General features: G+C 62.5%; 54 protein-coding genes and 2 pseudogenes (2 of these 56 running past the window's edge). 30 read left to right on the top strand and 26 right to left on the bottom strand.

Annotated elements, in window-relative coordinates; genetic code table 11:
* On the top strand, positions 1–344 hold the 3' portion of the coding sequence (locus tag ACM6UT_RS05100) for a hypothetical protein (RefSeq protein ID WP_416796269.1). It extends 172 nt beyond the left edge of the window; only the last 344 of its 516 coding nucleotides appear in the window; the start codon falls outside the window, past its left edge; it ends in the stop codon at positions 342–344.
* A 31-nt stretch (positions 345–375) separates the two neighbouring features.
* Here ACM6UT_RS05100 and ACM6UT_RS05095 read toward each other — a convergent pair whose 3' ends face one another.
* Entirely contained in the window at positions 376–1,029 is a 654-nt protein-coding gene (locus tag ACM6UT_RS05095) for a TetR/AcrR family transcriptional regulator (RefSeq protein ID WP_416796268.1), read from the bottom strand.
* Positions 1,030–1,191: 162 nt separating this feature from the next.
* On the opposite strand from ACM6UT_RS05095, the gene ACM6UT_RS05090 reads away from it, so the two are divergent.
* On the top strand, positions 1,192–2,403 hold the full coding sequence (locus ACM6UT_RS05090; RefSeq protein WP_416796267.1) for a multidrug effflux MFS transporter: 1,212 nt from the start codon (positions 1,192–1,194) through the stop codon (positions 2,401–2,403).
* Positions 2,404–2,463: 60 nt separating this feature from the next.
* Here the strand turns inward: ACM6UT_RS05090 and prfB are convergent.
* The 3 genes from prfB to ACM6UT_RS05075 form a co-directional block, all read right to left on the bottom strand.
* A protein-coding gene (prfB, locus tag ACM6UT_RS05085) for a peptide chain release factor 2 (RefSeq protein WP_416796266.1) occupies positions 2,464–3,595 on the bottom strand; the annotation gives its coding sequence in 2 pieces (ribosomal slippage) (positions 2,464–3,525 and positions 3,527–3,595; 1,131 coding nt in all).
* Between the two features lie 121 nt (positions 3,596–3,716).
* The gene (locus ACM6UT_RS05080) at positions 3,717–6,176 is read right to left on the bottom strand and encodes a penicillin-binding protein 1A (protein ID WP_416796265.1); all 2,460 of its coding nucleotides are present in this window, start codon (positions 6,174–6,176) and stop codon (positions 3,717–3,719) included.
* A gap of 251 nt (positions 6,177–6,427) precedes the next feature.
* Positions 6,428–7,645, bottom strand: a complete 1,218-nt coding sequence (locus ACM6UT_RS05075; protein WP_416796291.1) for an N-acetylmuramoyl-L-alanine amidase — start codon at positions 7,643–7,645, stop codon at positions 6,428–6,430.
* A 639-nt stretch (positions 7,646–8,284) separates the two neighbouring features.
* Here ACM6UT_RS05075 and ACM6UT_RS05070 point away from each other — a divergent pair.
* Positions 8,285–11,110 carry a ribonuclease E/G gene (locus tag ACM6UT_RS05070; RefSeq protein ID WP_416796264.1) on the top strand — a complete coding sequence of 942 codons (2,826 nt, stop codon included), beginning with the start codon at positions 8,285–8,287 and terminating at the stop codon, positions 11,108–11,110.
* Between the two features lie 95 nt (positions 11,111–11,205).
* On the opposite strand, the gene ACM6UT_RS05065 is transcribed toward ACM6UT_RS05070, so the two are convergent.
* Together ACM6UT_RS05065 and ACM6UT_RS05060 are read right to left on the bottom strand one after the other, a co-directional pair.
* A complete protein-coding gene (locus tag ACM6UT_RS05065) occupies positions 11,206–11,766 on the bottom strand; it encodes a GNAT family N-acetyltransferase (RefSeq protein WP_416796263.1) in 561 nt (186 codons plus the stop codon).
* A 96-nt stretch (positions 11,767–11,862) separates the two neighbouring features.
* Entirely contained in the window at positions 11,863–13,020 is a 1,158-nt protein-coding gene (locus ACM6UT_RS05060) for a pyridoxal phosphate-dependent aminotransferase (protein ID WP_416796262.1), read from the bottom strand.
* A gap of 200 nt (positions 13,021–13,220) precedes the next feature.
* On the opposite strand from ACM6UT_RS05060, the gene ACM6UT_RS05055 reads away from it, so the two are divergent.
* The 5 genes from ACM6UT_RS05055 (at position 13,221) to aat (ending at position 17,024) form a co-directional block, all read left to right on the top strand.
* The gene (locus ACM6UT_RS05055; protein ID WP_416796261.1) at positions 13,221–13,982 is read left to right on the top strand and encodes a DsbA family protein; all 762 of its coding nucleotides are present in this window, start codon (positions 13,221–13,223) and stop codon (positions 13,980–13,982) included.
* 130 nt (positions 13,983–14,112) lie between these two features.
* Positions 14,113–14,550, top strand: a complete 438-nt coding sequence (gene aroQ / locus ACM6UT_RS05050) for a type II 3-dehydroquinate dehydratase (RefSeq protein ID WP_416796260.1) — start codon at positions 14,113–14,115, stop codon at positions 14,548–14,550.
* Positions 14,551–14,571: 21 nt separating this feature from the next.
* A complete protein-coding gene (accB, locus tag ACM6UT_RS05045) occupies positions 14,572–15,042 on the top strand; it encodes an acetyl-CoA carboxylase biotin carboxyl carrier protein (protein ID WP_416796259.1) in 471 nt (156 codons plus the stop codon).
* A gap of 5 nt (positions 15,043–15,047) precedes the next feature.
* The gene (gene accC, locus ACM6UT_RS05040) at positions 15,048–16,397 is read left to right on the top strand and encodes an acetyl-CoA carboxylase biotin carboxylase subunit (RefSeq protein ID WP_416796258.1); all 1,350 of its coding nucleotides are present in this window, start codon (positions 15,048–15,050) and stop codon (positions 16,395–16,397) included.
* 9 nt (positions 16,398–16,406) lie between these two features.
* Positions 16,407–17,024 (top strand): leucyl/phenylalanyl-tRNA--protein transferase, encoded by a 618-nt coding sequence (aat, locus tag ACM6UT_RS05035; protein ID WP_416796257.1) that lies wholly within the window; start codon positions 16,407–16,409, stop codon positions 17,022–17,024.
* 492 nt (positions 17,025–17,516) lie between these two features.
* On the opposite strand, the pseudogene ACM6UT_RS05030 reads toward aat, so the two are convergent.
* The 3 genes and pseudogenes from ACM6UT_RS05030 to ACM6UT_RS05020 form a co-directional block, all read right to left on the bottom strand.
* Positions 17,517–17,954: pseudogene (locus tag ACM6UT_RS05030) on the bottom strand (DUF2155 domain-containing protein); the annotation flags it as partial.
* Between the two features lie 94 nt (positions 17,955–18,048).
* Positions 18,049–18,447, bottom strand: a complete 399-nt coding sequence (locus tag ACM6UT_RS05025; RefSeq protein WP_416796256.1) for an NADH:ubiquinone oxidoreductase subunit NDUFA12 — start codon at positions 18,445–18,447, stop codon at positions 18,049–18,051.
* 105 nt (positions 18,448–18,552) lie between these two features.
* A complete protein-coding gene (locus tag ACM6UT_RS05020) occupies positions 18,553–19,020 on the bottom strand; it encodes a GNAT family N-acetyltransferase (protein ID WP_416796255.1) in 468 nt (155 codons plus the stop codon).
* Positions 19,021–19,079: 59 nt separating this feature from the next.
* On the opposite strand from ACM6UT_RS05020, the gene ACM6UT_RS05015 reads away from it, so the two are divergent.
* Positions 19,080–19,514, top strand: a complete 435-nt coding sequence (locus ACM6UT_RS05015) for a hypothetical protein (protein WP_416796254.1) — start codon at positions 19,080–19,082, stop codon at positions 19,512–19,514.
* Between the two features lie 6 nt (positions 19,515–19,520).
* On the opposite strand, the gene ACM6UT_RS05010 is transcribed toward ACM6UT_RS05015, so the two are convergent.
* From ACM6UT_RS05010 to ACM6UT_RS05000, 3 genes are all read right to left on the bottom strand, one after another.
* Positions 19,521–20,018: a GNAT family N-acetyltransferase gene (locus ACM6UT_RS05010; protein ID WP_416796290.1), complete on the bottom strand. Its 498-nt coding sequence runs from the start codon at positions 20,016–20,018 to the stop codon at positions 19,521–19,523.
* Positions 20,019–20,026: 8 nt separating this feature from the next.
* The gene (gatB, locus tag ACM6UT_RS05005) at positions 20,027–21,529 is read right to left on the bottom strand and encodes an Asp-tRNA(Asn)/Glu-tRNA(Gln) amidotransferase subunit GatB (protein WP_416796253.1); all 1,503 of its coding nucleotides are present in this window, start codon (positions 21,527–21,529) and stop codon (positions 20,027–20,029) included.
* A 123-nt stretch (positions 21,530–21,652) separates the two neighbouring features.
* The gene (locus tag ACM6UT_RS05000; RefSeq protein ID WP_416796252.1) at positions 21,653–22,162 is read right to left on the bottom strand and encodes a GNAT family N-acetyltransferase; all 510 of its coding nucleotides are present in this window, start codon (positions 22,160–22,162) and stop codon (positions 21,653–21,655) included.
* 409 nt (positions 22,163–22,571) lie between these two features.
* On the opposite strand from ACM6UT_RS05000, the gene ACM6UT_RS04995 reads away from it, so the two are divergent.
* The gene (locus ACM6UT_RS04995) at positions 22,572–22,829 is read left to right on the top strand and encodes a YjhX family toxin (RefSeq protein WP_416796251.1); all 258 of its coding nucleotides are present in this window, start codon (positions 22,572–22,574) and stop codon (positions 22,827–22,829) included.
* 34 nt (positions 22,830–22,863) lie between these two features.
* Here ACM6UT_RS04995 and ACM6UT_RS04990 read toward each other — a convergent pair whose 3' ends face one another.
* The 5 genes from ACM6UT_RS04990 to ACM6UT_RS04970 all read right to left on the bottom strand — a co-directional run bounded on the left by ACM6UT_RS04990 (position 22,864) and on the right by ACM6UT_RS04970 (position 26,488).
* On the bottom strand, positions 22,864–23,346 hold the full coding sequence (locus ACM6UT_RS04990; protein WP_416796250.1) for a GNAT family N-acetyltransferase: 483 nt from the start codon (positions 23,344–23,346) through the stop codon (positions 22,864–22,866).
* Positions 23,340–24,818 carry an Asp-tRNA(Asn)/Glu-tRNA(Gln) amidotransferase subunit GatA gene (gene gatA, locus ACM6UT_RS04985; protein ID WP_416796249.1) on the bottom strand — a complete coding sequence of 493 codons (1,479 nt, stop codon included), beginning with the start codon at positions 24,816–24,818 and terminating at the stop codon, positions 23,340–23,342. The genes ACM6UT_RS04990 and gatA overlap by 7 nt, the downstream gene beginning before the upstream one ends.
* Before the next feature lie 92 nt (positions 24,819–24,910).
* Positions 24,911–25,198: an Asp-tRNA(Asn)/Glu-tRNA(Gln) amidotransferase subunit GatC gene (gene gatC / locus ACM6UT_RS04980; RefSeq protein ID WP_416796248.1), complete on the bottom strand. Its 288-nt coding sequence runs from the start codon at positions 25,196–25,198 to the stop codon at positions 24,911–24,913.
* Entirely contained in the window at positions 25,188–25,787 is a 600-nt protein-coding gene (locus ACM6UT_RS04975) for a hypothetical protein (RefSeq protein WP_416796247.1), read from the bottom strand. The genes gatC and ACM6UT_RS04975 overlap by 11 nt, the downstream gene beginning before the upstream one ends.
* On the bottom strand, positions 25,784–26,488 hold the full coding sequence (locus tag ACM6UT_RS04970; RefSeq protein ID WP_416796246.1) for a metal-dependent hydrolase: 705 nt from the start codon (positions 26,486–26,488) through the stop codon (positions 25,784–25,786). Before ACM6UT_RS04970 ends, ACM6UT_RS04975 begins: the two co-directional genes overlap by 4 nt.
* A gap of 222 nt (positions 26,489–26,710) precedes the next feature.
* Here ACM6UT_RS04970 and ACM6UT_RS04965 point away from each other — a divergent pair, with 222 nt between their 5' ends.
* Positions 26,711–27,007 carry an alkylphosphonate utilization protein gene (locus ACM6UT_RS04965; protein WP_416796245.1) on the top strand — a complete coding sequence of 99 codons (297 nt, stop codon included), beginning with the start codon at positions 26,711–26,713 and terminating at the stop codon, positions 27,005–27,007.
* A 9-nt stretch (positions 27,008–27,016) separates the two neighbouring features.
* Positions 27,017–27,514 (top strand): Holliday junction resolvase RuvX, encoded by a 498-nt coding sequence (gene ruvX / locus ACM6UT_RS04960; RefSeq protein WP_416796244.1) that lies wholly within the window; start codon positions 27,017–27,019, stop codon positions 27,512–27,514.
* Here the strand turns inward: ruvX and ACM6UT_RS04955 are convergent.
* The 3 genes from ACM6UT_RS04955 to ACM6UT_RS04945 all read right to left on the bottom strand — a co-directional run bounded on the left by ACM6UT_RS04955 (position 27,448) and on the right by ACM6UT_RS04945 (position 29,826).
* On the bottom strand, positions 27,448–27,783 hold the full coding sequence (locus ACM6UT_RS04955; RefSeq protein WP_416796243.1) for a DUF6105 family protein: 336 nt from the start codon (positions 27,781–27,783) through the stop codon (positions 27,448–27,450). The genes ruvX and ACM6UT_RS04955 overlap by 67 nt on opposite strands.
* The gene (locus tag ACM6UT_RS04950) at positions 27,780–27,950 is read right to left on the bottom strand and encodes a hypothetical protein (RefSeq protein WP_416796242.1); all 171 of its coding nucleotides are present in this window, start codon (positions 27,948–27,950) and stop codon (positions 27,780–27,782) included. The genes ACM6UT_RS04955 and ACM6UT_RS04950 overlap by 4 nt, the downstream gene beginning before the upstream one ends.
* Positions 27,951–28,173: 223 nt before the next feature.
* Complete coding sequence (locus tag ACM6UT_RS04945; protein ID WP_416796241.1) at positions 28,174–29,826, bottom strand: acyl-CoA dehydrogenase family protein; 1,653 nt, start codon at positions 29,824–29,826, stop codon at positions 28,174–28,176.
* Between the two features lie 124 nt (positions 29,827–29,950).
* Here ACM6UT_RS04945 and ACM6UT_RS04940 point away from each other — a divergent pair, with 124 nt between their 5' ends.
* Genes ACM6UT_RS04940 through ACM6UT_RS04920 form a run of 5 tightly spaced genes read left to right on the top strand, consistent with a single transcriptional unit; the run spans position 29,951 to position 34,953 of the window.
* On the top strand, positions 29,951–30,907 hold the full coding sequence (locus ACM6UT_RS04940) for an aspartate carbamoyltransferase catalytic subunit (RefSeq protein WP_148157262.1): 957 nt from the start codon (positions 29,951–29,953) through the stop codon (positions 30,905–30,907).
* Complete coding sequence (locus ACM6UT_RS04935) at positions 30,904–32,202, top strand: dihydroorotase (RefSeq protein WP_416796240.1); 1,299 nt, start codon at positions 30,904–30,906, stop codon at positions 32,200–32,202. The genes ACM6UT_RS04940 and ACM6UT_RS04935 overlap by 4 nt, the downstream gene beginning before the upstream one ends.
* 21 nt (positions 32,203–32,223) lie before the next feature.
* Positions 32,224–32,841 (top strand): glycerol-3-phosphate 1-O-acyltransferase PlsY, encoded by a 618-nt coding sequence (gene plsY / locus ACM6UT_RS04930; protein WP_416796239.1) that lies wholly within the window; start codon positions 32,224–32,226, stop codon positions 32,839–32,841.
* Positions 32,842–32,845: 4 nt separating this feature from the next.
* Positions 32,846–33,433, top strand: a complete 588-nt coding sequence (locus ACM6UT_RS04925; protein WP_416796238.1) for a DNA-processing protein DprA — start codon at positions 32,846–32,848, stop codon at positions 33,431–33,433.
* Between the two features lie 23 nt (positions 33,434–33,456).
* Positions 33,457–34,953: a recombinase family protein gene (locus tag ACM6UT_RS04920; protein ID WP_416796237.1), complete on the top strand. Its 1,497-nt coding sequence runs from the start codon at positions 33,457–33,459 to the stop codon at positions 34,951–34,953.
* A 65-nt stretch (positions 34,954–35,018) separates the two neighbouring features.
* On the opposite strand, the gene ACM6UT_RS04915 is transcribed toward ACM6UT_RS04920, so the two are convergent.
* Complete coding sequence (locus tag ACM6UT_RS04915) at positions 35,019–35,912, bottom strand: DUF2806 domain-containing protein (RefSeq protein WP_416796236.1); 894 nt, start codon at positions 35,910–35,912, stop codon at positions 35,019–35,021.
* A 1,110-nt stretch (positions 35,913–37,022) separates the two neighbouring features.
* Here ACM6UT_RS04915 and ACM6UT_RS04910 point away from each other — a divergent pair.
* The 6 genes from ACM6UT_RS04910 (at position 37,023) to ACM6UT_RS04885 (ending at position 43,323) form a co-directional block, all read left to right on the top strand.
* On the top strand, positions 37,023–37,451 hold the full coding sequence (locus ACM6UT_RS04910; protein ID WP_416796235.1) for a hypothetical protein: 429 nt from the start codon (positions 37,023–37,025) through the stop codon (positions 37,449–37,451).
* Between the two features lie 50 nt (positions 37,452–37,501).
* Positions 37,502–37,969 (top strand): hypothetical protein, encoded by a 468-nt coding sequence (locus tag ACM6UT_RS04905; protein WP_416796234.1) that lies wholly within the window; start codon positions 37,502–37,504, stop codon positions 37,967–37,969.
* Positions 37,951–38,460 carry a virion core protein, T7 gp14 family gene (locus ACM6UT_RS04900; RefSeq protein ID WP_416796233.1) on the top strand — a complete coding sequence of 170 codons (510 nt, stop codon included), beginning with the start codon at positions 37,951–37,953 and terminating at the stop codon, positions 38,458–38,460. Before ACM6UT_RS04905 ends, ACM6UT_RS04900 begins: the two co-directional genes overlap by 19 nt.
* Before the next feature lie 70 nt (positions 38,461–38,530).
* Complete coding sequence (locus tag ACM6UT_RS04895) at positions 38,531–42,241, top strand: hypothetical protein (RefSeq protein ID WP_416796232.1); 3,711 nt, start codon at positions 38,531–38,533, stop codon at positions 42,239–42,241.
* Between the two features lie 73 nt (positions 42,242–42,314).
* Entirely contained in the window at positions 42,315–42,767 is a 453-nt protein-coding gene (locus ACM6UT_RS04890; RefSeq protein WP_416796231.1) for a BRO-N domain-containing protein, read from the top strand.
* A 118-nt stretch (positions 42,768–42,885) separates the two neighbouring features.
* Entirely contained in the window at positions 42,886–43,323 is a 438-nt protein-coding gene (locus tag ACM6UT_RS04885; RefSeq protein WP_416796230.1) for a hypothetical protein, read from the top strand.
* A 1,221-nt stretch (positions 43,324–44,544) separates the two neighbouring features.
* Here ACM6UT_RS04885 and ACM6UT_RS04880 read toward each other — a convergent pair.
* The 4 genes from ACM6UT_RS04880 to ACM6UT_RS04865 form a co-directional block, all read right to left on the bottom strand.
* Complete coding sequence (locus tag ACM6UT_RS04880) at positions 44,545–44,847, bottom strand: DUF6804 family protein (protein WP_416796229.1); 303 nt, start codon at positions 44,845–44,847, stop codon at positions 44,545–44,547.
* A 2-nt stretch (positions 44,848–44,849) separates the two neighbouring features.
* A protein-coding gene (locus ACM6UT_RS04875) for an IS3 family transposase (RefSeq protein WP_416796228.1) occupies positions 44,850–46,069 on the bottom strand; the annotation gives its coding sequence in 2 pieces (ribosomal slippage) (positions 44,850–45,733 and positions 45,733–46,069; 1,221 coding nt in all).
* Positions 46,070–46,193: 124 nt separating this feature from the next.
* A complete protein-coding gene (locus ACM6UT_RS04870; RefSeq protein ID WP_416796227.1) occupies positions 46,194–46,580 on the bottom strand; it encodes a DUF805 domain-containing protein in 387 nt (128 codons plus the stop codon).
* Between the two features lie 4 nt (positions 46,581–46,584).
* Positions 46,585–46,860 carry a hypothetical protein gene (locus ACM6UT_RS04865; protein WP_416796226.1) on the bottom strand — a complete coding sequence of 92 codons (276 nt, stop codon included), beginning with the start codon at positions 46,858–46,860 and terminating at the stop codon, positions 46,585–46,587.
* Positions 46,861–47,395: 535 nt separating this feature from the next.
* On the opposite strand from ACM6UT_RS04865, the gene ACM6UT_RS04860 reads away from it, so the two are divergent.
* The gene (locus tag ACM6UT_RS04860) at positions 47,396–47,977 is read left to right on the top strand and encodes a recombinase family protein (RefSeq protein ID WP_416796225.1); all 582 of its coding nucleotides are present in this window, start codon (positions 47,396–47,398) and stop codon (positions 47,975–47,977) included.
* Between the two features lie 304 nt (positions 47,978–48,281).
* A pseudogene (locus tag ACM6UT_RS04855) lies at positions 48,282–48,893 on the top strand (DNA-processing protein DprA); the annotation flags it as partial.
* Here ACM6UT_RS04855 and ACM6UT_RS04850 read toward each other — a convergent pair.
* Complete coding sequence (locus ACM6UT_RS04850) at positions 48,867–49,079, bottom strand: hypothetical protein (RefSeq protein ID WP_148155662.1); 213 nt, start codon at positions 49,077–49,079, stop codon at positions 48,867–48,869. The pseudogene ACM6UT_RS04855 and the gene ACM6UT_RS04850 sit on opposite strands and share 27 nt — an antisense overlap.
* A 256-nt stretch (positions 49,080–49,335) precedes the next feature.
* Here ACM6UT_RS04850 and topA point away from each other — a divergent pair, with 256 nt between their 5' ends.
* The 5 genes from topA to ACM6UT_RS04825 form a co-directional block, all read left to right on the top strand.
* Positions 49,336–51,996, top strand: coding sequence for a type I DNA topoisomerase (gene topA / locus ACM6UT_RS04845; RefSeq protein WP_416796224.1), 2,661 nt, complete (start codon positions 49,336–49,338; stop codon positions 51,994–51,996).
* A 78-nt stretch (positions 51,997–52,074) separates the two neighbouring features.
* A complete protein-coding gene (gene rnr / locus ACM6UT_RS04840) occupies positions 52,075–54,351 on the top strand; it encodes a ribonuclease R (RefSeq protein ID WP_416796289.1) in 2,277 nt (758 codons plus the stop codon).
* 30 nt (positions 54,352–54,381) lie between these two features.
* Positions 54,382–54,834 (top strand): DUF983 domain-containing protein, encoded by a 453-nt coding sequence (locus tag ACM6UT_RS04835; protein WP_416796223.1) that lies wholly within the window; start codon positions 54,382–54,384, stop codon positions 54,832–54,834.
* Positions 54,831–55,520 (top strand): NUDIX hydrolase, encoded by a 690-nt coding sequence (locus tag ACM6UT_RS04830; RefSeq protein WP_416796222.1) that lies wholly within the window; start codon positions 54,831–54,833, stop codon positions 55,518–55,520. The genes ACM6UT_RS04835 and ACM6UT_RS04830 overlap by 4 nt, the downstream gene beginning before the upstream one ends.
* Before the next feature lie 11 nt (positions 55,521–55,531).
* Positions 55,532–56,085 carry the beginning of an MFS transporter gene (locus ACM6UT_RS04825; protein ID WP_416796221.1) on the top strand. The gene runs 631 nt beyond the window's last position, so the window shows 554 of its 1,185 coding nt (coding positions 1–554); it begins with the start codon at positions 55,532–55,534; the stop codon falls past the right edge of the window.

Raw genomic sequence — 56,085 nt, 5'->3', positions numbered from 1 at the left:
CGACCGGCACGGACAGCACCGCAGCCGACACCGCAACGCGCCGCGGCTATTACAAGCTCGTCGCCATCCGCCAGCCGGATCGCACGGCCAAGGTCTATCTGCAGCAGATCGCGCTCGACGAGACCGGCCCGCAGGTGGTCGAGAGCGTCGAACTCGAAGAGTTCACGGCGATCAAACCCTACGTCACCGACATCCGGCCGGAAGACTCGACCGGCATCAGCCGGCAACCCGGGCTCTTCGCCACCGTCTACCTGAAGACCGATCCGGCAGCGACGGAACCGGAAAGCTGGACGGTGCTGATCGACGAGTTCGGAGAGATCAAGATCGAGAAGGCCACGAACTGACCGGCGGAAAAGCGCGGCAGAAGCTTCGCTCTCAGCGCTTTCCGAATGCCTTGAGGAAGGTTCGGACAGCATTGCGTGCGAGCCCGTCCAGCTCGCTTTCGGGGATCGGGAGACCGAGCTGCAGGTCGGCGCGCACGTCGGTCATGACGAGCGCCATAAACTGGCGCGCTGCCAGCGAGGGATCGTCGAGCGTCAGATAGCCGCCGTGGGCCAGTTGCGCGAAACGGGCGGCGAGTGCGGGATATTTGCGTCCCGGGCCGTATTCCCGCCAGCTGGTGAAAAGCTCCGGGTGCCGCGCGCCCTCGAGCGACAGGATACGGAAAAGCCAGCGCCCGCAGTCCTCGCAGATCGCCACCTTCAGCAACCGCTTGGCGAAGGCGGCGAGATCCGCCTCGATGTCCGACGGCGCATCAGGAAAACTATCGAGCACCGAAAAGAAGCGGGCGCTGGAGCGCTGCGTGACGTCCTCCACGACCGCCTTGAAGACCTTATCCTTGTCGCCGATCTGGTTATAGACGGTCTGGCGGGAGACCTTGGCGCGGGCTGCAATCGCGTCGATGCTCGCACTCGAATAGCCGCTGTCGGCGAAGATCGCCGCCGCCGCGTCGATGATTGCGGCGCGCTTGCCCGGTGCGCCAGCGCGGTGACCGTCCGCTGATTTTTGATGGTCCGTGATCTGATCCATGCCTCACCATAAAGGGGCTTGACGAATTGGACAATTGTGTCCAATAATTTATACATCATAGTCACCGCTCGGCATAGGCCGACGCGCCTCATTCATTCATTCATTCCGCATCCGATTCAACCTCCTCGCGGCCCGTGCCGCGGAGCAACGAAGGCTTTTTCCATGCAGCCAAACATCAAAGCATCCCTTCCGATCGTCCTCGGCCTGCTCACTGCCATCGGTCTTTTCGCGATCGACATGTATCTTCCCGCCCTTCCCGAGATCGGTGAAGGGCTCCATGCCGGCAGCAGCGCCGTGCAGGCGAGCCTCGTTTCCTTCTTCGTCGCCATGGCGCTCTCCCAGCTCGTCTACGGACCGGTCTCCGACATGATCGGCCGCAAGAAGCCGCTTTATTTCGGCCTTTCGCTCTTCTCCATCGGGGCGGTCGGCTGCGCGCTTTCCCCCTCGATCGAATGGCTGGTCGGCTTCCGCGCCCTTCAGGGCATCGGCGCCTGCGCCGGAGCCGTCATCTGCCGCGCGATCGTCCGTGACCTCTTCACCGGCGTGGCAGCCGCCCAGTTGATGTCGCGATTGTTGCTGGTCTTCAGCGTGTCGCCGATTCTGGCGCCGCTCGCCGGCAGTGGCGTGACGCTCGCGGCAAGCTGGCGCGCGATCTTCTGGGTGATGGTCCTCGCCGCCGCGCTTGGGGCCGTGCTTGTCACGCTGCTGCTTCCCGAAACCCGCTCCGAAGAAGCCCGCAGTCAGAGCAGTCTCGGCAGCGCCCTCGCCTCCTATGCGACGCTGCTGCGTGATCCTTACTACCTCGGGCTCGTCCTCATCGCGTCCTTCGGCATGGCGAGCTACATGATCTACGTCGCCAACTCTTCCTTCGTGCTCATCGAGCATTACGGGCTTTCGCCCAGCCTCTACAGCGTCGTCTTCTCGATGAACGCCGTCTCCTTCATCGGCGCATCGCAGATGAACGGCCGGCTGTCGCGCCGGTTCGGCCTGAGACGACTGATCCGCTTCGCAGTCGCCGGCTTCGCGCTCGCCTCGACAATGCTTTTCCTGGCCTTCGCCTCCGGCTTCGGCAGCCTGCCGGTCCTCTCCGCGCTGCTCTTCGTCGGCTACGGCTTCCTCGGCATGGTCATTCCGACCTCGGCGGTGCTGGCGCTCGAAAGCCACGGACGGATCGCCGGGACAGCCTCGGCGCTCATGGGGACGCTGCAATTCGTCACGGCGTCGAGCGTAATCGGGGTCGCAAGCCTGTTCTTCGACGGCACGGCCATGCCGATGGTGACGACCATCGCCGCCTGTTCGCTGATGGTGCTCTTCCTTGCCGCATTGACATTGCGGCCGGCGTCGGCAGCCGAGACGGCAGAAGAACGCCTCTGAAACGCAAAGGCGGCGGGATTTTCGTCCCGCCGCCTCGCCATTTCTGCAATCTTCCCGAGGTCAGTCGATATCGGCGACCTCGACGTCGGCGCCACCCGAGATGCGATGGGCGAGTGCCGCCTCCATGAACTCGTTGAGGCCACCGTTCAGCACGCTGTCCGGATCGGTGCTCTCGACGCCGGTTCTGAGGTCCTTCACCAACTGGTACGGCTGCAGCACGTAAGAGCGGATCTGGTGCCCCCAGCCGATATCGGTCTTCGACGCGGCTTCGGCATTGGCCGCTTCTTCGCGCTTCTTGAGTTCCGCTTCGTAAAGACGGGCACGCAACATGTCCCAGGCCTTCGCGCGGTTCTTGTGCTGCGAGCGTTCCTGCTGGCAGGCAACGACGATGCCGCTTGGAATGTGCGTAATGCGCACCGCCGAGTCGGTGGTGTTGACGTGCTGTCCGCCGGCACCCGAAGAGCGGTAGGTATCGATGCGGCAATCGCTCTCGTTGATGTCGATCTGAATCGAGTCGTCGACCACGGGATAGACCCAGACGGACGAGAAGGACGTGTGGCGTCGAGCGTTCGAATCATAAGGCGAGATGCGCACCAGCCGATGCACACCGGATTCCGTCTTCAGCCAGCCGTAGGCGTTGTGACCCTTGACGTGGATCGTCGCCGACTTGATGCCCGCCTCTTCACCTTCATGCACTTCCAGAACCTCAACCTTGAAGCCCTGCTTCTCGGCCCAGCGGATGTACATGCGCAGCAACATGTTGGCCCAGTCCTGGCTCTCCGTGCCGCCAGCGCCGGAATGGACTTCGAGATAGGTGTCGTTGCCGTCGGCTTCGCCCGACAGCATGGCTTCGACCTGGAGCCGGCCGGCCTCGGTCTTCAGCGCCTTCAGCGCGTTCTCGGCCTCGGTGACGATCTCCTGATCGCCCTCTTCCTCACCCATTTCGATGAGTTCGACGTTGTCGGTAAGCTGCCGCTCGAGCGCCTTCACACCGTTGATGCCATCATCCAGCTGCTGGCGCTCGCGCATCAGCTTCTGTGCTTCGGCGGCGTCATTCCAGAGGTTCGGATCCTCTGCCCTGTTGTTCAACCAGTCCAGTCGTCTTATCGCCTGGTCCCAGTCAAAGATGCCTCCTCAGCAGGCTTATGGCCTGCTTGATTTCGTCGACGACGTTCTCGATTTCGGTACGCATGTAGTTGCTATTTCACCTCGCTGAAAAGGAGCCCCGTGCATAGTTGCGGCCACCGCTTCTGTAAAGGGGTGGCCGCATGCGGATCAGGGTGTCAGAGCAGTTCCGGCCGGTTCCGGGCGTTCTAGAAGAGACCGCCCGAGCCGGAGGTCACGGCCTCGTTGGCCTGCGGTGACGTGCGCAGGATCTCCTCCGGCGCCATGTAGCTGTCCATGCCGATAACCGAGAAGCTGTCGGCCGGGCCGGTGCCGGGCTTGAAGGCCTCGATGATGGTATCCGGCTCGCCCTGAACCGCCGCCATGCCCGTCTTGCGGTTGATGGCGATCAGGTTCATGCCCTCCGGAATGTGGAACTTGCCCGGTGGTGTGCCGGCGACGGCACCCTGCATGAAATCGTTGAAGACCGGTGCGGACAGCGAGCCGCCCGTCGCACCACGCCCGAGCGGGGCCGGGTTGTCGTAACCGAGATAGAGGCCGGCGACGAGGTTCGGCGTGTAACCCACGAACCAGGCGTCCTTCTCGTCGTTGGTGGTGCCGGTCTTGCCGGCGACGGGCCGGTCGAGCTTGACCTTGCCGGCTGCAGTTCCGCGCGTGATGACCCCTTCCATGATCGAGGTGATCTGGTAGGCGGTCATCGGGTCGAGCACCTGTTCGCGGTTGTCGACGACCGTCGGCTCTTCCTGATTGTTCCAGCCGTCAGCATTGCAGCCTTCGCAGACCCGCTCCTCGTGACGGAAGATCGTCTTGCCGTAGCGGTCCTGGATGCGATCGATGAGCGTCGGCTTGATCTGCTTGCCGCCGTTGGCGAGCACGGCATAGGCCGAAACCATCCGCAGCACCGTCGTTTCTCCCGAGCCGAGGGACATCGCCAGAACCGGATTCATCTTGTCGTAGATACCGAAGCGTTCGGCGTATTCTGCAACGAGGTTCATGCCCATGTCGTTGGCAAGGCGCACCGTCATCTGGTTACGCGACTTTTCGATGCCGAGCCGGAGCGTCGAAGGACCGGCCGAGCCGCCGCCGTAGTTCTGCGGGCGCCAGACCTGGCCGCCCTGCACGATCTCGATGGGCGCGTCCATGATGACGGAAGCGGGAGTATAACCGTTGTCGAGCGCCGCGGCGTAGACGAAGGGCTTGAACGACGAACCGGGCTGGCGCATCGCCTGGGTGGCGCGGTTGAATTCAGACTGCGCATAGGAGAAACCGCCGACCATGGCGAGAACGCGACCCGTGTGCGGGTCCATCGCGACGAGGCCACCCTGCACCTTCGGCGGCTGGCGCAGACGGTAGCGATCCTTCTGCCCCTCCCCTTCGAGCGCTTCGACGAAGACGACGTCGCCGGCTTTCAGTACGCCTTCCGGAGACTTCGCGGTCTTGCGGTCGCCGGTCGCTGAGCGATAGGCCCAGTCCATGTCCTCGGCCATGATCTTGCCGGTGCGGCGCTCGGCCGCCACCTTGCCGCCGGCTTCGGTCGCCGGCTGCAGGCCGATGTCGACACGGTCGCTGGAAACGGCGAGCACGACGGCCAGCTTCCATTCCGGAACGTCGCTCAAGCCCGCCACCTTCGCGAGCGGCGCGCCCCAGTCGCCCGAGACGTCGACCTGGCTGACGGGGCCGCGATAGCCGCGACGCTCATCATAGGTGAGCAGCCCCTTCTGAAGAGCCTTGCGGGCAACGATCTGCATCTTGGGATCGAGGGATGTGCGGACGGAGAGCCCACCTTCGTAGAGTGCCTTGTCGCCGTAGCGCTCGATGATCTGGCGACGGACCTCCTCGGCAAAGTAATCCGACGCGAAGAGATGGGCACCGGTGCGGCGAAGGGTGACGCCGAGCGGCTGTTTCTTCGCGTCCGCACCGTCCTCCTGCGAAACGAACCCGTTCTCGACCATGCGGTCGATGACCCAGTTGCGGCGCTCGAGGGCGGCATCGGGGTGGCGGAACGGATGATAGTTGGACGGGCCCTTCGGCAGCGAAGCGAGATAAGCGGCCTCGGCGATGGTGAGTTCGGTCACCGACTTGTCGAAATAGGTGAGCGCGGCACCGGCAATACCGTAGGCGTTCATGCCGAAGAAGATCTCGTTCAGGTAGAGTTCGAGGATCTTGTCCTTCGAATAAGCCTGCTCGATGCGGAAGGAGAGGATCGCTTCCTTCACCTTGCGATCGATCGTCTGGTCCGAGGACAGCAGGAAGTTTTTGGCGACCTGCTGGGTAATGGTCGAGGCACCGACCGGACGGCGACCGGAGCCGAAATTCTGCAGATTGACGAGAATTGCGCGACCGAGACCATAAATGTCGACGCCGGGGTGATTGTAGAAGTTCTTGTCTTCAGCCGAAAGGAAGGCGGCCTTGACACGGTCCGGGATCGCCTGGATCGGCAGGAACAGGCGGCGCTCGCGCGCATATTCGGCCATCAGCGAGCCGTCATCGGCATGGATGCGGGTCGCGACCGGAGGTTCGTAACTCGACAGGACGGCAAAATCCGGCAGATCCCTCGTGACGTTGGCCAGATAGATCGCGACGACCACCGCAACGGCGAGCGCAAGCACGGAGGCAAGTCCGAAGAAGTATCCAATCAGTCTGATCATAATCGAGCTACCGGCGTTCGCTTTCGGTTCGGCGCGCAATGGCAAACATCGCACATGTCGTCGCGTTTTGCACGTCAAGCGCCTATTGGCAAGACTTCGGGGATAGCCAGACGACGCTGTGGCTACGCTCCTTGATGCCTCCCCGGAGTAAAGGCGCGATTGTGAGGAAAATAGGGCCAGTCAACGCCCGTCCCGCATTCATTCCGCACGGCGGGCGGCAAAAGCCACCTCCGCCTCGATGGCGTCGCGTATCAGCCACCGTTCGCAAGTGCCGGCTCGCGGTATCGGGTGATCGCCGCGGTCAGCAGTTCGGCGATCTTCTCCCGCCAGCTTTCGTCGAGCAGCACCTTCTCGTCCTCCTTGTTCGACAGGAAGCCGAGCTCGAGCAGGATCGACGGGACGTCGTGGGCCTGAAGGACACGGAAACCCGCAAAACGGTGCGGATTGTTGATCAGGGCGACCTGCCCTTCGAAGGACGACACGACCTGCTCCGCCATCGCCACGGAAAACGCCTGGGTTTCGCGCCGGGTGAAATCGAGAAGGATGTCGGTGACCTCCGCCGGCTCGGTGGCGAGATCGGCGCCGCCGATCACGTCGGCGAGATTTTCGCGTTCGGCAAGCTCGGCGGCCATCTTGTCGGAGGCCTTGTCGGAGATCGTGTAGACGGTCGCGCCGCGGATGTTGTCCTGTCGCAGCTTGTCGGCATGAAGCGAAAGGAAGAGGTTCGCATGGTGCTGGCGCGCGATCGTCACCCGCTCGGACAGGGACAGGAACTCGTCGCCCTCACGCGTCAGAAAGGCGAATATCCCCGGCTCCCTGGCAAGACGCCGCTGCAAAGCCTTGGCGAAGGCGAGCGTAATGTCCTTTTCCGGCGTCTTGGTTTCGGCGGCGATCGCGCCGTTGTCGATGCCGCCGTGGCCGGCGTCGATGGCAATCACGAAGGTGCCGCCCGGCACCGGGCTGGACGTTCCGAGCCGGTCTCCCCGTGCCGCCGCCTCGGAGGCCGGCACGCCGACAGCCGCCTTTCCGCCACTCCAGGCCTGGCGCTTGACGAGATCGTCGAAGACTTCCCTCTTCACCATCTCGGCATCCAGCACGAGACGAAAGCCCTTGCCGGCTTCGTCGGCCTGGACTTCGGCAAGCGCGAGTTGCGCAGGTCGTTCGGCCGTCAGCACGATTCGCGCGGACTGGGCGCCAACCGCGCCGTAACGGACGTCCTTGAAGAGGCCGCGCGCCTTCAGATCCTCCGCCGGAAAGGCGAAGGCCATGGCGGGCAGGTCGACGACGATGCGATCGGGTTTCTCCATGTAGCGAACTTCGAAAACCGGCTTGCGGTCGAGGTCGACGACGATACGGGTCCGGGCCCGGTCGCCGGCGATCCTTGCGGCATAGGCAAGCACCGGCGGTTCGCGGTCTTCGTCGGCGGCCGATGCGCTTTCCGGCACCATCAGCGACAGCAGCGCCGCCATCAGGACGCCGAGCAGCCACGTGTTGCGGCGCGACCCTGGCCGACCGATTCCAGACTGACGCAACACCCACCCCTTTCGATGAAATGACAGAGCCCGCCGCCCATCCTCCACAAGAGAATCACCTCGGCGTGCTAAACACTACTAATCCATGGGTATTATGGCACAAATGGGTTTTCCCTTGCTATTGCGGTGGAGAAAACATACAACGCAACCGAGGGATAGAGATGCCCACGGGATAGAATCATCGCCACGGCTGCCAACCATAATCAGGTTTGGCGCCAGCTTGCCGGACATTCATCCTCCGTCTCTGCAGCTTTGTCCTGAAACTGGATCACAAGCCGGCACTCGGCCGGTTTCGTCTACTGGTGGGCAACCACCAAGCGCTCTTTGAGAGCATTCATCGGGCCCAAGGGCCTATTGGCATTGTCGTTTTTGTTCGGTCTTTGATGTCGTTGCAGCAGGTAGTCAGAAACCTCAGCGGATTTGGAGCGCTCGACGCCCCGGAAGCTGTTCAGTTGCTGCTCGCTCACCCCACCGGACGAAGACATCTATATCCGGCGCATCCCCAAGATATCTCTCGCCCGTTCCAGCAACGTGCGACTCGATCTTGCCGAGAAGGCGCCGAGGAGCACAGCTTACATGGCAGACAAAATGCTTATCGACGCGTCTCACGAGGAAGAGACGCGCGTTGTCGTCGTTCGTGGTAACCGGATAGAAGAATTCGATTTCGAGTCCCAGCATAAGAAACAGATCAGGGGCAACATCTATCTGGCAAAGGTCACGCGGGTCGAACCCTCGCTGCAGGCCGCCTTCGTCGATTACGGCGGCAATCGCCACGGCTTCCTGGCCTTCGCCGAAATCCATCCCGATTACTACCAGATCCCGCTTGCGGATCGCCAGGCGCTCCTGAGCGCCGAAGCCGAGGAGCACCGCCGCGCCGACGAAGGCGATGCGGAACACGAAGCGCCAGCCGCCGCAGCCGAAGCCGCCGTCTCTCCGGCGGAAGCCGTCTCCCCGGCCGAAGACGCCGAACCCGCTGCTGAAGCGGTAACGGCCGAAGAAGCCCCGGTCGAGGCCGCCGAGGAAGCTGCCGCAAAGCCGAAGGCGCGGCGCGCCCGCAAGCCGCGCGGCAAGAAGGCCGCAGATGCGGCTGCAGAGCCGGCGGAAGAAGTCGGAGCGACGGACGAAGACGAAGGCGGCAAGACCATCGCCGCCATGGTCGACATGGACGAAATCTCCGAAGAGGCCGGCGGTCGCCGAGGACGCGACGACGATTTCGACGATGATGACGACGATCATGTCGAGGAGAAGGAAGAAATCGAATCCGTCGGCGCCGAGGACGCGATGGAAGAGGTTCCGGACCGCGTCGTTCGCAAGCCCCGCAAACAGTACCGCATCCAGGAAGTCATCAAGCGGCGTCAGATCCTGCTGGTGCAGGTCGCCAAGGAAGAGCGCGGCAACAAGGGTGCTGCTCTCACCACCTATCTTTCGCTTGCCGGCCGCTATTCCGTGCTGATGCCAAACACGGCCCGTGGCGGCGGCATCTCCCGCAAGATCACCCAGCCGACCGACCGCAAGCGGCTGAAGGAAATCGCCCGCGGTCTCGAAGTGCCGCAGGGCATGGGCGTCATCCTGCGCACGGCCGGTGCCAACCGCACCAAGGTCGAGATCAAGCGCGACTTCGAATACCTGATGCGCCTTTGGGAAAACGTCCGGACGCTGACGCTGAACTCGACCGCGCCCTGCCTCGTCTATGAGGAAGGCTCGCTCATCAAGCGCTCGATCCGCGACCTCTACAACAAGGACATCGGCGAGATCGTCGTTGCCGGCGAGGAAGGCTATCGTGAAGCGAAAGACTTCATGAAGATGCTGATGCCGAGCCACGCCAAGGTCGTCCAGCCGTATCGCGACATTCACCCGATCTTCTCGCGTTCCGGCATCGAAGGCCAGCTCGACCGCATGCTGCAGCCGCAGGTGACGCTGAAGTCCGGCGGCTACATCATCATCAACCAGACCGAAGCGCTGGTGGCGATCGACGTCAACTCCGGCCGCTCGACGCGCGAACACTCGATCGAGGACACCGCGCTGCAGACGAACCTCGAGGCAGCGGAGGAAGTCGCCCGCCAGCTTCGCCTGCGCGACCTTGCCGGCCTCATCGTCATCGACTTCATCGACATGGAAGAGAAGCGCAACAACCGCGCAGTCGAGAAGAAGCTGAAGGATTGTCTGAAGAACGACCGCGCCCGCATCCAGGTCGGCCGGATCTCGCATTTCGGCCTGCTCGAGATGTCGCGCCAGCGCATCCGTGCCTCGGTTCTCGAATCGACGACGCAGCTCTGCCCGCATTGCGGCGGCACCGGCCTCATCCGCTCGCAGTCCTCCGTCGCGCTGCATGTCCTGCGCGGCATCGAGGAATTCCTGCTGAAGAGCACGACACATGACATCACTGTTCGCACGACGCCGGAAACGGCGCTCTACCTGCTGAACCACAAGCGCGGCACGATCGTCGACTACGAACACCGCTTCGGCGTGTCGATCGTGATCGACTCCGACGATACCGTCGGGTCGCAGCACTTCGCCATCGACCGCGGCGAGCCGGTTCTGAACCCGGTCAAGATCGAAAGCCTGATGCCGGTGATTTCCGAGCCGGAAGAGGAAGAGGAAGTCTACATCGAACCGGAAGAAGAGGACGAAGACGAAGCCGTCGAAGCCTCGTCCGCGCCGCAGGCAACCTCCAGCGAGGAGCAACAGGGCCGCAAGCGCAAGCGTCGTCGGCGCCGGCGCAACCGCAACGGAAACGGCAACGGTGAGGCTGCCTCTGCATCTGCGCACGATGGCGCCGATGAGGATGAAGACGAGGATGAGGGCGAAGAGGAAGGCACTGTAGCCGCCTCTGCCGCAGCCGACGAGACGTCCGAAGAAGGCCAGAAGCGCAAGCGCCGCCGTCGCGGCAAGCGCGGCGGCCGCCGTAGCCGTCCGGGCGAAGAAGGCACGGCGGAAGCCGCAGGCGCCGAGGGTGACGAGTCCGAAGCGACCGGGGATGAGGCTGAAGGTGCGGAAACCGCCGCCGAGGTGATCGAAGCGATCGCCGAAGAAACGGTGGCCGAAGAGCCGTCCGCCATGGCCGCCATCGAATCGGCGGAGGAACCGGTAACCCGCAAGCCGCGCCGCACCCGCAAGGCCAAGGTCGCCGTTTCGCCGGTCGAGGAGCCGATCCTCGCCGAAGAGGCGCCGCCGGTCGAACCCGAAGTCGCAGAAAAGAGCGCGACGCTTGCCGAAGAGCCGGTCGCCGAGGAAACCGTGACCGAAGAGGCCGCGGAGCCGGCAAAGCCCGCCCGCGCCAACCGCCAGTCGAACGTAACCTCGTCCGAGCCGGTCGTCACGTCGGTGAAATCGGCCACGCCGGAAGGTGAAGGCGAAAAGCCGAAGAAGGGTGGCTGGTGGCAGAAGCGCGGCTTCTTCTGAGATCGCCATTTTGACGTCTGAAACATGCGACGGCCGCCCGATGGGCGGCCGTTTCGCCTTCGCGCTTCCCCAACCAGGCCAGTTCCGGGCAAGAGTCAGAGAAGCGGCCTGCGACGCGACATCAAAAGGGCCTGGGTACCGACGACCGTCGCCTCCCCTTGCGCGGCAAAGCCGCACCGCGCTGCGAGGCGGATCGAGCGCTCGTGGGCCGGATCGAAGATGGCAGCAATCCTGTCACCGATGAAATTGGCATCCGCCCATTGGAGAACCGCCGTCAGGGCTTCGGTCGCGATTCCCCTTCCCTGAACCTCAGGCGCCAGAAGCCAGCCCGCCTCGGGAACACCACCGAGCGACGGGGTCATCTCGCGCTTGAAGTCGGCAAAGCCCAGTTCACCCAGATATTCGCCCGTATGACGATCCTCGATCGCCCAGTAACCGAAGCCGAGAAGACGCCAGTGCCCCACATAGCGCAGCAGACGAGCCCAGCTCTCCTGCCTGGTGGACGGCTTTCCGCTGATGTAGCGGACGACGTCTTCATCGGCCCACATACGTGCCAGCGGGTCGAGGTCGGAAACACGGTGCCCGCGCAGCCGCGTGCGCTCCGTCAGCAGTTCCGGCGCCTCGAACGACGGCTGTCTCACCCAGGATATGGTCATCGGCACCTCCCGCCTCGTTGATAGATCCAATCCAGACGTTAGAGCCTGACTTGGCCCATCGCGGCAAGAGATCAAGGGCGAGGGTTGCCGCCGGCGCTATTTGAGCCAGCGCTCGATCCGGTCGAGCGCCTCGACCATTTCCGCCATCGTGCCGGCGTAGGAGAAGCGCATCGCGCGGTGGCCCTCCAACGGGTCGAAGTCGAGGCCGGGCGTCGCCGCGACGTTGATCGCCGAGAGCATTTCGCGGGCGAAGGCCATGCTGTCATTGGTGTGACGGCTGACGTCGACATAGGCGTAGAAGGCCCCGTCCATCGGTGACAGCAAGGGAAACCCGAGCTTCGGCAGCCGCTCCATCAGATAGTCGCGATTGGCACGGCAGCTCGCCTTGTAGTGCTCCAGCTCCTCGCCGGCGGAGAGCGCCGCGACTGCGGCGATCTGCGAGAGTTCGGGAGCGGAGATGTAGAGGCTCTGCGCCAGGCACTCGAGCGGGCGGACGAGTTCCGGCGGAACCACCATCCAGCCGATGCGCCAGCCGGTCATGCAATAGTATTTCGAGAAGGAGTTGATGATCACCGCGCCGTCGCCGATCTCGAGCGCACTCGCCTCGTCACCGGAGAAGGTCAGGCCGTGGTAGATCTCGTCGGAGATGAGGTTGATCCCCTCGTCCTCGCAATAGCGCGCGAGCTCTGCAAGCTGCGCCTTGCCGGTCACCGTTCCGGTCGGATTGGCGGGGCTCGCGAGAAGGACACCCTTCAGCCGGAGCCCGGCTTCGCGTTGCGCGTTTTCAAGGCTTTCGGGAGTCAGGGTGAAATGCGTTCCGGCATTGACTGGTACTTCGACAACCGTCAGGCCGAGCGCCTTGAGGATATTGCGATAGGCCGGGTATCCGGGCCGTGCGATCGCCACGGCATCGCCGGCGTCGAAAAGGCCGAGGAAAGCGAGGTTGAACGCCGCCGACGAGCCTGTCGTGACGATGATCCGTCCGGCATCCACGGTGACACCGTGCCGCCGACGGTAGTAGTCGGAAAGCGCCTGGCGCAATTCGCCGGTGCCGAGTGCGTCCGTGTAGCCGATGCGACCGTGATCGAGCGCGGTCCGTGCAGCCGCAAGGGCCGCCTGCGGGGCGGGATGCCCGGGCTGCCCAACCGCCATGGAAATGACTGGCTGCCCCGCCTGCCGGCGCCGGGTGGCTTCGGCCAGCACGTCCATGGCATGGAACGGTTCGACGGCACTGCGTTTGGAAATGGTAACCACGGGCAATTCTCTCGCTTCTGCTGGGGCGCCTGACATTTGCCGTATTATTGCTGTGTTCACAATGGTGAGATTGGCGCGGAGATGCCATTTTTCGACCTTCCATTCCGCGCTCCAAATACTACATTGGTCGCGAATCCAATCGGTTCCAGCGGAACCAGCCGGCTGTCGGCGATCTGCCGACGGCCCTTACGAGGAATGACATGCCCCTGACGTTCAAACATCTCGCTGTTGCGGCTCTCGCTCTCCTGCCCGCAGCACTGCCGACAACGGTGAATGCCCTCGACGAGCAGCAGAAGAAGGAATTCGGCGAGTTCATCAAGGAATACCTGATCGAAAACCCCGAGATCATGCTCGACGTGCAGGACGCACTCGAAAAGAAGCAGCAGGATGCACGTCAGCGGCAGGCCTCGGCCGCGGTCGAGACCAACAAGGAAGCGCTCTTCACCTCGAAGTACGATCTCTCGCTTGGCAATCCGCACGGCGACATCACGATCGTCGAGTTCTTCGACTACAATTGCGGTTACTGCAAGCGCGCGCTGTCCGACATGGACAGCATCATCGCAGCCGACAAGAACGTGCGCTTCGTGCTGAAGGAGTTCCCGATCCTCGGGCCCGATTCGGAAGCGGCGCACAAGGTTTCGGATGCCTTCCGCAAGATCGCGCCGGAGAAATACGGTGAGTTCCACCGTGCGCTGCTCGGCGGCGAGGGCCGCGCCAACGAGGCGCGTGCAATCGAAGTCGCCGCCTCGCTCGGCGTCGAAGAGGCCGATATCCGCAAGAAGATGGCGGAAAGCCCCAACGACGAGTCCGTCCGCGAAGCCTACCAGCTGGCGACCAGCCTGGGCATCACCGGCACCCCCTCCTACATCGTCGGCAACGAAGCCGTGTTCGGCGCCATCGGCTCGAAGGCGATCGAGGAGAAGGTCGCGAACGTCCGCAGCTGCGGCCGTACCGCCTGCTGAGTGCCGGAGAAACGTCTCAACCCTTCTCTCCCCCGCAAAGTCGGGGGAACTCAGGCGTATGGCCCGCAGGGGGCTTTCCCTTGCGGGCCTCTCAGTCTATAGGAGGCGGTTGAAGAGAGACGGACCCCTCATGAGCAAAACGATCTTCGTGCTGAACGGCCCCAATCTGAACATGCTCGGCAAACGCGAGCCGGGCATCTATGGCGGCAAGACCCTCGTCGATATCGAGGCCGACTGCAAGGAAGCGGGCGACGCTCTGGGCTTCCATATCGACTTCCGCCAGAGCAACCACGAGGGCAAGCTCGTCGACTGGCTGCATGAGGCCAACGACGCTGCCGTCGGCGTTGCAATCAATCCCGGCGCATACGGGCACACTTCCATTGCCCTGCACGACGCAATCCGCGCGATCTCCGTTCCGGTCGTCGAAGTGCACATCTCCAATATCCACGCGCGGGAAGAATTCCGCCACAAGTCGATGATCGCACCGGCCGCGAAGGGCATGGTCTGCGGCTTTGGCCCCCACAGCTACATCCTGGCGCTGCACGCGCTGAAAAACATCACGCAATAACAAGAATATAGGACCTCACCCATGGCTGAAAAGAAATCGGGAATCGATCAGGCGCTGATCCGTGACCTCGCGAACATCCTCAACGAGACCGATCTGACCGAGATCGAAGTCGAACAGGACGACCTGAGAATCCGCGTCTCGCGCTCCGGTCCGCAGATGGTCGCCATGCAGCAGGCCCCGGCCTACCAGATTCCCGCGGCCGCCCCTGCTCCCGTTGCCGCTGCCCCGGCAGTTGCCGCTGAGCCGGCACGCAACCTCTCGAATGCGGTCACCGCGCCGATGGTCGGCACCGCCTATCTCGCCCCCGCCCCGGGCGCCCGCCCCTTCGTCGAGGTCGGCTCGATCGTCAAGGAAGGCCAGACGCTTCTCATTATCGAGGCGATGAAGACGATGAACCAGATCCCGGCCCCGCGCTCCGGCAAGGTCGTGGAAATTCTGATCGAGGATGCCCGGCCCGTCGAGTACGGCGAGCCCATGCTGATCATCGAGTGAGGCCCATGAGCGGTATTTCGAAGATACTGATTGCCAATCGCGGCGAAATCGCCCTGCGCGTCCTGCGCGCCTGCAAGGAGCTCGGCATCGCCACGGTGGCCGTGCACTCCACAGCGGACGCGGATGCGATGCATGTCCGGCTCGCCGACGAGAGCGTCTGCATCGGCCCGCCGCCTTCGCGCGAAAGCTATCTCAACATCCACCAGATCGTCGCGGCCTGCGAAATCACCGGTGCCGACGCCGTCCATCCGGGTTACGGCTTCCTCTCGGAAAACGCCAAGTTCGCCGACATCCTCGATGCGCACGGCATCACCTTCATCGGCCCGACGGCCGAGCACATCCGCCTGATGGGTGACAAGATCACCGCCAAGCAGACGGCGATGGAACTCGGCATTCCGGTCGTTCCGGGCTCCGATGGCGAGGTGACGGAAGACAACCTGATGGCCACCGCGCACCGCGTCGGCTTTCCGGTTCTCATCAAGGCGACCGCCGGCGGCGGCGGCCGTGGCATGAAGGTGGCCAGGACCGCGGAAGACCTCGAAGAAGCCTTCAACACGGCCCGGACCGAAGCGGCTGCCGCGTTCGGCAACCCCGCCGTCTACATGGAGAAGTACCTCGGCAAGCCGCGGCACATCGAGATCCAGGTCCTCGGCGACGGTGAAGGCAACGCAATCCACCTCGGCGAGCGCGACTGCTCGCTGCAACGCCGCCACCAGAAGGTCTGGGAAGAGGCCAACTCTCCGGCGCTCAACGTCGAACAGCGCATGAAGATCGGCCAGATCTGCGCCGACGCCATGAAGAAGATGAAGTACCGCGGCGCCGGCACGATCGAGTTCCTCTACGAGAACGGCGAGTTCTACTTCATCGAGATGAACACCCGCCTGCAGGTGGAGCATCCGATCACCGAAGCGATCACCGGCATCGACCTCGTACACGAGCAGATCCGCATCGCGTCGGGCGCTGGTCTTTCGGTCACGCAGGACGAGGTCACCTTCTCCGGCCACGCCATCGAATGCCGCATCAATGCCGAGGATCCGCGCACCTTCGTGCCCTCCCCCGGCACGATCACGCATTTCCATGCGCCGGGCGGCCTCGGCGTGCGCGTCGATTCGGGCGCGTACCAGGGCTACAAGATCCCGCCCTACTACGACAGCCTGATCGGCAAGCTCATCGTGCACGGGCGCACCCGCGTCGAATGCATGATGCGCCTGCGCCGCGTGCTCGACGAATTCGTCATCGACGGCATCAAGACAACCCTGCCGCTGTTCCAGGACCTGATCGCCAATCAGGACATCGCGAACGGCGACTACGACATCCACTGGCTGGAGGATTATCTGGCCAGAACCTCAGCCTGAAGGACGCCGATGGCAGGACCGCGCAGCAGGGACTACTCGATCACTCCGGAGATCCTGCTGCGCGCCTATTCCATCGGCCTCTTTCCGATGGCGGAGTCGGCGGACGACCCGGAAATCTTCTGGGTCGAGCCGGAACTTCGCGGCATAATTCCCCTCGACCAGTTCCACGTTTCGAAGAGCCTTGCGAAGGCGATCCGCCACAAGCCCTTCGACATCCGCTACGACACCGCCTTCGACCTTGTCCTCGAAAAATGCGCGGAAGCGGCCGAGGACCGTCCGAGCACCTGGATCAACCAGACAATCAAGGATCTCTACGGCGCGCTTCACCGGATGGGGCATGCCCATAGCGTCGAAGCCTGGGACGGCGACGAACTCGTCGGCGGGCTCTACGGGGTCTCCCTCGGTTCCGCCTTCTTCGGCGAGAGCATGTTCGCCCGCCGCACAAACGCCTCGAAAATCTGCCTCGTCCATCTTGTCGAACGCCTTAAGGAGCGCGGCTTCACGCTGCTCGACACGCAGTTCACCACAGAGCACCTGAAGACCTTCGGCGCGATCGACGTGCCGAAGGACGAATATGCGCGTCTGCTGGAAACGGCCGTGGCGGGGCCGGATATCGCGTTCGTCTAGCGCGGCAACGCCGGCATCAAGACCTCAGAACAGCCCGACACTTCCCGGCTTCGTTCCGGGAATCTGCGGCAGCGGCTGTCCCTGCGGCATCTCCTCGGCACCCTGCGGAATATCGAGCGGCGGCAGGAGATCGCCCGGTGCGTTGTCCGGCACCGGCTGAGGCTCGTCGAGTGGCGGCAGGGCATCGCCCGGGGCGATATCCTGCATCTGTTGAGAATCGTCGAGCGGTGGCAGGGAATCGCCGGGAACGTTGTCTGGAATTTCCTGCGGGGCACCGAGCGGTGGAACAGCATCCTGCTGCTGCGGCGGCGGCTGAAGCGTGCCGCTGTCCTGCGGGGCGGGTGCGGTTTCTGCGGGTGCGACGGCGCCTTCGCCAGCCGGCTGCGCCTGCCCGCTTACCGGCGCCGGCGTCTGGCTTTCCGAACTTGCAGCCGCTTTCTGAGCTTCGGCGGCCTTCTCGCTCTCCGAAACCGGTACGGGAGCCGGATGAGCGGCGACGACGCCAGGCGGCGCCGGAACGTCCGACGACTGCTTGCAACCCGTCAGCCACACGTCGTAGATCGCGTGTTCGACTGCGTTCAGCGCCGGGCTGTCGGCAAACATCCAGCCGGAAAAGATGCGGCGGATCTTGCGGTCGAGCGTAATCTCGTCGACTTCGATGAAAGCGTCGATCTTCTGGGCTTCCGCCTCGTCGCGGGAGTAGCAGACCTTCGGCGTCACCTGCAGCGCACCGAACTGCACGGTCTCGTTGACATAGACATCAAAGGAGGTGATGCGCCCGGTGATCTTGTCGATGCCGGCGAACTGCGCGACCGGATTGGCGATACGCTCCGCCATCGCCGGAGCGACGGGCGACAGCAGGGAAACGGCGGTCGTCAGCGCAAAGAGTGAGGCCGCGCCAAGCCCGATGCCGTTTCCGAAAAGCTTCATATCTCCAGTCTCCAGCCGTCCTGCCGACGATGCTCCCCGGGGAGAAGACAACGCCACCAAAGCGGCTAAACGTCAATTGTGGCCAAAACCGGTGTCAGTTGCCGGGCGTCCAGGCGTCGTAGTCACCGGTTACGCGCGGACGCTCGCCCGGCACGGCGATCGAGCCCTGCGGACGATAGGCGAGCGAAGAACCGGTGTAGTTGGGACGATGCGGCTTCTGCCACTCGCGCGGCTTGTAGTCCTCCTTGGTCGGAGGAACATCCGTGCGATGATGCATCCAGCCGTGCCAGTCGGCAGAAATCGTCGAAGCCTCGGCATAGCCGTTATAGATGACCCAGCGGCGCGGGAGACCGAAGGAGGTCATACCGCCTTCGTAGTAGACGTTGCCGAACTCGTCTTCGCCGACGCGCTTGCCATTGCGCCAGGTGAAGAAGCGCGTGCCCATGGTCTGGCCGTTCCACCAGGTGAAAAGTTGCAACAGAAGCTGCTTCATGTCTCGTCCTTCGGCTCCGACGCCCGAATGGCGCTCGGGTTCAACAGTTCCCCGCTTATGCCGCCTCGGGGGCCGATTGTCCAGTGTTTCGCCGGCCGTCAACCGTCATTTCAGCTTCAACTTGAAGCCGATGTGGCTGGCTTCGAAACCGAGCCGCCCATAGAAGCGGTGGGCGTCCGTGCGCTTCGCGTTGGAGGTGAGCTGCACCTGACGCAGGCCCTGCCGTCTCGCCTCCTCGAGACAGAAGCGGATCATCGCCTCGCCGATCCCCTGCCCGCGGCAATCCGCGCGCGTATGCACCGCCTCGACGATCATCGAGGAGCCGCCGCGGCCGGTCAGGGTCGTGGTGATCAGGGTCTGAAAGGTCCCGACCACCTCTCCGCCTTTAATGACCACATGGAGGGTCTCGTTCGGCGACTGCTCAATGCGGCGGAGTGCCGCCATATAGCCGGGAAGTGCGACGGGATCCGTGGTGTCGCCGTGGCCGCCGAGCGAATCGTTTGCGAACATCGCGACGATCGCCGGCACATCGTCGTGTCCGGCCTTCCTGATGGTGACGGCTTCGGTTTCCATATATGGTCCTTCGCGAGCGGGAACACCCGCAAATCAGGGGAACTGGGGGGAAGACTTACATGATCTGTCGCAGCGCTTGCACGTTCTTTCTTGCGCTAATCTTGTCCATGCCGGCAGCGTTCGCCGAGGAAGGCGGCCGCAAGGGGATCGCCTTCGTCCAGGCACCCGAGATGAGCAGCGGCGTCTGCACCGGAGCGAATGCCGAAGAGGCCTTTGCCTGCGCCCGCAAGCAGTGCGTCGACGGCGGCGGGACCGACGAGGATTGCGTTGCGATGAGCTACTGTTTCCCGGCGCTCTACAGCGTCCAGGTCTCGATCCTGCATACGGAGGGTCTCCACTGGGCGGAATTCTACTGCGGTTGGGAAAGCAAGGAAGCGGCGCTCGCCGCGGCGAAGGTCGCCTGTGACCGGGAACGGCGTCCCGACCTCGCTGAATGCGCAGCCGTCCTCCTCTATGACGAGGACGGCAAGCAGGAGGAAGTCCCCCAGGAGTGAGGACGCTCAGCCGAGCGGCTTTTCCATGATGATCGCCGGCAGGCCCGAATCCGGACCGCCGCAGCTCGTCGTGCGGTCGACCTCGGTGAAGCCGTGCGCCTCGTAGAAGGCGATGGCCGCGGCGTTTCGCGGCTCGACCTCCAGACGCATGATCTCCGCATCCGGAAAGCAGGTTTCGAGCTCGGCGAAGAGATCGCGGCCTATCCCCATGCGCTGGCAGGACGGTCGCACGTAGAGCTGGTGCAGGATGGCCGTCTTCGTCATTGTCTTCGACATGGCGGCATAGGCCATGCCGCCGAGCCGCCGCCCGTCGTCGGCGACGAGGAACTCGCCGCCCTTCTTCTCCACCCGCGCCTTCAGCGCCGGCAGCGAGTGCCAGGCATCGACGAGCTGCTGCACCTTCTCCGGTCCGTAGAAGCCGTCATAGGTGGCGTGGAAGGTCTCCTCCAGCAGGCCGCGCAGCGCTTCGACATCGCGCTCGCTGGCCGTGCGGACGAAGAACATCGCTGCCATCACTCCTCGATTCCGAGCTTCAGCTTGACGAGCGCCTGCACGGCCTGCGGATTGGCCTTGCCGCCGGTCGCCTTCATCACCTGGCCGACGAACCAGCCGGCGAGCGTCGGCTTCGCCTTGACCTTCTCCACCTGATCCGGGTTGGCGGCAATGATGTCGTCGACCGCCTTCTCGATAGCGCCGGTGTCGGTCACCTGTTTCATGCCGCGGCTCTCGACGATCGCCGCCGGGTCGCCGCCCTCGTTCCAGATGATCTCGAAGAGATCCTTTGCGATCTTGCCGGAGATCGTGCCATCCTTGATGAGGTCGATGATGCCGCCGAGCTGGGCGGGCGAGACGGGCGTCTGCTCGATACCCTTACCGTCCTTGTTCAGCGCGCCGAGCAGGTCGTTGATGACCCAGTTTGCTGCCGCCTTGCCGTCGCGGCCCTCGGCCACCGCCTCGAAATAGTCCGCGATCGCCTTTTCCGAGACGAGCACCGAAGCGTCGTAGACGGAGAGGCCGAGATCGGCGACAAAACGGGCCTTCTTGTCGTCCGGCAGCTCCGGCAGGTCCTTCTTCAGAGCCTCGACGAAGGCATCGTCGAATTCGAGCGGCAGCAGGTCCGGGTCGGGGAAATAGCGGTAATCATGCGCCTCTTCCTTTGACCGCATGGCGCGGGTCTCGCCCTTGCCGGGGTCGAAAAGGCGGGTTTCCTGGTCGATCTCGCCGCCGTCCTCAAGAATGGCGATCTGGCGACGAGCCTCATACTCGATCGCCTGGCCGATGAAGCGAATCGAGTTGACGTTCTTGATCTCGCAGCGCGTGCCGAAAGGGCCGCCCGGCTTGCGCACGGAGACGTTGACGTCGGCGCGCATCGAGCCTTCGTCCATGTTGCCGTCGCAGGTGCCGAGATAACGCACGATCGAGCGCAGCTTGGTCATGTAGGCCTTGGCTTCGTCGGAAGAGCGCATGTCAGGCTTGGAGACGATCTCCATCAGCGCCACGCCCGAGCGGTTCAGGTCGACATAGGACATGGTCGGATGCTGGTCGTGCATCGACTTGCCGGCATCCTGTTCCAGATGCAGCCGCTCGATGCCGATTTCAATGTCCTCGAAATTGCCCTGGCGGTCAGGGCCGAGCGAGATGATGATCTTGCCCTCGCCGACGATCGGGTCCTTGAACTGCGAGATCTGGTAGCCCTGCGGCAGGTCCGGATAGAAATAGTTCTTGCGGTCGAAGATCGAGCGGTTGTTGATCTTCGCCTTGAGGCCGAGGCCGGTGCGCACGGCCTGCCTGACGCATTCCTCGTTGATCACCGGCAGCATGCCCGGCATCGCCGCGTCGACGAGCGAGACGTTGGAATTCGGCGCGTTGCCGAAGGTGGTCGAGGCACCCGAGAAGAGCTTGGCGTTGCTGGTCACCTGGGCATGGACTTCCATGCCGATCACCACTTCCCAATCGCCGGTGGCGCCGGGGATCAAGCGTTTCGGGTCAGGCGTGCGCGTGTCAACAATGGTCATCTGGAGCTCTTGTCATGCTTGGGATTTCTGACCCCGTTGGGTAGAGCAAATGGCGCGGCGGCGCAAGGCTCGAGGCGCCCGTGGCCATCGTTATGCGACCGCTCGCGCCAGCCGTCGGCGATGTCAGAATTCCTGGCCGTAGCCGACCGGCTCCGCTGCGACGAACGCCTTGGCGAGGCCGACCGTCTGGATGTCGCGATCAAGCTTGGGATTGTAGGCGACTGTCAGCCAGTGCACGGAATAGCCGTGCTTCTCGAAGAAATGCAAACCTTCGCGGTTCATCGCGTGTGTCTCGAGCGTCGCCTTCTCGAAGCCGAGATGGCGGATTTCGTTCTCGACGGCTTCGAGCAGGGCCGCGCCGAGGCCCTGCCCCTGGAAAACCGGGTCGATCCAGAAGTCGGTGATGTTCTCGTCCAGGTTTTCGCGTGCTGCCCAGCCGGCGACGTTGCCATTCTGCTCGATCACCGTGATCGTGAGCCACTCGGAGTTCACGAAATTCCAGAAGGCGACGCGCGCGTTCTCGACCATGGCTTTCGTTTCGCCGACCGGGATCATCGCCTTTTCCCAGGCGCGCAGCCCCACATCGGCGAGGATCGCCGCCTCATCCTGCCGTGCACTGCGGATTGTCATCATGAAGTGCCCCCTGCTTTATGTCAGTAGAACACCGGCGATGCCGTTTTGCCAGTCCCTGTCCAAAGGAGGCAGAGAACCAGAGAATACTGTTTATAAACAATTGTCTAAATTCCTTTCCGCATGCCAGCATTACGTTAGGGAGGCCTCGGAAGAGCGGCTGGCTGATTCGCCGAAGGATTGAGATGCGCATGCCGCCCTGCGCTTGACGTGCGTAGAGCCATGCGGCAAAAACAGCACCACACGATGGAGTGTTGATGTACGGTTTGTCACAGACCCGGTGAAGGCCCTGCCCGCGATCGACTACGATCCGCGCGCATGGGCCCGACGAGAACAGAACCCCGATGCCTGACCGGCACCGGATACGTTTTCGTGCGTCCTTTCGAAGGACGCGAATACCGGATGAACGACAATGGACATTTCGCGCAACGAACAGCGCATCCTTCACCTGCTCGCCCAAGGCGGGCGGATCGAGATCTACCGCAATGACAGCCGCAAGATCGAAAGAGCGCAGTGCTTCTCGCGCGACGGCTGGCTCTATCCCGGCTTCGACCTTCTCCTTTTCCGAAGACTGAAGCGCCTCAAGGCGATCAGTTCGAAGGCCGGACGCCCCTATCGCATCACCGAAAGGGGGCTGCGGCTGGTAAGAGCCGAATTGGACAATAGGTGAAGACGGCGCCGGCCTTCCTCCTGAAGGCCGGCAGCTACAGCGCCTTTTCCAGATGGACCTTCTCGACGTCCATCTGCATCGCCTCCGACCGCTCGATCCGACGCCAGACGAGGACGAAGCCGCAGCGCTCGTACAGTCGAATGGCACCGGCATTGCGGGCGTGGGTGGCGATGCGCGCCTTGCCGATTCCCTCGCGCTTCATCAGGGAGAAAACGTGTTCGAGAAGCGCCCTGCCGGCGCCCTTTCCCTGATGATCTGGATGAACCCACAAGTCCGAGATATAGTCGGCGTCGCCGTCGCGAGCGGTCCAGCCGACGATCTCACCGTCGCAGTCGGCGACGAGAATGACCGCCGAACCGGTCGCGGCGAAATTACAGAAGGCGCGGTGCACGCGCTCCGGCATCTCGGTGCCGAAGTCGTTCAAGACGGGGTTTGCCGCCCATGCGGCAAAGCCGACTTCTCCGACGCTTTCAGCGTCGGCCTCGGTCATCGGCCGGATCAGGACCCGGCTTACCACCACTTCGCCGGGCGGAAGGTGCCGGCGGCCTGCTCGATGACGTGGGCGGCCTTGAAGAGCGTGCTCTCCTCGAACGGCCGGCCGATGAGCTGCAGGCCGAGCGGCAGGCCCTTGGCGTCGAGGCCGGCAGGCACTGAAAGGCCCGGAAGCCCGGCCATGTTCACCGTGACCGTGAAGACGTCCTGCAGGTACATCTTGACCGGATCGGCGGCGAGTTCCTTGTCACCGATGGCAAAGGCAGACGACGGCGTGATCGGTGCGAGTACGGTGTCGACATCGTTGAAGGCGAGTTCGAAGTCGCGCTTGATCAGCGTTCGGACCTTCTGGGCTCTCAGGTAATAGGCGTCGTAATAGCCGGCCGAGAGCACGTATGTGCCGATGAGGATACGCCGCTTCACCTCGGCGCCGAAACCGGCGGCACGGGTCTGCTCGTACATGTCGGCGATGTCCTTGCCGTCGACGCGCAGTCCGTAGCGGACACCGTCGTAGCGGGCGAGGTTCGACGAGGCTTCCGCCGGTGCCACGATATAGTAGGCGGGCAGCGCATATTTGGTGTGCGGCAGGGAAATGTCGACGACCTCGGCACCGGCGTCTTTCAGCCAGGCCACGCCCTGCGCCCAGAGTTTTTCGATCTCTTCGGGCATGCCCTCGACGCGGTATTCCTTCGGAATGCCGATCCGCATGCCCTTGAGCGACTGGCCGAGCGTCGCCTCGTAATCCGGTACCGGAATGTCAACCGAGGTCGTGTCCTTGTCGTCGACGCTCGCCATCGACTTCAAGAGGATCGCCGCGTCGCGCACGTCGCGGGCGATCGGGCCGGCCTGGTCGAGGGACGACGCATAGGCGACGATGCCCCAGCGCGAGCAACGGCCATAGGTCGGCTTGATGCCGACGGTGCCGGTGAAGGCGGCCGGCTGGCGGATCGAGCCGCCGGTGTCGGTGGCCGTCGCGCCGGCGCAGAGATGGGCCGCGACCGCAGCCGCCGAGCCGCCCGAAGAGCCTCCGGGAACGAGGCGCTGATCGGAACCGCTCGCCTTCCACGGGTTGGTCACCGGACCGTAGTGGGAGCTCTCGTTCGACGAGCCCATGGCGAATTCGTCCATGTTGAGCTTGCCGAGCATGACGGCGCCGTCGTCCCAGAGGTTCTGGGTGACGGTCGATTCGTATTTCGGCTTGAACCGGCTGAGGACGGCGCTGCAGGCCTGGGTATGGACGTCGCGGGTCGCAAACAGGTCCTTGACCCCGAGCGGAATGCCCTCGAGCGCCCCGGCCTTGCCGGCGGCAATGCGCTCGTCGGAGGCCTTCGCCATCTCCAGCGCCTTCTCCGGCGTGACCGTCACATAGGCGTTGATCGCATCGTTGGCGGTCTCGATCGCCTGCAGATAGGCTTCGGTCAACTCGACGGCTTTGAATTCCTTCGCCGCCAGTTTGGCGCGGGCTTCGGCAATGGTCAGGCTGGTCAGTTCGCTCATGATCGGTTCACTTCAAAATGAAAGGCGCCTTGGCAGCGCATCAATGCTGGATACGGCCCGGTGACGGCCGTCACGCGCGGAATAGGCGACGGTTATTCGACAACCTTCGGCACGAGGAAGAAATTGCGATCGGTCTCCGGCGCATTGGCAACGATATCGTCCGCCTTGCCGCCGTCGGTGACCTCGTCCTTGCGCTTCTTCATCGCCATCGGCGTGACCGACGTCATCGGCTCGACGCCGGTGACGTCGACCTCGGAGAGCTGTTCGACGAAGCCGAGAATGCCGTTCAGCTCACCCATCATCCGCTCCGCATCCTCGTCATTGAGGGCAATGCGGGCAAGATGCGCAACACGCTTCACGGTGGCGAGATCAACGGACATGGGTATTCTCCGATTGGACTTTCTCCCCGCTATAATGTCCATGTCCGCGCTTCGCAACGGTCAGAATCTCCGATCCGAGCAGCAGGTGCAGCAAATCGTCCAGATTCTCGACTGGAGTGAATACGCCGGCCTTCACGCTACGCTGACCTAGCCGCACCGCTTTGATACCCTTCGCGTCGCCTTTGGTATGCTTGACCGCGCCCATTTCAGCCACCTGCGACAACGGGCGACCCGGCTCATTGCCGAACCAGCGGTATTTCTTCAGGTTCAATTCGTCGTCCACGGCGATCCAAACCACGCAGCCACTTGGCTTTTCGCAGAGCCTCAAGTTGACATTGATCTTCGACCGGGCACCGCCGACGCGAGTCACCTTGAGCTGGATGTGGCGCGTGACGCCCCGGCAGGTGAGCACGAGATCATAGCCGCCGGCATCGAACTCGCTCTTCAGGACTTCGGCGTCGAGAATACCACATTGCCACAGGCGCCGTAGCAAATCGCCAACGAAAAGGTGTTCGACAATGGTTTCTCGCAGGACGGAGTTCTCCGCATGCCGCCGTCGCAAGTCCTCCTCGGAAAGCGCTTGAATCATAGCGAGAGGCTTTCGCCGGGCTTCGGCGTGGCGACCTTCGTCTTCGTTCCCTCCATGCCGGCGACGAACTTCTCCGGCGTCTGGTCGATGATCGGGAACGAACCGTAGTGACAGGGCAGAGCAACCTCGAAGTTGAAGAACCGCTGGCAGGCGAGCGCGGCGACGGCACCGCCCATGGTGAAGCGGTCGCCGATCGGAACGATGCCGATATCGGGGCGGTGTAATTCGTTGATCAGCGCCATGTCGGAGAAGATGTCGGTGTCGCCCATGTGGAGCAGCGAGGCGCCGTCGTCGAAGTGCAGCATCAGCCCGTTCGGATTGCCGAGCGAGTGGGAGACGCCGTCCTCTGTGATCGAGGCGGAGGAATGCAGCGCATTGGTGAAGGTGACGGTGAAGCTATCCATGTCGATGGTGCCGCCGGTGTTGCCGGGCGAATAGTTTTCGAGCCCCTTGTGGGCGAGCCACATGCAGAGGTCGAAATTGGCGACGACCGTCGCACCGCTCTCCTTTGCGATTGCGAGCGTATCACCGACATGGTCGCCGTGGCCGTGGGTCAGCAGGATGTGGGTGACGCCGGCAGCGGCCTCCTTGGGATCGAGACCGCCAAAGCCCGGATTGCCGGTGAAGAAGGGATCGATGAGAATGCGGGCCTTGCCGGTTTCGATGCGGAAGGCGGAATGCCCGAGCCAGGTGATTTTCATTGTCGTCTCTTCCTTTCGAATCTTCTGCCGTGTGGCCACCGATCTCATTAGAGTATTTTGGCTGACAGCGGCAGCAGGGCAAGTCCGCGGACACCGTCTGCGCTCGTATTGCGCAGGCCCGCCCGGTAGGATATGCGACATCATCCCCCCCGATGGACGGAGTTTGCGGCGCACGCGGCGTCATTCATCGGGTTTTCGAGTGACGGCCGCAAGGAGGCAAGAATGTCCGACGATGATTATGTATACGACGAAGCGACCGGCGAATGGCGGCCGGCCTCCGAAATGGCGGCACAGGCCGCAGCCGCGGCCGAGGTTCGCGACAGCGCCGGCAACGTGCTCGCCGATGGTGATTCCGTCACCCTCATCAAGGACCTCAAGGTCAAGGGCACCAGCACGACCCTGAAGCAGGGGACCGTCATCAAATCGATCCGCCTTACGGAGAATCCGGAGGAGGTCGACTGCCGCCACGACGCCATCAAGGGCCTCGTGCTGCGCACCGAATTCTTGCGCAAGCGGTAAGAGAACAGCATGGCCACGCTGACGATCGAGGAACTCGCAGGCTTCCTGAAGCCCGGCCAGGCGATTGCCGGTCTCGATCTCGGCACCAAGACGATCGGGGTCGCGATGTCGGACCTCGGTCGCCGCTTTTCCACCCCCCGCCCGGTCATCAAGCGCGTCAAGTTCACCAGGGATGCCGAGGTGCTGCTCGATTTCGCGGCGAGAGAGAAAGTCGCCGCCTTCGTCATCGGACTGCCGATGAACATGGACGGCTCTTCCGGGCCACGCGTTCAGGCGACGCGGGCCTTCGTACGCACGATGTCCGACAAAACCGATATACCGTTCATCCTCTGGGACGAGCGGCTTTCGACGGTCGCGGCGGAACGCGCGCTTCTCGAAATGGACGTGTCACGCGCCAAGCGTGCTGAACGCATCGACTCGGCCGCCGCCGCCTTTATCCTTCAGGGCGCCCTCGACAGGCTTTCTGCGCTGTCAAGGACAGGCACCTCCGACACAGACACACCCTGACGCGCCCGCCACCAGGCGGCAATCGCGCGGCGCTTGCGCAAGGCGATGATCGCAAAGACGAGCAGGCTGTCGAACACGATCGCCCGGGCGACCAGCGGCGGAATGGTGTCCGGCGGGATGCCGAGAATGTCTCCGTAGATCTCGAAGACCAGGTCATGCGCCTGACGGGTCAGCATGAAAAAGCCGAAACTGATGTCGTTGTAGGAAAGGCCGTACCAGCCGCCGAGCAGCACGATCGGCGTCGCCCAGAAAATCAGGAACGTCTTCATGCCGCCCTCCCCTTCCATTCTTGTGACGGCGCCCAGTTGCGGACGAGCCAGGTCACCAGAGCCATCGCACTGAGCACGACGGCCGGCACGGCGATGTCCAGCGCCAGGCCGGCGAAGAACATCATCACCATAAGCATTCTCGCAATCCGTGCGGCGCTGTTAACCATCTTGCCATCGGCTCCGGCATTATCCGGTCCGAAACTCGCGCGTTAACGGCCCCCGCGCAACGTAAACCATTTGTTAAGGTTAACGCGCCCTGGGGATAACCGGCATACCGCTTACGCTCCGTCCGAACCGTAGCGACAGTCAAAAAGTTATTTAGCTTGAGAGCTAATTATCGACTCAGAAAAGAAAGCTGTCGCTCACCGGTCCGGATATCGCGCGGCCCGCCTACCCTGCCGCCGGATAGAGGAGATCGAGGACGTAGCGGGCGTCGAAGCGGGCATCGATGGCGCCGTAGGTGTGGCGCCAGCCGCCGGCGAGCCGCGTCTCGAGGAAGGCATCGGCGATCTTGCCGGCACCGAGGCGATAGAGTTCCGCCGCGGCGGCGGCGAGCGCCAACTGCTCGACGAGGAGCCTTGACGCGGCTTCGTCGCGCTCGGCAAGTGCGGTCGCAGCCCTAAGGACCTCGACGGTCTTCCTGCCGGAAGCGCCGAGGTCGCGTTCGAGCCCGGCAAAGATCGTCTCGAAGAGATCCTTGCCGCGGTTCAGGACCCGCAGCACGTCGAGCGCCATGACGTTGCCCGACCCTTCCCAGATCGCATTGACCGGGGCTTCGCGATAGTGGCGGGCGATCGCCCGCTCCTCGATGTAGCCGCTGCCGCCGATGCACTCCATTGCCTCGTAGATCAGCGCCGGCGCCATCTTGCAGACCCAGTATTTGACGACCGGCGTCATCACCCGCGCATAGGCGGCATCGGCCGGATTGTCGCGCGCCTGGTCGAAGGATTGCGCAAGCCGGAAGACAAGTGCAGTCGCTCCGGCAACGTCGAGCGCCATGTCGGCGAGTACGCGGGTCATGATCGGCTGGTCGATCAGCATCTTGCCGAAGACGCTGCGGCCACGAACATGGTGGACGGCTTCCGCCATCGAGGCGCGCATGATGCCGGCAGACGCGACAGCGCAGTCGAGCCGGGTCAGCGTCACCATGTCGAGGATGGTGCGGATGCCGTCGCCGGGCTGGCCGAGGATATAGCCGAACGTGCCTTCGAACTCGACCTCGGAGGAGGCGTTCGAGCGGTTTCCGATCTTGTCCTTCAGACGCTGGAACTGGAGCCCGTTGGCCGAGCCGTCTTCGAGAAGGCGCGGTACGAGGAAACAGCCGATCCCCTCCGGCGTCTGCGCGAGCATCACGAAGGCATCGCTCATCGGCGCGGACATGAACCACTTGTGGCCGGAAAGGCGATAGATGCCCTCACCCACCCGCTCGGCGCGCGAGGTATTGGCGCGCACGTCGGTGCCGCCCTGTTTCTCCGTCATGCCCATGCCGAGCGTGATCCCCGTCTTCTGCATCGGCGGCTTGTTGGAGGAGTCATATTTGCGCGAGAGGATCTTCGGGACCCATTCCTTCTGCACCTGCGGCGAAGCCATCAGGGCGGCGACCGATGCGCTCGTCATCGTCAACGGGCAGAGGTGCCCGCATTCGAGCTGGGCGGTGAGAAAGAAGCGGACCGCGCGGGCCCTGTGTTCGTTCCCGCGGGTATCGGGATGGTTCTCCCAGGCCGAAGAGTGCAGCCCGTTCGCCATCGAGCGGCGCATCAGCGCATGCCAGGCCGGATGAAACTCCACCACGTCCAGCCGTTCGCCGCGCACGCCGTGGGTCCGCAATTGCGGCACATTCTGGTTCGCCATGCGCGCCAGTTCCTGCGCCTCCGGCGATGTCACGTAACGGCCGAGCGCGTCATACTCTTCCCGAAGCGAACGATGAAGCCCGGAGCTCAGATCGACGATCAGCGGATCCGACCGGTAGGCGTTGATGCCGGACCAGGGTTTCGGCTGGTTCAGTTCGCGGTGTTTTTCTTCTGCCCGGCTCATTTCACTCATTTTTGTCTTTTGAAGGATGTGATTCGTTTAACATGGGGAACAAAGTCCGATCCACATAGCACATGCTTGCCCCCCCGGCTGGCAATCTTTATAGACCGCGTGACTATCTCAGGAGGACAGTCCCATGGTCTTCTTTCCCCACCGCCACCTCCTTGGCATCAAGGGCCTCACCGAACAGGACATTACCTACCTGCTCGACAAGGCCGACGAAGCCGTCAAAATCAGCCGCCAGAGGGAAAAAAAGACCTCGACGCTGCGTGGCCTCACCCAGATCAATCTCTTCTTCGAAGCCTCGACGCGGACACAGTCCTCGTTCGAGCTTGCCGGCAAGCGGCTCGGCGCGGACGTCATGAACATGTCCGTCAGCACGTCCTCGGTCAAAAAGGGCGAGACGCTGATCGACACGGCGATGACGCTCAACGCCATGCGGCCGGACGTGCTGGTCATCCGTCATTCTTCCGCAGGCGCTGCCGCCCTCCTCTCCCAGAAGGTCGCATGTTCGGTGGTCAATGCCGGCGACGGCCAGCACGAACACCCGACGCAGGCGCTCCTCGACGCGCTCACCATCCGACGCGCCAAGGGCAAGCTCTCGCGCATCATCGTCGCGATCTGCGGCGACGTGCTGCATTCGCGCGTCGCCCGCTCGAACATTCTGCTGCTGAACGCCATGGGCGCCCGCGTCCGGGTCGTGGCACCGGCGACGCTGCTGCCCGCCGGCATCGCCCAGATGGGCGTCGAAGTCTTCCACGACATGAAGGAAGGCCTGAAGGATGCCGACGTCGTGATGATGCTGCGCCTGCAGCGCGAGCGCATGTCGGGTGCCTTCGTGCCGTCGATCCGCGAATACTTCCACTTCTACGGCCTCGACGCCGAAAAGCTGAAGGCAGCGAAGGAAGACGCGCTCGTCATGCATCCCGGGCCGATGAACCGCGGCGTCGAGATCGCCTCGGAAGTCGCCGACGGCCCCCAGAGCGTGATCGAGCAACAGGTGGAAATGGGTGTCGCTGTGCGCATGGCGGTGATGGAGGCCCTGCTCGTCTCCGGCAACCAGGGTCCGAGAACGGAAGGAATGGGCGCATGAGCACGACCACGCCCCTCGTCTTGAAGAATGTCCGGATCGTCGATCCGTCGCGTAGCATCGACGAGGTCGGAACGATCATCGTCGGGGCCGACGGCCGCATCGCCGCAGCCGGCGCCGACGCACTCAACCAGGCTGCACCGGACGGAGCAGAGGTGCGCGACTGCCGCGGCCTCACCGCAGTACCGGGTCTCGTCGACGCGCGCGTCTTCACCGGCGAACCGGGCGCGGAGCACCGCGAGACCATCGCCTCGGCCAGCCGGGCTGCGGCCGCGGGCGGCGTCACCTCCTTCATCGTAATGCCGGACACCGATCCGGTGATCGACGACATCGCGCTGGTCGAATTTGTACGCAAGACCGCCCGCGACACCGCCGTGGTCAACGTCTATCCGGCGGCGGCCCTGACGAAGGGGCTCGACGGGGTCGAGATGACCGAGATGGGCCTCCTGCAGGAAGCGGGCGCCGTCGCCTTCACCAACGGCCGTCACGGGTTCCCCGACACGCAGGTCCTGCGGCGCGCGATGACCTATGCGCGGGAGTTTTCCGCCGTCATCGCGCTCGAGCCGAAGGACAAGTATCTCGGCGCCAACGGCGTGATGAACGAGGGCCTGTTCGCCAGCTGGCTCGGTCTTTCCGGCGTTCCCAAGGAGGCCGAGATCATCCCGCTCGAACGCGACCTCAGGATCGCGACGCTGACCCGGGCGAAATATCATGCGGCGAAAATCTCGGTGCCCGAGTCCGCGGAGGCGATCCGCGTCGCCCGCGAACGCGGCGCGAACGTCACCTGCGCCGTCTCGATCAACCACCTGTCGCTCAACGAGAACGACATCGGCGAGTACCGCACCTTCTTCAAGCTGTCGCCACCGCTGCGTTCGGAAGATGACCGCATGGCCATGGTCGAGGCGATCGCCGACGGCACGGTCGATATCATCGTTTCCTCGCACGACCCGCAGGACGTCGACACCAAGCGCCTGCCCTTTTCCGACGCCGCCGACGGTGCGATCGGCCTCGAAACGATGCTTTCCGCCGCCCTTCGCCTACATCACAGCGGCCAGGTGTCGCTGATGCGTCTGATCGACGCCATGTCGACGCGACCGGCCCGCATCTTCGGTCTCGACGCCGGGACGCTGAAGCCGGGTGCTCCGGCCGACATCACGCTCGTCGACCTCGACGAGCCGTGGCTCGTCTCCAAGGAGGCGATTGTCTCCCGCTCGAAGAACACGCCGTTCGAGGACGCACGTTTTTCCGGCCGGGCGGTGTCGACCTATGTCCGCGGACGGTGCGTGCATTCGCTGTAAGATAAGTAACGGGGGGACACAGTGGCGAACGTCAATTTCCTGCAAATCGGCCTGCCGGCGCTGATCGCGGTACTGAGCCTGGGCTATCTCCTGGGCTCGATCCCCTTCGGCCTCATCCTCACGCGAATGGCCGGCCACGGCGACCTGCGGCAGATCGGATCGGGCAATATCGGCGCCACCAACGTGCTCAGGACCGGCAACAAGAAGCTCGCGGCCGCGACCCTGCTGCTCGACGCGCTGAAGGCGACCGCCGCCGCCGTGGCTGCACAGGCCGTCTTCGGTGCCAATGCCGGGCTTCTCGCCGGGTTTGCCGCCTTCATCGGACACCTGTTTCCGGTCTGGCTCGGCTTCAAGGGCGGCAAGGGTGTCGCAACCTACATCGGCACCCTGCTCGGAGTCATGCCGCTGATGGTCGCCGTCTTTGCCGTCGTGTGGCTGTCGATCGCCGTCATCACCCGCTACTCCTCGTTGTCGGCCCTGATCGCAACCCTTGTCATTCCGGTTGTATTGTGGATTACTGGCGCCGAGGAAGCCGCCATCGTGACCGCGATCATGACCGTCGTTTCCTGGTGGCGGCACAAGGCCAATATCGAACGCCTGATCGCGGGAACGGAAAGCCGGATCGGACAAAAGGGATAGGCGCATGCCCGAGCGCAGCGCAAGACGGAACGGGATTGCGCTGACGGAAAGACAACGGATCGCCTGGCTACGGCTGATCCGGAGCGACAATGTGGGGCCGGCGACCTTCCGCGACCTCATCAACCATTTCGGAAATGCCGAGGCGGCCCTCGCCGCCCTGCCGGAGCTGTCGCGCCGCGGCGGCTCGATGAGGCCCGTCCGCATCGCCAGCGAGGCCGACGCGGTTCGCGAGTTGGAAACGGCCCGGCGCCTCGGCGCAACCTTCATCGGCATCGGTGAGCCGGATTATCCGCCGGCCCTGCGACAGATCGACGGCGCACCGCCTCTCCTCGCGGCGCGTGGCGACCTTTCAGCGACGCGGTTCGCCTATGTCGGCATCGTCGGCTCCCGCAATGCCTCGATCGCCGGCGTCAAGTTCGCGAGCCTCATCGCGCGTGAACTCGGCAGGGCGGGCTATGGCATTATCTCCGGACTGGCGCGCGGCATCGACACCGCCGCCCATCGTGCAAGTCTCGAAACGGGAACGATCGCCGCCATGGCCGGCGGGCTCGATCGCTCTTGTCGGACAGTGAACAAACATCTATCTGGATGATGAACCACAGCTAGAGTTTCGACATGCACATTTCACAATTGAGCGGGAAAACCGCAATCTCCTATGCCCGGTGGTCCTCAGGTCGCCAAGCCCTCGGAAGCTCCTCAGCACGGCAAACCAAGATAGCCGCCGAGTACGCGGCAAAAGCCAAGATGGTGCTTGATGGCAGCATCGTTGACGACGGTGTCAGCGCCTTCACCGGGGACAACCTTGAAGCAGGGCTGGGCAAGTTCCTCGATAGCGTGAGATCCGGCCAAGTCCCTTCGGACGTTGTCCTTCTCATCGAGAACATGGACCGGTTTTCCCGCAGGAACCCCATGGACGCCTTGCCGACGTTCCTTGAGGTACTCAAAACCGGCCTGATCATCGTCACGCTCCAAGACGAAATGATCCACAGTGACGAGCGTTACCGTGAAAACCCCATGCTGCTTGTACCCTCACTCGTCAGCATGCAGTTGGCCCACGACGAGAGCTTGAAGAAGAGCATCCGGCTCAAGGGTTCGTGGGCGGATCGCGTCAAGAAGATAGCCGCTGGCGAGCGCATACCGATTAGCAAGGTTCCCTTTTGGATTGACCGGAAGACCCAAGGGTTCAACAACCGCGTTGACGACGCCCGTGAAATCTTTCGGTTGGCAGCGGAAGGACATGGAGCAAGCGCCATCACCCGCGCAATCAACCTAAAGGGCATCCCGAGTTCCCTCGGGGGGACGTGGTGTCGCAGCATGATACAGGACGTTCTCAAGTCGAAAGAGGCGTATGGAACGCTTGTCATTAGAGGGCACGAACAGCCCGACTACTATCCGCCTATCGTATCCGAAACCGTCTGGCTGGCCATCCGCAACAATGCTCGCAAGCAGCGCCGGAACCCTCAAGCGGCAACCGACGCCAACCTGTTCCCGCGTCTCCTAAAGTGCGGACAGTGCGGAAGCCCGATGAACGTGACGACTACCAGCAGTTGGGGCAAGCGGTATAGGTATGCGGCTTGCACGGGCCGAACTACGAGCCGGAACGACTGCGGAGCCGGGAACTGGCCTTATGACCTGTTGGAAGAGAAATTCGTCGGACACCTTGGTGCCATCCTGGCTACACCCGACGAGCCGATGTCCCTCACGGCTGAGGTGAGTGAGCGCGACACGCTTCTCACGCGATTGGAGGCGCTGGAGGTACGGAAACAGAACGCTATCCAGTCGTCCATTGAAGCCGAGACGGCAGACGTACAGCGAGCATTCCGGGAAGCGGCTGACGGCTTCTCAAGACAGATCGCGGCGATGCGTTTGCAGCTTGCCGAGCTGGCCGAGGCAGCAGCGTCCGAAGTCAATAGCGCAGCGCGATCATTGGACATTGCCGCCGCCCTTGACGAGGCACAGACATTGCGAGAGAGCGACAGGCCGCGCTTGCGGGGCATGGTTGCGGCGGTAGTGGATGCGGTGACGCTGGAGCCGTACCACCGCAATGACATTAATGTCGCCGTGGTGAGCCTTAGGGGGCGGCAGCGGCCCTTCAATCTGGTGTTTGAGTAGTATCCGGGGCACCACGGCTCGCATAGGAAACCCGGTCCGTATCGCTTCCACTCACGAACTGAGGGCTATCGACACACGGACGCGGCTTGGTCCTTGACCCATGGCAAACCAGGACTGTCAATGTTGATTGCAACCCAGCAGCCTTCGTCAATCCACATTTTCATTGCAGCTTCAAATACTTGAAGGATAGGCTCAGCGGAAACGATACCGGCGAGTTGCGCCCCAAGCTTTGTGAAGAGTACAGCCCCCGTTGGCACTTGATTGTTCTCCGTGTGCGGGAACTCGATGTAGACACTGACGCCATGGTAACGAACCAACCCCTTCTTGGCCTGAATACCACTCAAGGAGTATCCGAGGCCGGTTGAAATCAGGCCAATCGACTCAAGAGTGAGAATGTCATCGAACGTCAGGCCGGGAACGCCGCTCTTATTTGGATCGACAATCACCAGCATGGGCTTGCCCCAGTCCCACATCGCCGAACACAGTTTCTCGAATGCCCGTGCATCCGAGGCATCTAGTGAATTGATAACCTCCAAGGACCGGCGGGAAAAAGTCCCCGGCTTGTTAGCCTCCTCCCCCAAGATCCTCCCCCATAACTCTTGCGCTTCCTCGCTTGAATAAAGCTGCGCTCTGTCGAACATTGATGCGAGCCAGTCTCGGTCAATCGCCGCAGGATCGGCATCACTTCGCAGGTGTGGGATGGCCTTGGCGGTGATGGACTCGATATTCCGTTGTTTCTGCTCCGCATCCTCGATTAGCCGCGCTAAGCCGCGTTCCTGGATCTCTGTTAGCTCAATCGCACCCAAGGCTCTAATCTGCTCGACGGCCACCTCCGCTCGGGCCACTCGCTTCATTTGCCAAGGCTTGGCTATTCCGCCGACGGCATCGCACACCCGTTCAACCAAGATGGCAGCTGGTTTCGAAATGTCACCGAGATTGATAATGCTTCCCTCTGCCATTCGCCGCTCCGTAGTTGAAATCGAAGGATGCAGCGCCTTGGACACAACTTCAAGATACTTGAAGAAGCCGCGCACAGTTCCGGCCCGTGCGGGGGAGGGAGTGCGCTCAACGCGAACTTCTCGTATGCACCACGGGGGACATATCGGACCACCCGAAGGCCGGAACCGTCTAAGAGGGCGCCCCGCCAACGGACGAAGGCCTGTGAGAGGAGTTCAGCCCCGGCGAATACCCCTCCATACTGGACATACGAGCGCGTTGACGTGAGCATGACGGCGTTCGAAAGGCTCCAGCGGTCACCCGAAGACGCCCCGGCACCTGAGTTGCGGCGGCGCTGCGGAGACATCCAAAACCGGCCCCGACCGTTGGGAGACAAGCAATTGATTTCAAAGGAAAATAACTACCCCTTCATACTGAGAGAACGAATTACCCCTCCATACAGGTAGAGCCACGGGCTTCACCCAGAGACATCCTTAGTTATCTCAGGTTTCTTTCATAAGTTATCAGCAGAAGTATTCTCCCAGAGAAACCTCTCAGTTCCCTCACGGTTCACCCCGTGGTGCCCTTCTCCTCCTCCTTCCTTGTCCACTCTCCTTGTCCTCCCCTGACGAAGTCCCGCCCATCGGACGGCACGTTGCTCAGCGATGCCGCTTGCCGTCCCCTGCGTTCCTTAGGCAACCTGTACGCCCCGTGCGTCATGCCGCTGAACGCCTCAGGTAGACCAAGCAGCGGCCCCCGGAGGTTTCCTTGAGACCACCTGCCGTCGCCCCGCAGGAACGCGTCTCGGGGAACCTCTTGGGGCCATCCGTCCCGCCGTCCGCATCCGCACCGACCATCACCGCCTAGACCTGCATTCTTTCCGATGCGGTCAACGCGATTTAGCGCGATCAAGCCGCGTCCCGCCCCATGACACCTGAGAAGCCCTTGCGCCTCTCTGTGGCAGGCTTGCGCAGCTGTGCGCATTCACGCCTTCCGTCACCTCCCATCCCCTTTGCCCTGGCATCGCCGCCGGGGCGCTCTTGCACGTCGCCACGACAGCGCCGCGCACCTCTTCGGGCCACCCGCCCGACACTACCCGTTGCCTCAAGGCAGCACTGGCAAAGGTATCCAGATTGATCCCGACCACCACCATCACCATTGAGCTTTTCGGCTCCTTCGGCGCTCGCCATATCGAGAGCGGCACCACGATTGACCGCATCAATCAATGTAACCGCGCGACCACCAAAAGCCCTATCCCGGTTCTCTGCCGTGAACTGATCGCCCACGGGCACGACCCGCAAGAGCGCGTCCACATCGTCCGCAGGTCGCTTGACCGCGATGCGCTCATTCCTGTCTTCGACCGTGACAGGCCGCTGGCGAAGTGGGCAGAAGTTGACATCATCGAGAACGCGGGACGCGGCCCTCACACCATACCACACCGCCCGTTTCCTGATGCCCTCAAGCGCGAAAGCAAGCGCAAGGCGTCCAAGGTAGACGATCCTACCGGAAACCCCGAACGCCTCCCCACGGGCGACCGCGCAGCAAGCAGCGAGGCCGCGTAATGGTCGCCAAGATGCCTCGCGGTTCCCGCGCCTACATCGTCCGAGAACTGATGTTCGATGACCTCGACTACATAGCCGCAAACCTTCGCCCCGCCGATGCCAAGGAACTTGAAGCCGCTTCTGGCCACACGAACTTTCGGGACCGGCTGACCATGTCCGTCGCATTGTCGGAAGAGGTGCGCGTGGTCGAATGCGGTGGCGCTCCTATACTGGTTTTCGGCCTTGCCCCAATCAGCGATGCTGTCGCCGCGATATGGGCCTGTGGCACATCCGGCGTCTCAAGGTTCCGGCGCTCGTTTGTCGAAGACAGCCGCGCCATGCTCCAGACTTGGTTCGATGCACGGCCGAAGCTCGCTCGCCTTGCCAACTTCGCTCACGCCGAAAACACCGTCCACCACCGTTGGCTCAAGGCACTCGGGGCCACCCTGCACCCTGAGGAACCCGTGGGCCACCGGGGGGCGTTGTTCCGGCCCTTCACGATTGACAGGGAGGCGTTGCCGTGTGCGATCCGGGCTTAATCCTTGGCATCGCCTCTGGCGTGGCCTCTACCGCTGGACAGGCGCAAGCCGCAGCGGACAATCAGGAAATGATCCGAAAGCAGACCATCCTTGAATACGCGTCCCAAGAGAGGGAATTGCTCGTTCAGGCCGATGCAGCGAACAAGGAAGGCTATCAAAGCCAACTGGAAACGGACCGCGCTGTCGCGCTGGCGAAGGTGACGGGCGAAGGCATGGGCGGTGCGACCGCAGCGGCAAGGATCGCGGAACAGCAGCGGCAGGGTGCCTTGTCCATCGCCAACGCGAAGGACCGTAGGGACAACGCCAAGGCCAACTACACGATGGCCGGAAGGATCACGCAAACCACGGCACAGAACGACATCAACCGCCAAGCTGTGAACCCGTTGACCGCCTTCACCAACATCGCCGCCTCCGGCATGTCAGGTTACGGCACCCTTGGGAGCTTCCCGACCGCCAACTCTGCGACGACGCCGACAGGGCACCTCAAGTGACCCCCGAGGGGCGAGCCTTCGGGCATGCCCCATCGTTGCACCGAAGACCAATAACATCTCAAGGAACACAATGAGCAACTTTGAACAGCAGCCGAACGGCTACTACTTCCCCACGGCTGCCCTGATGGATCGTGTCCGCGCAAATCCAGAACGATACCCCGACGCGGCAGCAGACTTCGCCCGTTTGTCCGGGAAGGGCGTGGATGAAGTGCAATCGATCCTCGACAATCACGGCTCCTATTTCGGAACTGTCGGCAATCGCGTCACTGACCTTGTGCAAGGCGGGTCCGAAGCCGTCGCCATTGCAGCCGAAAACCTCCTTCCCGCATCCGTCTTAGGCAGCGGGGCGCAAAGTCTCCGCCAGTTCTCGCAGGGCCTGGACCCGAAGTTTGATACGGAGAAGGGCATGGTCGAGAACCTGACGGAAGGCGTGGGCCAAGCCATCCCCGCGATTGCCGCCACAATTGGGACTGGAGGTTGGGCAGGTCTCGCCATTGGCGCTGGTGTCTCCACCCTCACGTTCGACAACGACGAAACGTTGACCGCCGCAATGGAAGAGGTTGCCCCCGGCATCACCCCGGACATCCTTGTTCCTCAGGAAGGCGACAGCGAAGAGGTGAAGACCCTTAAGGCCCTTGCCGCCAACACGGTAACCGACGCGCTGTCCCTTGGCGCGTTTAACGTAGCGGGGAAAGCTCTGAGGGGGCTTAAGCGGTCCCTCAGTGGCACCGCCGCCGATGCCGTAGCGCCGAACGCCGCACCTCTCGTTGCCGCAGGTGCACCCCGAAGCGCCGCCGATCAGGTAAAGACCGCCGCAGTGGAAGCCACCGCCCGGAAGCTGGACGCATCCATCTCGTTTGAGGAGGCCGCCTCCCGTACCAAGACCAGCGAGCGCCGCCGCCTTGCCGCACGGATCAACGGCCAAGCCGTCACAGGACAGCCGGTTGACCTCCAGTTGCGCGACAGGTTCGTCTTGGACGCGACCGTGTCGGCTGACAGGTTGTCAGGACGCACCGCAGACGTAGCGGCGGGAGCGGTCGCCTCTAAGGCCCTCCCGGCTGACATCACCGGGTTCCTTCATCGGATGCACGATGCTTTGGAAGCCGGGGACGATGCGGCATTGCTGGCGACAGCAAAGCAGGGCGTAGCCGCAGCCGGAACGGTGAACAACTCCTATGCCCAGACCGTAACGGCAGCGGCGATCAGACAGGCCCTATACCGGAAAGGAATTGGGTTTGAGGAGATGGTGTCCCTTGTCCGTGCCGATCCTTCCATTGCAACGCGACCGGCAGCGGCCCAGACACTCCGGGACATCTCAGAGGGCATCATGAGCCTTGCCGAGATTGACCGCCACCTTGGTTCCGCCGCGTCATACCAGTTGAACTACCGTAAGGGCATCATGCAGGGCACCGGGCAGACCGTTGACGATGCCGTGAAGTACCTTGAGGAGACTTTCGGGGAAGACGGTATCTCGCTGTTCGCGGATCGCTTCGAGTTCATCGACGGTGCCGCGAAGCAGTTGGGCGGATCGGGCATCGACCTTGTGAAGCTGCTTCCGCAGTTGGATGACATGTTCTCGGAATTCGACAAGGCCCGTCAGGGTGCCCTTGCTAACCTCAAGGACAACATGGCGTCCCGTTTGTCAGCAGAAGAGAAGGCCAAGGCCGTTGGCTCGACAATCCGCATGATTAAGGACCTCCAGACAACGGCGCTTCTGTCGCAATTCTCGACAACAGGCCTCGACATCGCCAGCAACACCCTCAACAACTTGCTCCTCCCGTTCATGGAACACGGCATCACCAAGGGGAACTGGGGACGCGCCGGAAGGGAATATGCCGGTTATCTGTCCGGGTTCGCCAAGGCACGGGAGATCGCCGCGAAGGCATGGAAGAAGGGGGAAGGAGTTCTTGATGACTTCGACATCACCGATCAGACCGTGTCCCGCCTCAGCTATTCCAACTTCCCGATTGCCGAGAAGCCGGGGGTGCATTTGGCCCTGAGGATGGCGAAGATCGCCACCGACGCCGCGCTTGCCTCTTCGGAATTCTGGAAGGCAACCCGCGCTCAGGGCTTGGCCTACGCGGACGGCCTAGAATTGGCCCTGTCGTCGGGCATGGGTAGACGCGAGGCGAAGCGGTTCGCGTCGGACTATGTGTTGAAGCAGTTCAACGGGGCGGGGCAACTGATAAACGCCAAGTACCGCTTGGATGCCGCCGAGACCGCGTGGCAAGCGGCCTTTGACACCCGCTATGTCACCGGGAAGGTCGGGCAAGCCATCGACAACGTGCGCAATCGCGACGATGTGACAGGCCTCCTTGCCCGGTCCGCAATGCCGTTCTTCCGCACCATCGTCAACATCGGGTCCAACTCGCTCCAGTTCCTTGTCCCGCCGGGAACCCCGTTCGCGCTCCGACAAATGGCGAAGTCGCAAAGACACGCTTGGCTCCGCAAGGTCCCCAAGACCCTCAAGGCCCTTGACGACTTCACGGGTGCCAACGGCACCGCCGCACAAAACCGCGCTGTAGGACGACACCGCTTAGGCATGGCCGGGACGATGGCCGCTTATGCCGTCGTGCAGATGAATGATGATGTGGAGATCACTGGGGCCTCCGGGTTCAAGAGATGGGATGCACGGAAACGGGCATTCGAAGAGTATCCGCCGAACTCCATTGTTATCGGCGGTACGGCCTTCGACCTGAACCGAATGCTTCCGTTTTCTGCCCCGCTTATGCTCGTCGGCATGTTGCGGGATATGGAGATAGAGGCACAGACGCATTTGGAGGGCGGCAACTACTCCGCCGACAACAGCACCGCACAGGCGCTTGTGGACTACGTCCCGGCGTTGGCCCTCACTAACCTGACGCTCTTCCAGGACAGCGCCGCGATGCAGGGCGTGTTCAACCTGTTCGACGCCGTACAACAGGCCGTGGAAGACAAGAACCTCGACGCCTTGGGCCTCTATGTCGAGAAGTACGCGCAGCAGTTCACTCCGGGTGTCGTCAAGATGGCCGCGAAGAACGTCAACGAAACGCAATACGAGGGCTTCGACTTCTTCTCGCGTTACGCGGCGGCGGCAGGTTTGCCCGTTGGTCTCCCCAAGTTGGACTTTGCGGGGGACCCGATTGTGCATCAGTTCGGGCGCGGCATCGATCCGTTCAACCGGAAGCCGCTCAAGACTGACAGCCCCCTTCACCGCGAGTTTGTCGCGCTCAATCGGCTGGAGGGTCTAGCCATGGTCCCGCCGCGCCCGGACATGGTCTTTGACAAACGCTATTGGCGGAAGATGGGGGTGCTGACAGACGGCATTCTTGGGAGCGACAATGCCCCATCGCTCACACAGATGGAAACGCTGGACGGCAAGAACGGGTGGGAAGCCTACCGGGAATATCTGTACCACGGCACCCTGTCGGATGACGCGACCGTCAGCACGGGGGGCCAAGGTGACGGAAACGACGTGGGCAAGGTTCTCCTCCTCAAGGGAGAGAACTTCAAAACCGCCGTCACCCGCATCATCGAAACCGGCAGCTATCGCGCACTGACGCCCGATGCACGGGCCAAGGTTTGGAACGCGGTATTCGGCCACTTCAAGGGGCTGGCAAAGGATCAGTTAGAGCGGGAATTGATCGTGGCCCCCGAGGTATTCGCGGGAAGCCGTTACGGTGCACCCGTGGAAGCCCCGGCATTTCTCAGCGATGTACGGAAGGGTAGCGCCGTGATGGCGTCACAGGTGCAGCGGAGCCGTGGTTCTCCGCTGGACGAAGCATTCCGCGTCGAAAGGTAATGCCAGCGCGGCACGGGGGGAGTTTGGCGGCTTCCCCCGTTCGCCCTGCCGACCGAACACCTGGGGTGGTAACATGACCAACAACAAGCAAGTGTCCCTCTACGACTTCAAGGGCCATCAGGTCCGCGTGGTGGAGCTGGAGGGGAACCCGTGGTTCGTCGCTGTGGATGTATATTTCATCCTGTTTCAGAGAACGACCGGGATGTCAGCTAGGCAGTATCTAGCTCCAGATGAGCAGCAAGTGCTTCATAAGGTAAGCGCACCAGCCGCGCTAACCTCTCTCTTTAAGGGACCGAGAGGTCGCATCGCTTTAATTTCCGAGAGCGGCCTCTACAAGACGATCATGCGCTCGGACAAGCCCCAAGCGAAAGCCTTCCAGGACTGGGTGACCCGTGAGGTCCTCCCGCGCATCCGCAAGGACGGCATGTACGTCAAGGATGAGGAGAAGATCGACCTCGCGGACGATGACGCCTTGGACCGGATGACCAAGCTGGTTCTTGAGGACTGGCGCTTCTGTTATTCTTGAACGCCCTCAAGGGGCAACCCGAGAAGTTGCGGCGAGACCAAAGACCCGCAGCGATCATATTTTCAAAATATTCTGACCGCTGTATGAGTGGCGATTATACACTCAGCGGGGGCCTCCTATGGTATTCGTCATTTACTTGATTATTGCGCTCGTCTTCGGATTGATCGGCTCAAGCATGGCAACTTCGCGAAACCGTAGCTCCGGCTTGTGGTTTGTGCTTTGTGCGGTGTTTGGTCTTTTTGGAATTATCGCCCTGTTGCTGATCGGAAAGAACCCCGGCGGCGGCACAAGCGAGGCCAGCGGCGTTTTGCTGCCCCCGACCGCCAATTTTGACAGGACGAAGTGGCAGGTCCTTTCCGAAGTAGACCCCGACATTCAAGCCGCGATTGCGAAGGTGGCACCGTTTGGCGATAGATGGGTATCCCAACTTGCAGAGAAGTACCTTGCAGTTGGCGATAAACAGTACTTGGACAGCATCGTTTCCAACGTGATTGGGGCGGCACAGAGTGCACCCCCCGGAACCCCAAGAGGGAACAATCGGCAACAGTCAGTTTAGGCGCAGAACGGACGGCGGTTATGTAATCGTTGGTGGTGCCTTTGTCGGGACAAAGTTCAGCAGCTACGACGACATGGTTCGCAAGTTCCAGAAGAACGGGCAGACGGTGAAGCTCTAGGTCGAGAGCGATCAAGCGCGTGCCCCCTTCTGTTGGGACGTGCCACGCCATCAAACGCGACAGGTGGGACGGAACACAAAAGCCTGAGGATGCACGTACCGAGCGCAGACACGCCGCTCCAACCTTGCAGCTGTGCACCGAAGCAAGGTTGGGGCCATCCCTTAGCGCCTCCTAGAGCCGCGCCGTTCGCTCCGCGTCACGCGCTGCGATCAGTGCGACTGCGGCGGGGCGGATGTGTTGAGGACCGGCTTCTATGATTGATGGGTCCTCGACTATCACGAAGTCGGCGACCATCGCTTTCCTTCTTCGGCCGCTGACGCCATCCCACACCTTGCGGCAAGCGGCCCAATAGTCTCGGGCTTGGATGATGTCTACGCTCACAGGCGCTAGTGCGTCCGTGAAGTAGACTACGGCGAAAGTGAGCGGTTCGCATCTTTTTGTGGTCATGTCCCTGGTTCTCCGTTTCGAGGCCGCATGTGTTGTGGCGGCGGGACTTCCTATTACTCACATAAAAGAGCGAAATAAAAGCACCAATTTTCCCGATATCTTCATACTTTTCAAAAGCTTCGGTAGCGAAGGCAGTGTGGGAGCCGGGGCGCAGAGGCTGCCAACGGGTTTCGGCTTGAAGACCTCGCAAATGCCTCCGTTATCGAGCGGAATGGCGGCGATGAAGATTTTTCAGGTTGCCCCGAGTGGGGGGAGACGAACACAGCCGACGCCGATGGGGTATGGGCCGAGGTCTAGAAAGCTCGCCTTAGCGAGCCTTCCCTTGAGATGCGACTTGCGGTCGGTCAGTTCCCGCCCGGACGCTGATCTGCGGCGCGGCCGCCACAGCGCGAACCATCCGAAGCAGAGTCCCAAGAGTGCTGGCAATTACCCGCATAGACGGCAGATGATGCGGTTACGAATACGACTGCGACAGCAGCAATGATCTTGAACATTTTGGTCCTCCTATGAGTGAGACGCCACCGTTACGCGTCTTTGGTGTTCTTGTAAACGGAGCAACCTGACCTTGTTTGGCATCTCGCGTTTCTGACTAGAAAGGTGATTTGGATAGGAATTGATCGGGGAGAACGAAGAGGGAGCGTTACACTGCAACAGTTCTAATTCCGCCCCGAACGCAAGCCGACAAGCCAGCGAGCAATGAAAATCGCCGCAGCGCCGAGATCCAGCACGAACCAAACCTCCCTATCAAGATGGACAGGTATAACAGGATTAAAAAGCAGAGCCAGGAAGCCGAAAAGCAGAACCCAAACAGTTAGCCGCTGATGCGTCTGAAATTCGCTCCACGCGAGAAACACCCCGGCGACCGTCACGACCAGTCGTAGCAGCGTGTAATAACCGTAGGGCATCGGCATCGTCGCGACCGCCAAAAGAACTGGAGTTGCCCCCAAAAGACCGGACATGCTCAGGTTTGAGATTGCGAGCTGATGAACTCGCGGGGCGATTGATATCCTAATGCGCTGTGCGGGTGAAGATTATTGTAATGCTCGAACCAGAGCGGCAGTTGCGCCATGACGGTTTCGGCATCCGGGGTGGGGTTCACCGCGACGTAATCGCGCTTGAAGGTTTTGACGAAGGCCTCGGCCATGCCGTTCGATTGCGGGCTGCGCACCGGCGTCGTGCAGGGTTCCATGCCGATGTCGCGGAGCAAGGACGCGGTGTCCCTGGCAATGAAGCAGGAGCCGTTGTCGGTGAGCCATTCGATGGGTTCGGACAGCATGTTGATGCGACCGAAGCGTTTCTCGACAGCGGTGATCACGAGGTCCTGCACGTCCCGGCTCTTGATGCCCTCGGTGGTGGCTACATGAGCGATTGCCTCACGGTCGCAGCAGTCGAGAGCGAAGGCGACACGGACCTTTTCCTTGTTGTCGCAGCCGATCTCGAAGCCGTCGGAGCACCATCGGATGTTCGAACGTTCGACAGCGACCTGACCGTCATGGAGACGATCATCGACCGCTCCGGTGTGGCGCACCAGCAGCAGATTGTGCAGCTTCATGACCCGGTAAACGCGCTTGGCATTGGGCCACGAGCGCCCGTCTCTCCGCGCATTCCTGCGCAGGACGGCATGGACACGCCGATAGCCGTAGGTGGGCATGACGGCGATGACGGCCTTGATCTCATCCACCAGGTCCCGATCCGGGAGTGGTGGGCGTCCTTTGGCTCTGGAAGGGGAGCCTGTGGCGCGCGTGGCGATATTCGACCGGGCGACACCCAAAGTCTCGCAGACGGTCTTCATCCCAAAATCCCCCTTGGAAGCGAGAGCGCGCGCAACATCTGTTTTTTTGGGCCGGAGGCGATTTCGAGAGCTTCCTTGAGGATTTCGCTCTCCATCGTCTTCTTGCCCAACAGGCGTTGCAACTCCTTCACCTGGGCCTGAAGCGCCCGGTATTCGGACGCCGGAACGACCTCCTCCTCGGCGGCCGTCGCCGTCAGTGCCCCTTGAGACGCCAGCTTGCGCCAGGCGAACAACTGGTTCGGCTGAATGCCGTGCCGACGCGCGACGATGCTCACCGTCGCGTCGCCCTCATAGGTCTCCTGAATGATCGCCAGCTTCTCTGCCGTGCTCCAACGCCGCCGACGTTCCGGCCCGGAGAGGACTTCCATCTTAAATTTGCTACCAGTCATATTACCAACATTACTCCTACCCACTTAGCTAAGTGGGGGAGCATGTCCGGGCCTTTCGGGGGCCAATTCACGACCGCCAAAAGAACAGCCGGGATGAGTAGAAAGACGTTTGGCATCTTGGCTCCTAACTCGCATAGTCGAGAGGACTGGGGCCATATCGATTACCGCCTGAGGTCCCTGGGACGCAGCAAAGGACGATGTAGAAAGCAAGCGTCGCCGCACCTCCAACATATCGATCCGCGATGCCGATCGGTATCCACAGCAGGGCCAGCCATCCGGTCAACCCCATGTCCCGAAGCCGTTGGGCGGTTAGGGAATAGCCGCAGATCACGTAAGGCACACCGAATAGGATTAGAATGAGCAATGCGGCCCGTTCTCCCGCACCGAAGAACCAGAGAGCCGCCAGGACCAAAAACAGCAAGGCGGTAAGCAGTATGCTCGCGAAAATATAGCTCTTGCGGTTCCGCCTTATCCCGAACGAGAACCATTCTTCTGTAGCCGGAACACCCATTGGACTACCTGTTCGTGACCGCATCAAACAAGAAGGCGACGGCGAGCACGGGTATGTACCAGAAGAACAGCGCGGCAGCCTGCCAGATGCTCCAGTCCCATACGGTAACAGCCCCGTAGACACCAAGGCCCGACCCTAAAAGCGGGATATACGTGACCACCGCCGCAACTAGAAAACTGATAATCCATCCGACGTTCATGGCATGACCGACGCCGTCCATAATTGCGAATAGCTGGACGATCCCCATAACAAAATAAGCAATACCTAAAAAGACCTGCATGGCATGTGCCCCCTTCTTACAGGTCAAAACGATAGTTGTGGCACGGCCAATTTCAACTGGTTTTTCACCATCTGCACACCTTTGACGCGCACATCAGTTCTTGACCGAAGGACGGTGCAACATGGTGAGCGGTGACTGCGATGTAGACCCGTGAGTTTTTTTCTGAAAAATTCGTTGGCCCGTCCGCAGAGATCCCCGAAGGAAAATCCCCCCGTACCCCCTAGGGTGCCCTCTCCGTCTCCTATACGTGGCGACAGTGAAGAATGGGGGCACCTCTCGACAACAACCGTCTTTCGCCGGATGCCCTCAAGGCCAAGGAAAGGCGTCAGGTGTCCCCACGGCATCACCCTAGCCGGGAAGGCTTGGCGCTCGTTATTCGCGTTGACCGCACCAGAAGGAGCAGCACACCGCCCACGCCCGTCCATTCGCTGGAACTGTCCACAATGTTTACTTTCGGGACACCGCTCACTTGACTGGCCATTTCGCGTCCACTAAATGTATGTCCACAACAGCTAAAGAGGATAGTGGACGAAAGATGATCGTAGGATATGCGAGAGTGAGTTCAACGGGGCAGGACCACGCGACCCAGATTGACCGCCTGACGGCAGCGGGTGCGGAGAAGCTGTTCAGCGAGAAGCAGTCGGGCTTGGATAAGGACCGCCCTGCCCTTGAGGAATGCCTTCGGTTTGTCCGTGAAGGCGACGTGCTGCTCGTAACGAAGCTGGACCGCTTGGCCCGTTCGGCTTCGCACCTTCACCAGATCGTTGAGGGCTTGAACCAGAAGGGCGTGGGCTTCCGGGTGCTGGACGACGCAACGCTCGACACGACGACACGAACCGGCAAGCTGGTCTTCGGCATCCTCGCGAGCATCGCAGAGTTTGAGACGGCGCTTCGGAAGGAGCGACAGTTGGAAGGCATCGCCAAGGCCAAGGCCGAGGGGCGAACCGGGGGACGACCCGCATCGATTACCCCGGGTGTCAAAGCTGAGATCGTCCAGCTAAGCACCGGGGGTGCCAGCGTTCGCCAGATCGCTGCGGAAGTAGGGTTTAGCAAGTCGGCAGTTCAGAAGGTGTTGGACGCTGCCGAGGCTGAGAAGAAGGACAGCGCGGTAAACTGAGGGCCTCAGGGGAGCCGCAAGCAATCCTGCCTTTGTCTGCCATCCCACATTTTTCCACCTATACCGCCCCAAGGGGAACCCCGGGGGCACCAACAGTCAACGCGAGGTGACCAAAATGCTTGAACTCTTCAAAACTCTACTGACTTGGGCCCTATGGGCTTTTGCTATCGGGTCGGTGCTTGGAATGACCTATGTTCCACTGTCCTTGGCCTTTGAGGACCAAGCCAAGAGGAAGAAGGCAAAGGAGCGCCAACAGCAGTAGGCCTATTGCCTTTCTTGTCCCCGTGTTTTGTTCACTGTTCGGCTCGACCGGCCTTACCCTCCCGAAAACGCTGGTCTTCTCGACGAGATCTGTAACGGCCGCGGGCTCGCCATCAGCGAGATGCCGTTCGGCTGGGAGGCGCGGGCGCGCGACTTCCCCCGCCGCAACCGCCTGATTGCCGGTGCCGCCCTCGGCGTCGTCGTCATCGAGGCGGCGAGCCGCTCCGGTTCGCTGATTACGGCACGCCTTGCCGGCGAGTTCGGCCGGCTCGTCTTTGCCGTGCCGGGCTCCCCCCTCGATCCCCGATGCCACGGCACCAACGGGCTACTCAAGGATGGGGCGATCGTGACAACCGGGGCCGAGGACATCCTGCAGGCGCTGGCACCGATCGCCGGCGTGGAGAACCTCGCGCCGCGGCAAGCCGAAGAGCCGGAGGGAGATGGAGAGGAAAAGGCGTTGCAACCGCCACCAACCGAGAACGAACGGACGCGCATCATCGACGCCCTGGGGCCGACGCCTGTGGAGATCGACGACATCATCCGCCATACAGGCCTGTCCGCGTCGGCGGTCTATCTGGTGCTGCTGGAGCTCGATATCGCCGGGCGGCTTCACCGCCATGCCGGCGGCCTAGTCTCCCTGGCCATGGCGGACTGAAAGGCCCCGCCGCCCGGCCTGGATATCGCCCGCCTCCAGATAAGCCATCTCGATGAGATAGCAGAGCATGTCCGCACCTTCCCGCTGCGCCACGTTGCGCAGTTCGCCGAGTATCTGGCGGACGTAAGCGATGTTCTCGCGTACCCGCAAGCCGTCTCCATTGCCGTCAAGAAAATTCGGAACCATCGTCCTAGCCCCCAGCTCCAAAATGCCCGGTCACGCCGGACGGCTGCACATCAACGGAGTCGAGGATAGACAATTCATCTAGAATTGCAACTTTAACGATTGCTCCCGTTGGTTGCATTGCGTTGAACTTGAGAAAATGACGGCTCCCTCTTGACCGGAAGCGAATCCCTGTCCATGTCGGGAGGCCTGTAACGCAACGTACCCTTCTCAGCCGTGCTGAAGATCAAAGGTCCGCTGGCTTGTACCGAGAAAAAGCATGAATGTCGTAGTCGTTGAATCTCCAGCCAAAGCCAAGACGATCAACAAGTATCTCGGTTCGGGATACAAGGTTCTCGCCTCGTTCGGTCACGTTCGCGACCTGCCGGCGAAAGACGGCTCCGTGCGGCCGGACGACGATTTCGAGATGGTCTGGGAGGTCGACGGCGCCTCCGCGAAGCGGATGAAGGACATCGCCGACGCGGTCAAGGACTCCGACGGCCTCTTTCTCGCGACCGACCCGGATCGCGAAGGTGAAGCGATCTCCTGGCATGTTCTCGACCTTTTGAAGAAGAAGAAGGTGCTGAACGGCAAGCCGGTCAAGCGGGTTGTATTCAACGCAATCACCAAGAAGGCCGTTCTCGACGCGATGGCGCAACCGCGCGACATCGACGAGGCACTGGTAGACGCCTATCTCGCCCGCCGGGCGCTGGACTATCTCGTCGGCTTCAACCTTTCGCCGGTTCTCTGGCGCAAGCTTCCGGGCGCACGTTCGGCCGGCCGCGTACAGTCGGTGGCGCTTCGCCTCGTCTGCGACCGCGAAACGGAAATCGAACGCTTCGTCGCCGAAGAATACTGGCAGATCTCGGCGCTCCTGAAGACGCCGCGCGGCGACGAGTTCGAGGCACGTCTCGTCTCCGCCGACGGCAAGCGCATCCAGAAGAACTCGATCAAGAACGGCGAGGCCGCCGGTCGTATCAAGGACCTGCTGGAAGGCGCTCGCTACGTCGTCGAAAGCGTCGAGGCAAAGCCCGTCAAGCGCAATCCCGGACCGCCCTTCACCACCTCGACGCTGCAGCAGGCAGCGTCCTCGCAACTCGGCTTCTCCGCCTCGCGCACCATGCAGATCGCGCAGAGGCTCTACGAGGGCATCGACATCGGCGGCGAGACGGTCGGTCTCATTACTTATATGCGTACCGACGGCGTGCAGATGGCGCCGGAAGCGATCGACGCCGCGCGGTACGCGATCGGCGACCAGTTCGGGCCCCGCTACCTGCCTGAAAAGGCCCGCTTCTATTCGACCAAGGCGAAGAACGCCCAGGAGGCCCACGAGGCGATCCGTCCGACCGACTTCAACCGGATCCCGGCCAAGGTTCGCAGCCATCTCGATTCCGACCAGTTACGGCTCTACGAACTGATCTGGAAACGCGGCATCGCCAGCCAGATGGCCTCGGCTGAGATCGAGCGCACGACGGCGGAGATCCTCGCCGATCGCAACGGCGCGAAGGCAGGCCTGCGCGCCGTCGGCTCCGTCGTCCGCTTCGACGGTTTCCTCGCCGCCTATACCGATCAACGCGACGAGAACGAGAGTGGCGAGGACGACGACGAAAGCGGTCGTTTGCCGGAAATCAACGCCCGTGAAATGCTGGAAAAGCGCAAGGTGAACGCGAGCCAGCACTTCACCGAGCCGCCGCCGCGCTATTCGGAAGCATCGCTGATCAAGAAGATGGAAGAGCTCGGCATCGGCCGCCCGTCGACCTATGCCGCGACGCTCGCCACGCTCCGCGACCGCGACTACGTGACGATCGACAAGCGCAAGCTCATTCCGCAGGCGAAAGGCCGTCTGGTGACGGCCTTCCTCGAAAGCTTCTTTACCAAGTATGTCGAGTACGACTTCACCGCCGATCTCGAAGAGAAGCTCGACCAGATCTCCGCCGGCGAACTGAACTGGAAGGACGTGCTGCGGGACTTCTGGCGCGATTTCTTCTCCCAGATCGAGGATACCAAGGAGCTGCGCGTCACCAATGTGCTCGACGCATTGAACGAGGCTCTCGCACCGCTGGTCTTCCCGAAGCGCGAGGACGGCTCGGACCCGCGCGTCTGCCAGGTCTGCGGCACCGGGCAGCTGTCGCTGAAGCTCGGCAAATATGGCGCTTTCGTTGGCTGCTCCAACTATCCGGAATGCAACTATACCCGCCAGCTCTCATCGGAGGGCGGCGCCGATGCCGAGGCTTCGGGTGTTCCCGAGACGAAGAACCTCGGCAAGGATCCCGTTACCGGCGAGGAAATCACGCTTCGGAGCGGCCGCTTCGGACCTTATGTCCAGCGCGGCGAAGGCAAGGAGGCCAAGCGCTCCTCCCTGCCCAAGGGCTGGACGCCGGCGACGGTCGACTATGAAAAGGCCCAGGCGCTGCTGTCGCTCCCGCGCGACGTCGGCAAGCATCCCGAGAGCGGCAAGATGATTTCGGCCGGCCTCGGCCGCTACGGGCCGTTCGTGCTGCATGACGGCACCTACGCCAATCTCGACAGCATCGAGGATGTGTTCTCGATCGGCCTCAACCGCGCGGTCACAGTTTTGGCGGAAAAGCAGAGCAAGGGACCCGGAGCCCGCGGGCGAACCGCCCAGGCTGCACTGAAGGAGCTCGGCGAGCATCCCGACGGCGGCGCAATCACCGTTCGCGACGGACGCTACGGTCCTTACGTCAACTGGGGTAAGGTGAATGCCACCCTGTCGAAGGGCAAGGATCCGCTGTCCGTCACCGTCGAGGAGGCGCTGGCACTGATCGCCGAAAAGGCCGGGAAATCCGGCGGCAAGGCGGGCACGAAGGCGAAAAAGGCCCCTGCGAAGGCGGCAAAGACCGAAGGCGGCACCAAGGCCACCAAGACGAAGACAGCGGCGAAACCGAAGGCCAAAGCCGCCTCGAAAGCGAAGAAGAGCTAAATATTGAAAAAGCCATCGCGCGACACGAGCCGCCCCGCAAACACCCGCAAAGGCAAGCCCCAGCGGGGAGAGACTGATCTGGCCGGTGATGACCTGCCGATCATTCACGGCGCGGTTCCCTCGCGCGAAGTGCTGCTGCGATTCATCGCGGAAAACCCGGATCGAGCTTCCAAGCGCGAGATCGCCAAGGCCTTCGGCCTCAAGGGCGAGGCGCGCGTCGAACTCAAGGACGTGCTGCGCGCGCTCGAGGACGACGGGCTGGTGCAGAAGAGCCGCAAGACGTTGACGCGCCCTGGCGCCCTGCCCTCTGTCGCGGTTCTCGACATCACCACCCGTGACAAGGACGGCGAACTCATCGCGCGGCCTGCCGAATGGGCGGACGAACTCGGTGTCGCGCCCGCCGTCGCGATCCGCCAGTCGAGTTCCGATCGCGCCAAGGGCAAGGCGCCCGTCGGCGGGCTCGGAGACCGCGTTCTCGCCAAGATCTTTCCCGCAAAGGATCGCGCAGGTCCCTCCTACACCGCTCGCGTCATCAAGATCCTCGACAAGCGCCGCAACGCCATGCTCGGCGTCTTCCGCGAAACACCGGGCGGCGGCGGACGGCTGATGCCGATCGACCGGCGCGACGAGGAATTGTTGATCGACAGCGCCGACCGGGGCGAGGCAAAGGACGGTGATCTCGTCGAGGTGGAAATCGCCCGCAGCGGCCGCTTCGGCCTGTCGCGGGGTCGTGTGCTTTCGGTGATCGGCTCCGTCGCATCGGAAAAGGCGATCTCGATGATCGCGATTCACGCGCACGGCATTCCGCACATCTTCCCGCCCGCTGTTCTCACCGAGGTCGAAACGGTGAAGCTCGCCGGCATGTCGCATCGGGAGGACTGGCGCGACCTGCCGCTGATCACCATCGACCCGGCAGATGCAAAGGATCACGACGATGCGGTCTATGCCGAGCCCGACACCTCTCCTGACAATCCGGGCGGCGTGATCGTTACCGTCGCGATCGCCGACGTCTCCTGGTATGTGCGTGCGAAATCGCAGCTCGACCGCGAGGCGCTGAAGCGCGGCAATTCGGTCTACTTCCCCGACCGCGTGGTGCCGATGCTGCCCGAGCGTATCTCGAACGATCTCTGCTCGCTACGTGAGGGCGTCGACCGGCCGGCGCTCGCCGTCCGCATGGTGTTCTCGAAGGAAGGCCGCAAGGCCGGCCACACCTTCCACCGGATCATGATGAAGAGCGCGGCCAAGCTCTCCTACGCGCAGGCGCAAGCCGCGATCGACGGTGCGCCGGACGACAAGACCGGGCCGCTTCTCGACACGATTCTGAAGCCGCTCTGGCACGCCTACGAGGTTCTGAAGCGCGGGCGCGACCGCCGACAGCCGCTCGAACTCGACATGCCTGAGCGCAAGATCCTGCTGAAGCCCGACGGCACCGTCGACCGGGTCTTCATTCCCGAACGGCTCGATGCGCACAAGCTCATCGAGGAGATGATGATCCAGGCGAATGTCGCCGCCGCCGAGACGCTCGAAAAGAAGCGGCAGCCGCTCGTCTACCGTGTGCACGATGCGCCAGCGCTTTCCAAGCAGGAGGCGCTTCGCGAATTCCTCGCGACCATCGGCATCAACATGGCCAAGGGCGGGCAGCTGCGCTCCAACAGCTTCAACGGCATCCTGGCGAGCGCCCTCGACACGCCGCACCAGACCATGGTCAACGAGATGGTGCTCAGATCGCAGAGCCAGGCGATCTACAGCCCCGAAAACATCGGCCATTTCGGCCTCAACCTGTTGAAATACGCCCACTTCACCTCGCCGATCCGGCGCTATGCCGACCTGATCGTGCATCGTGCGCTGATCGGCTCGCTCGGTCTCGGCGAAGGCGGAATCACCCCGGACGAGGAGGCCGCTCTCGACGACATCGCCGCCGAAATCTCGACCTTCGAACGGCGGGCGATGGCGGCGGAGCGCGATACCGTGAACCGGCTGATCGCCCATCATCTCGCCGGTCGCATCGGCGAGGAGTTCGACGGCCGTGTTTCGGGCGTCACCAAGGCGGGCCTATTTGTCGCATTGCCGCAGTTCGGCGCCGATGGTTTTGTGCCCGTGTCAACGCTGGGGCGGGATTACTATATCTATGACGAGGCGCACCAGGCGCTCTCCGGCGAGAAGACCGGTCTCGGTTACCGGCTCGGAGACGCGGTTCTGGTGAAGCTCGTCGAGGCGGTGCCGCTCGCCGGCGCCCTGCGATTCGAAATGCTGAGCGAGGGCCGCGAGATGCCGACGGCCATCCGTTCGTTCCACAAGACCACACGTCGCGGCAAGAAGCAGCCGGGCACGCGGGCACGGCGCGGGCGGCGCTGACGGCGCGCCCGACGAGAAAGGAAGTTCGACATGCAAGACAACACGGCCGATACGGTGCTTCATCTCGGCGGACAGGAAGCCAACCGCCCTGTCGGACAAGCGATCATGCGCGGCATGCTGAACACCTGCCCCGCCTGTGGCGGCGGCAAGCTCTTCCGGGCCTTCCTAAAGCCCGTCGACCGCTGCGCTGCCTGTCAGGAGGAAATGTTCCATCACCGCGCCGACGACCTGCCGCCCTATCTGGCGATCCTTGTTCTCGGCCACGTGCTGCTCGGCGGCTTCATGATGACGGACCTCATCTTCCCCGCCTCGGACTGGGTGCACCTCGCCATCTGGGCGCCTCTCGGCGTCATCACCACCCTGCTCGCGATCCAGCCCATCAAGGGCGGCGTCATCGGCCTGCAATGGGCGTTGCGCATGCACGGCTTTGGTGGCGAGAGTGACGATCCGGCTGAATACGATCCGCTGCCGAAGGATCAATGAGCCGTACCGCATTTCCTGACCCGTCTATAGCCGTTTCGCCGGCGACGCGCCTGACACCCAAGGACGCGGCGACGCTGATCGTGATCGACCGCAGCAGCGGACGCCTGCGCGTGCTTTTCGGCAGGCGCGGCGAGCGCCACGTCTTCATGCCGAACCTCTACGTCTTTCCGGGTGGCCGGCGCGACCGCGGCGACCACACCCTGCCCTACATCCGCGATCTCCATCCGCAGGTCCTCGAAAGGCTCGCCTCCGGCAGCAGCGATCCCGCGGCGCTGCGGCGTGGCCGCGCTCTGGCGCTTGCGGCCATACGGGAACTTCACGAAGAAACCGGCCTGTTCATCGGGCGACAGTCGGAAGGCGCCGCCGCCGCCGATCTCGCAAACCTGCGCTACGTCGCGCGCGCCATCACGCCACCCGGCAATATCCGCCGTTTCGACACCCGCTTCTTTCTCACCTTCACCGACGAGGCCGGCATCGATCCGGGCGATGTCCGCGATTCGGACGAGCTGCATGACCTCACATGGCTTGACATCGAGGCGACATCGGGTCTGAACATGCCCCTCATTACCAGGACCATTCTCGAAGACGTCATCGACCGGATGAAGGCCGATCCGTCATTGCCATTCGGAAGCCCGGGTCCCTTCTACTACAGCCGTCGCGGACGAAAGTTCCGCGGCGACATCTGAGGAACTGCCCCATGTCCAAGCCGAAGAGCGGCGCAAACGGTCACCGCGAAGACATCCACTGGCCCTCGCTGGTCGCCGCCATCTCGGCCATCACGGCGGTCGGTATCGCGATCGGCCTCGGTCTGCCGCTCCTCAGCATCATCCTGGAGAAGCGGGGCATTTCCTCGACGCTGATCGGCCTCAACTCCGCCATGGCCGGCATCGCCGCCATGGTTGCGGCGCCGGTGACGACCAAGCTCGCCCACGACGTCGGCGTCGCCCGCACCATGCTCTGGGCAGTGGTGCTCTCCGCTGTGAGCGCGCTCGGCTTCTACTATGCAGAGGCCTACTGGATGTGGTTTCCGTTGCGCCTCGTCTTCCACGGCGCAACCACCACGCTTTTCATCCTGTCCGAATTCTGGATCAATGCGGCGGCCCCGCCCTCCCGCCGCGGTCTCGTCCTCGGGATCTATGCGACGGTGCTCTCGGTCGGCTTCGCCTGCGGCCCCCTGCTCTTCTCCGTGCTCGGCAGTGAGGGCGTATTGCCCTTCCTGGTCGGCGCGCTTGCGATTCTCGTCGCCGCCGT

The sequence above is a fragment of the Ciceribacter azotifigens genome, from assembly GCF_048159625.1.
Lineage (GTDB): Bacteria > Pseudomonadota > Alphaproteobacteria > Rhizobiales > Rhizobiaceae > Allorhizobium > Allorhizobium azotifigens.
This window is presented reverse-complemented; position numbering and strand designations above follow the sequence as displayed.

Coding starts and splice junctions, on each gene's coding strand:
- ACM6UT_RS05095 (WP_416796268.1), bottom strand. CDS start 1,029: ATGGATCAGATCACGGACCATCAAAAATCAGCGGACGGTCACCGCGCT.
- ACM6UT_RS05090 (WP_416796267.1), top strand. CDS start 1,192: ATGCAGCCAAACATCAAAGCATCCCTTCCGATCGTCCTCGGCCTGCTC.
- ACM6UT_RS05080 (WP_416796265.1), bottom strand. CDS start 6,176: ATGATCAGACTGATTGGATACTTCTTCGGACTTGCCTCCGTGCTTGCG.
- ACM6UT_RS05075 (WP_416796291.1), bottom strand. CDS start 7,645: ATGGCGGCGCTGCTGTCGCTGATGGTGCCGGAAAGCGCATCGGCCGCC.
- ACM6UT_RS05070 (WP_416796264.1), top strand. CDS start 8,285: ATGGCAGACAAAATGCTTATCGACGCGTCTCACGAGGAAGAGACGCGC.
- ACM6UT_RS05065 (WP_416796263.1), bottom strand. CDS start 11,766: ATGACCATATCCTGGGTGAGACAGCCGTCGTTCGAGGCGCCGGAACTG.
- ACM6UT_RS05055 (WP_416796261.1), top strand. CDS start 13,221: ATGCCCCTGACGTTCAAACATCTCGCTGTTGCGGCTCTCGCTCTCCTG.
- aroQ (WP_416796260.1), top strand. CDS start 14,113: ATGAGCAAAACGATCTTCGTGCTGAACGGCCCCAATCTGAACATGCTC.
- accB (WP_416796259.1), top strand. CDS start 14,572: ATGGCTGAAAAGAAATCGGGAATCGATCAGGCGCTGATCCGTGACCTC.
- accC (WP_416796258.1), top strand. CDS start 15,048: ATGAGCGGTATTTCGAAGATACTGATTGCCAATCGCGGCGAAATCGCC.
- aat (WP_416796257.1), top strand. CDS start 16,407: ATGGCAGGACCGCGCAGCAGGGACTACTCGATCACTCCGGAGATCCTG.
- ACM6UT_RS05025 (WP_416796256.1), bottom strand. CDS start 18,447: ATGAAGCAGCTTCTGTTGCAACTTTTCACCTGGTGGAACGGCCAGACC.
- ACM6UT_RS05020 (WP_416796255.1), bottom strand. CDS start 19,020: ATGGAAACCGAAGCCGTCACCATCAGGAAGGCCGGACACGACGATGTG.
- ACM6UT_RS05015 (WP_416796254.1), top strand. CDS start 19,080: ATGATCTGTCGCAGCGCTTGCACGTTCTTTCTTGCGCTAATCTTGTCC.
- ACM6UT_RS05010 (WP_416796290.1), bottom strand. CDS start 20,018: ATGTTCTTCGTCCGCACGGCCAGCGAGCGCGATGTCGAAGCGCTGCGC.
- gatB (WP_416796253.1), bottom strand. CDS start 21,529: ATGACCATTGTTGACACGCGCACGCCTGACCCGAAACGCTTGATCCCC.
- ACM6UT_RS05000 (WP_416796252.1), bottom strand. CDS start 22,162: ATGATGACAATCCGCAGTGCACGGCAGGATGAGGCGGCGATCCTCGCC.
- ACM6UT_RS04995 (WP_416796251.1), top strand. CDS start 22,572: ATGGACATTTCGCGCAACGAACAGCGCATCCTTCACCTGCTCGCCCAA.
- gatA (WP_416796249.1), bottom strand. CDS start 24,818: ATGAGCGAACTGACCAGCCTGACCATTGCCGAAGCCCGCGCCAAACTG.
- gatC (WP_416796248.1), bottom strand. CDS start 25,198: ATGTCCGTTGATCTCGCCACCGTGAAGCGTGTTGCGCATCTTGCCCGC.
- ACM6UT_RS04975 (WP_416796247.1), bottom strand. CDS start 25,787: ATGATTCAAGCGCTTTCCGAGGAGGACTTGCGACGGCGGCATGCGGAG.
- ACM6UT_RS04970 (WP_416796246.1), bottom strand. CDS start 26,488: ATGAAAATCACCTGGCTCGGGCATTCCGCCTTCCGCATCGAAACCGGC.
- ACM6UT_RS04965 (WP_416796245.1), top strand. CDS start 26,711: ATGTCCGACGATGATTATGTATACGACGAAGCGACCGGCGAATGGCGG.
- ruvX (WP_416796244.1), top strand. CDS start 27,017: ATGGCCACGCTGACGATCGAGGAACTCGCAGGCTTCCTGAAGCCCGGC.
- ACM6UT_RS04955 (WP_416796243.1), bottom strand. CDS start 27,783: ATGAAGACGTTCCTGATTTTCTGGGCGACGCCGATCGTGCTGCTCGGC.
- ACM6UT_RS04950 (WP_416796242.1), bottom strand. CDS start 27,950: ATGGTTAACAGCGCCGCACGGATTGCGAGAATGCTTATGGTGATGATG.
- ACM6UT_RS04945 (WP_416796241.1), bottom strand. CDS start 29,826: ATGAGTGAAATGAGCCGGGCAGAAGAAAAACACCGCGAACTGAACCAG.
- ACM6UT_RS04940 (WP_148157262.1), top strand. CDS start 29,951: ATGGTCTTCTTTCCCCACCGCCACCTCCTTGGCATCAAGGGCCTCACC.
- ACM6UT_RS04935 (WP_416796240.1), top strand. CDS start 30,904: ATGAGCACGACCACGCCCCTCGTCTTGAAGAATGTCCGGATCGTCGAT.
- ACM6UT_RS04925 (WP_416796238.1), top strand. CDS start 32,846: ATGCCCGAGCGCAGCGCAAGACGGAACGGGATTGCGCTGACGGAAAGA.
- ACM6UT_RS04920 (WP_416796237.1), top strand. CDS start 33,457: ATGCACATTTCACAATTGAGCGGGAAAACCGCAATCTCCTATGCCCGG.
- ACM6UT_RS04915 (WP_416796236.1), bottom strand. CDS start 35,912: ATGGCAGAGGGAAGCATTATCAATCTCGGTGACATTTCGAAACCAGCT.
- ACM6UT_RS04905 (WP_416796234.1), top strand. CDS start 37,502: ATGTTCGATGACCTCGACTACATAGCCGCAAACCTTCGCCCCGCCGAT.
- ACM6UT_RS04895 (WP_416796232.1), top strand. CDS start 38,531: ATGAGCAACTTTGAACAGCAGCCGAACGGCTACTACTTCCCCACGGCT.
- ACM6UT_RS04890 (WP_416796231.1), top strand. CDS start 42,315: ATGACCAACAACAAGCAAGTGTCCCTCTACGACTTCAAGGGCCATCAG.
- ACM6UT_RS04885 (WP_416796230.1), top strand. CDS start 42,886: ATGGTATTCGTCATTTACTTGATTATTGCGCTCGTCTTCGGATTGATC.
- ACM6UT_RS04880 (WP_416796229.1), bottom strand. CDS start 44,847: ATGTCCGGTCTTTTGGGGGCAACTCCAGTTCTTTTGGCGGTCGCGACG.
- ACM6UT_RS04870 (WP_416796227.1), bottom strand. CDS start 46,580: ATGGGTGTTCCGGCTACAGAAGAATGGTTCTCGTTCGGGATAAGGCGG.
- ACM6UT_RS04865 (WP_416796226.1), bottom strand. CDS start 46,860: ATGCAGGTCTTTTTAGGTATTGCTTATTTTGTTATGGGGATCGTCCAG.
- ACM6UT_RS04860 (WP_416796225.1), top strand. CDS start 47,396: ATGATCGTAGGATATGCGAGAGTGAGTTCAACGGGGCAGGACCACGCG.
- ACM6UT_RS04850 (WP_148155662.1), bottom strand. CDS start 49,079: ATGGTTCCGAATTTTCTTGACGGCAATGGAGACGGCTTGCGGGTACGC.
- topA (WP_416796224.1), top strand. CDS start 49,336: ATGAATGTCGTAGTCGTTGAATCTCCAGCCAAAGCCAAGACGATCAAC.
- ACM6UT_RS04835 (WP_416796223.1), top strand. CDS start 54,382: ATGCAAGACAACACGGCCGATACGGTGCTTCATCTCGGCGGACAGGAA.
- ACM6UT_RS04830 (WP_416796222.1), top strand. CDS start 54,831: ATGAGCCGTACCGCATTTCCTGACCCGTCTATAGCCGTTTCGCCGGCG.